The following is a 56508-nucleotide window of genomic DNA, read 5'->3' on the forward strand; positions in this document are numbered from 1 at the left end:
AATCTCCTCACGGGAGAGCGGATCGAGCGGGTGTGCTACCCCGACCTCGGTGTGGATTTCAGTGTTGAGAGTCATGGTTTTCTCCTTGGTTCTTTTCAAAATGACGGCTCACGGGATAGCGGCCGGCGCGGCTTCCCCGGCTGATGCCGGTGGAATTACCATTGCGAATAAATAGCCACAAAGATTCGCGGAATAACAGAACTACTCATCTTTAGTTTTGTCAGAACTGTCAATTCCCTTGTGCATACGCTGCTGCGCTAAAGATCACTCCCGAGCCCGGATGAGGCCAGAGAAGGGATCACTTGAAATCGACATCCTCAGTTCCAGGAGTGTCAGCCGAGCTCTGCTCTGAGCACTGCTGGCATGATGCCGATCACTTGCATTCCGTCTGTGGAAGAGAAACTACGTCACGCAACACCCCTGGGGCGAGCCTTTTAGGGATATCTGCGTGGGAAATTCACGGAGGCATTTTCCCAGCCCAGTTAACATGTTGGAAATATTCGGGAGTGGGCCGGGGAGTGTCAAAGGGTGGGAAAATCGGTCCGACTTTTTCCCACTACAGTTAACATGCTGGAAACATTCACAAATGCGTCCGTTGCCGTCATCAAGGGCGGGGAATGCTAATGTTTTGCACCTCTGGCCAGTGACTTGTGTCACGCGAAATCAGCGACGAGCCTGCATGCCGGAGGGAAAGTTGGTCCCAGTGTCTGCCCGCGGTGATCGCTTCATCACGCCCCGCTCTCCAGTGGAGGGACTAAGGCGCCGGAAGCTTTCCTTCTTGCCGGTGTTCGCGCAGTCAGTAGCTAACGTGGCACCCGCGGGTGCGATGACCGTCATTCCGGCCCTCATCTTCCCGGGTCTTGTCTTTGGGTCCGACGGCCCGAACCTTGTGCTGACATTCGGCGCAGCCATGGCGGTCATGATCCTGGTTTCCTTATGCCTGAGACCGATGGCAAAGCGCATGGCTGCCGTCAGCGGGCTCTACAGCTACACCGCCAAGGGGCTTGGCCAACGGACAGCGATTACTGCCGGCTGGTCGGCCATCTTCGGGTACGGACTTGTGGCCATGGCCAGTCTGTTGGCTGTTGGTACATATGCCGTTGAGCTGTTCCGCAACCTGGGCATCCCCGTGACCGATCCAAGGTTTGTTACGGCGCTGGTCATTCTTGCCGCCGCAGGTGCCGCCTGCTTCCTTATGGTCAGGGGGATCCAGTTATCATCGTGGTCCACACTCCTAATGGAAACCATTTCGATCGGGATCCTGGCCGTCCTCATGGTGGTCTACTTCGCCTTCAACGAGCCGAATGTCGATCTCGGGGCCGTGTTTGCGTGGAACGGACATTTTGATTCGGCATCAATCGCAATCGTGGTGGCCGTCAGCGCCTTTGTTGGCTTTGAAAGTCCAACCACGCTCGGCGGCGAGGCGCAGAAGCCCTTCGTCAGCGTGCCACGGGCCATCACCTGGACCCCCATCCTGGCGGGCGTGCTCTACCTCCTCGCCGCGACCGCCCAGGACGTAGCCCTCAGAGGCGCACCGTTATACATCACATCCGGCCCCACGCCCTTATCTGACCTTTTTTCGCAGACTTCCCCTGTGTTCGCCGCACTCCTGGACCTGGGAATCACGGCATCGTGGTTTGCGTGCGCAATCGCATCCGTGAACGCCCTGGCCCGGATCTTCTTCTGCATGGGTAGAGAAGGCGTCGCCCCACGGGCAGTCGGCCGGACACATCGAGTTTTCCGGACACCCTCGACGGCGATCCTGGCAGTCATGCCGGTTGTTGCCATCGTTCCCATCGCGATGGTCATCTCCGGAGCAAGACCTGAGCAGGGCCTCGCCAACCTCTTCACGCTGGGCGCCTACGGATACCTGGGGTCCTATGTCCTCGCCAGCGCGTCCCTTCCCTTCTTCCTGCGCAGGATCGGGGAGAACACGTACGCCAGCTGGGTACTTGGAGCAGCAACCTCCCTGGTCCTAGGCGCGGTGCTCTGGACGGCCGCAACAACATCGATTAGATCGGGCAACCTGCAGACCCTCATCTACGGCGGTGTCCTCGCAACCAGCTTCGTTTACGGCATGTACCTTCACCGCCGGTTACCCATGCGCCTGGCGTCAGTGGGCATCTACGATGAGACCCGGGAATCAGACCTGTTTCATGGCGGGCCGGTCAAATGAACTACAGGCCAAAACACGCCGGCTCCGGCCCAGCGTCAAACTCGCTCAGAATCCTGGAAATCGTGGCACGGTTCGGCACCGGGACAACGGCGAAAGAGATCACGGACGCCCTGCGGATGCCTCCGGCGACCGCCTACAGGCTCTTGAATGCGCTTGTCGGGGACGAATATCTGGTCCGCACATCCGATCTGCGTGGATTCGCCCTCGGACACGCGATTTCAGGTCTGGTTATGGCGGCGACACCGCCGACGGTTCCCACCGCGGCCCGTACCGTCATAGAAGGGTTCCGGCAGGGAAACCGTTTCGGAGTGCACCTCTTCATGTTCATTAACGCTTCCCTCAGGATCGCCGATGAAGACCCTGACTATCCGCTCCATTCGGTATTCGAGATGCTTCGGTATCCGCAGACCTCCGCCGCGGGAAAGCTGATGCTCGCTGAACTTGGCGATCCGGCTTTCCCGCTTCCGGACCGGCAGTTGTTGAAACTGACCGAGCACGCCATTACCGAGAGCGGCAAGCTGGAAGAGCAACTGAGGGAAATAAGGCTCACAGGCCACGCCTCGGCGATCAACGAACTGGGATCAGGATCGGCCAGTCTGGCGCTTCCAGTGCGACTGCCCAATGGGTCAGCAGGCGGGGCGCTGTGTCTCACCGGCCCCGCGGAACGGTTCACCACAATATGCGGACACGCGGATGCGGCCCGTGAACTGACGTCACGACTGTCGCCTCTGCTGTTCTGATGAACGCCCGACGGCGGCGCTTGGCAGTGCGCGCCGCGCAGTGCGGTGACGGTCGCCACAGTTCCGGGGATCCTCGTCAGCGCGTCCTGACTTCAGATCCCGGACATGGTCAGGCCCTGCGCTTTACCCAGCCCCACACACCCGTCGCGACAAACAATATGAGGCCGATGATTGCAAGCCAAATGAGGCCTTTCACGGCAAAGCCGACGACCGAAAGAATAAGCCAGATGACCAAAAGTCCAATTATTAGTCCCATACGGGCATCCTAGCCCGGACGGGTCCGGTCAGGTTCCACAGCTGAACCGCGTTTATCCCCGCAGCGTTATGCGGTGCGGAGTGCGCCCACCGAGCCATGGACAACTGCCACCGCGAGGCTTAAAATTGCTGCGCTGGGGACCCCGACAATGGTGTTGGAAACGGTTCGCGATGGGCATGCAGGAAGACGCCGCGGTAGTGCGGCGCGGCTATAAAGCATTCAATTCGGGCGATACAGAAACGCTCAAAAACCTCTTTGCCCCTGATGCGGTTTGGCGCGTCGGCGGAAGCGGCGGCCTCGCGGGGGTCAAACAAGGGTCAGACGAGGTTTTGGCCTATTTCGGTGAACTGTTTTCTCGGTCCGACGGTACGGTAAAAGTGGAGCTGCAGGACGTCATCGCCGGTGAGGGCCACACGGTGGCGCTTCAAACCGCTCAAGCCCATCGAAAGGGCGCGTCCATGGATCAGCACGGCGTCCTCGTGTTCACGATCAGGGACGGCAAAGTTACCGAGGTTAACGAGTTCATAGAGGACACGGCCAAGGCCTCGGACTTCTGGTCCTGACGCCGACGGGGGCAGGCCAGCTATACAGGGCCTTGCAGCGTCACAACTTGGTCAGCCAACCGAAAAGCCGCCACTGCCTTTGGGTTCCCTTACATATTTCGGGGGAGCCCGCGTCGATAGCATGAGTTGACCGGACAGAGCCGTCCGGTCAACTCGACGCAGGAGGAAGCCCATGGCAGCCGTTACGGTGGACGACATCCTCGCGGACCTCCCTCTGGGTTTCGCCAGCCTCATCCTCGGGCCTTCCCCTGCCCGCTCTGCGATCGAACGGCTCCTGATAGTGGACGCGGATGATGAGACGTCCGACGGCGGCGGGGCCTTTGTCCTGCTGATCGGCGTCCGCGGCCGCTCGGCTTTGCCCGCGTTGCGGCGGCTCCTGAAGAACCCTCCGCCGGTGGTCGCCGTCAAAGGTAGGCGTGAAGAGCTCACCGAAGCGGAAGAGCTGCTCCGCGATGCCGGCACGGGCCTGCTCCTGGTGGATCCGGGGGCTGACTGGGACCGGCTGCTGTCCATTGCCAAGGACCGCATCCAGCCGCGCAGCTACCAGAGCGAAGTGCTGACGCTGCTGGAAGAGGACCTGTTTGCCATCGCCCAGACCACCGCCCGGCTCACATCCAGCCACGTGCTCATCGAAGACGCCGCCAACAAGGTCCTGGCATACTCCACCGTTTCGAACGACATCGACGAGCTGCGCAAGGCCTCCATCCTGGCCCGGCGCGGTCCGCGTAAATACGAGCTGCTGCTGAAGGACCTGGGCGCGTACCGTGAACTGCACCGGACCCGGCTGCCGGTGCGGGTACCGGCCCGCCCCCAGGACGGGCTGCGGGAACGGGTGGCCGTCTCACTGTTCGCCGGGGACCGGATCATGGGCTACATCTGGCTGCAGGAAACCGGGGACGGCTTCGGCCCGGACGTTGATTATGTGCTGAAAGGATCTGCTGCGCGGGTTTCCGCCGAGCTGATCCGGCACCGCAACCAGCAGTCTGTGCACATGCGCGAGGACCGCATTGTGCGAATCCTGTCAGGTTCGGCGGAGGCCGCTGCCAGTGCTCACAGCGAGAAGATCTCCGCTGAGCGCCCGGCCGCACTGATCCTGATCGGAATGCCCCATTCCGAAGCCCAAGCAGACGACGCAGCACTGAAGCACGGCGAACTCGCCAACCTGGCGTCCATCCACGCGGCCGCATACAAAGCGTCCGCCGTCGTGGGCCAGTTCAAGGGCGACACTGCCGTCATTGTCCCTGGCCTGCAGTCAACCTCTGCGGAGCCCGGACTGCGGAGCCTGGCCGAGTCCATCGTGCGGGATGCCGGCAAGCACCTCGGCATCAGCCCTTTCGCAGCGGTCGGTCCGGTAGTGCCAGACCTGCTGTCCCTGCACACAACCACCCGGATCACCGAGGCCCTGTTGAGTTGTGTGGGCACCTCTCCGGTCAGGGGCGTTGCCACGGTGGACGACTTCGAGGGAGAAATCCTCTTCCGCGAGGCGGTCCAGAATTTCACGTCCTCCACGTTCCGCCACCGCAGTCTTTCCGCCCTGCTCCGGCAGGACGCAGAACTCGCGGAAACCTTGCACGCGTACTTCGAAGCCTCGCTGGATGCCGCCGAGTGCGCCAGCCGGATGGGGCTGCACAAAAACACCGTCTACTACCGGATCGGCAAGGCCTCCCGGGTGACCGGCCTGAACTTCGGCAACCCGCGAGACTCGCTGGTGGCCCTGCTCCACATCCAGGAATGGGCCAGCACACCTAAAGAACAACTGGGCAGGAAATGACCACAGCACTCAAAGCACCCCCGCTGGACGCAGTACTGGACGACATCGTCCGCAGCCACAGGCCACAGCGGGAAACCGGTTCTGTCCCGGCCAACATTCCCCTCCTGGCAGCGGTACCCTTCGACAGGTTCGGGATCGCCGTCGCCACCACTTCCGGTGAGCTGTTCAGCTCCGGCGACGCCGACGTCCCGTTTTCCATCCAGAGCATCTCCAAGGTGTTCACGCTGGCAATGGCCCTTCAAGGCGACAGCTCCGGAACGCTGTGGTCCCGCGTGCTGCGCGAACCGTCCGGCACCTCGTTCAACTCCTTGGTCCAACTGGAACTGGAGCACGGCATCCCGCGGAACCCTTTCATCAACGCCGGCGCCCTGGTGGTCACCGATCACCTGATGGAAGAAACGTTCGACGCCGCCACCCAGGTGTTGCGGTTCCTCACCGCCCAGGCGGGCAGCACCGGGCCCTACATCGATGAGGCCGCGGCATCCAGCGAGCTTTCCAACAGCAGCCGGAACCTGGCGCTGGCGCACTTCCTGAAGGGCTTCGGCAACCTGAGGCAGGCCGCGGAATCAGTGGTGGAAAACTATGTCCGCCAATGCTCCATCATGATGACCTGCGTGGAACTCGCCAAAGCCGGACTCTTCCTCGCCCGCGACGGCCAGGGAACGCTGGGAACGGTGGTGTCCCGCAGCGACGCGAAACGCATCGGCTCCATCATGCTGACGTGCGGGATGTACGACGCCGCGGGCGAGTTCGCCTACCGCGTGGGCCTTCCTGGAAAAAGCGGTGTGGGCGGCGGGATCCTGGTCATCGTTCCAGGTGTTTGCGCCATTTGCGTCTGGAGCCCGCGGCTGGACGCCAAAGGAAACTCCCTGGCCGGCACCGCGGCTCTCGCTGACCTTTCCGACCGCACCGGCTGGTCTGTCTTCTAAATCCGCTGATTGCACACCCCATAACTTCTTCCCAACCCAGCAGGATCTTCTCCGTATCGAAAGGATCAACCATGCCCATCAACCCCAATGACGAGGTTGTACACGACCACAATGTTGCACCGGACCACATCATCGACGGCGGCCACGCCCACGCCTCCGAATCCGCTCTGCACGCGGAGGACAAGGGCTACCACAAGAACCTCAAACCGCGGCAGATCCAGATGATCGCTATCGGCGGGGCGATCGGTACCGGCCTGTTCCTGGGCGCCGGCGGCCGCCTCAACGCCGCGGGCCCCTCCCTTGTCATCGCGTACGCGGTCTGTGGATTCTTTGCCTTCTTGATCCTGCGAGCACTCGGTGAACTTGTGCTGCACCGCCCGTCGTCGGGCTCCTTCGTCTCCTACGCCCGTGAGTTCTTCGGTGAGAAGGCCGCGTTTGTCTCCGGCTGGTTCTACTGGATCAACTGGGCCACCACCACCATCGTGGACATCACCGCCGCAGCCCTGTACATGAACTTCTTCGGCAACTACATTCCCTGGATGGCAGCCGTCCCGCAGTGGGCCTGGGCCCTGATCGCCCTGGTCGTGGTCCTCGCCCTGAACCTCGTCTCCGTCAAGGTCTTCGGTGAACTCGAGTTCTGGTTCGCCATCATCAAGGTCGCCGCCCTCGTGGTCTTCCTCGTCGTCGGGACCTACTTCGTCATCTTCGGCACCCCGGTCGACGGCCAGCAGGTGGGCCTTAGCCTCATCGCCGACAACGGTGGCATCTTCCCCAACGGCCTGCTGCCCATGATCATCCTCATGCAGGGCGTCCTGTTCGCCTACGCCTCGATCGAACTGGTCGGCACCGCCGCCGGCGAGACCGAAAACCCGGAAAAGATCATGCCCAAGGCCATCAACTCCGTGGTCTTCCGCATCGCCGTGTTCTACGTCGGTTCCGTGATCCTGCTCGCGCTGCTCCTGCCGTACACCTCCTACGAAAAGGGCGTCAGCCCATTCGTAACCTTCTTCGGCTCCATCGGCATCCAGGGCGTGGATGTCATCATGAACCTGGTGGTCCTCACCGCCGCCCTGTCCTCCCTGAACGCCGGGCTCTACTCCACCGGCCGAATCCTGCGTTCCATGTCCGTTAACGGCTCCGCCCCGAAGTTCGCCTCCCGGATGAATAAAGCCGGCGTCCCCTACGGCGGTATCGCCATCACCGCCGGCGTGTCCCTCCTGGGCGTCCCGCTGAACTACCTGGCACCGACCCAAGCCTTCGAAATCGTGCTGAACGTGGCCTCTGTGGGCATTGTCATGACCTGGGCAACGATCGTCCTCTGCCAGATCCAACTCCAACGCTGGGCCAACAAAGGCTGGCTCAAACGCCCCTCCTTCCGCATGTTCGGCGCCCCCTACACCGGCTACCTCTCCCTCCTCTTCCTCCTCAGCGTCCTCATCATGGTCTTCATCGACTCGCCCCTCACCATGCTCGTCACAGCCATCGCCTCCGTGCTGATGGTCTTCGGCTGGTACGCCTGCCGGACCCGGATCCGTGAAATCGCCGAAACCCGCGACGGCTTCACCGGCAAGGCCCCCGTCATCGCCAACCCGACGCCCATCAGATAACCCCGCACCATCCGCTACGAACGCCAACCAGTCCAAACAGCCAAAGAAAGCCCATGACAACGGACACTGAAGCAACCTTGACCGCATCGCACACCCTGCCCGCCGCCGTCGGGAATTCCGAGAAAGACTCCCGGCAGGCAAGCCGTTCGGAGGTCCCCCACGCCGGCGCTGGTCAGGCACTGAAATCAGCCGGGCACGTGATTGTTGATTCGCTGGTGGCCCATGGTGTGGAGCGAACCTACGTGGTTCCCGGTGAGAGCTTTCTCGATGTGCTGGACGGCCTCCATAACTCTGAGATTGAAACCATCGTCTGCCGGCACGAGGGGGGCGCCGCCTACATGGCAGAGGCCGACGGCAAGATGCACCAGCGCCCTGGCATAGCGATGGTGACCCGCGGGCCCGGCGCAGCCAACGCGCATGTGGGTCTGCACACCGCGTGGCAGGACTCCACCCCCATGCTGCTGTTCGTCGGCCTGATCCCCTTCGCCCATCGGGACCGCGAGGCGTTCCAGGAGTTCGACATCAAGGCCTGGTTCGGTACGGGCGCGAAGCGCGTTATGGTCCTTGACCACGCGGAGCGGGCTTCCGAGATCGTGGCCGAGGCGATGTTTGCGGCCATGAGCGGGCGGCCGGGCCCGGTGGTGGTGGGCCTGCCGGAGGACATCATCCGGCAACAGATTGACCCGCAACTGCACCCCGCCATCCCGGTGGCGGCCGGCGGCATGAGCAGGACGGACGCCGCAGCCCTCGAGGCTGCCCTGGCCGAATCCAGCAAGCCGCTTTTCGTCACGGGCGGCAACGACTGGACCCAGGCAGCAGCTGACCAGCTGACCGAATGGCTGGAACGGCACCATATTCCGGCAGCAGCTGAATGGCGGACGCAGGGAACGGTCTCCTTCGATTCCCCATCCTATGTGGGTCCCATTGGCTACGGCCGCCCCCGCCCCACCTACGATCTCCTGGAGGAAACCGACCTGCTGGTGTTTGTGGGGACAGTGCCGGGCGACGTGATCACGGACGGATTCGTCTGCCGGCAGGACTGGAACAAAAAGAACTTCCTGGTCAGTGTCGACCCCTCACTACGCGGCCGGTCGGGGCCCGTTTCGAGGCAGATTCTGGCCAAACCCGAAGCCTTTGTCCGCGACCTTGTGGGCATCGACCTGCCGGTGAAGGAAGAGTGGAATGCGTGGACGGACCGGATGCGGGGCGAGCAGGAGCGGTTCGCCGCGTTACCGCCGGCCCCGCCGGGAGCGGGGCAGGCGAGGATGGACACTGTGATGGCGAATCTGGTGCCAAGGCTGCCCGAGGATGCGCTGGTGACGTTTGGCGCGGGCGAGCACACCAACTGGGCCCACCGCTACTTCCCCACACGCCGCTACGCCTCCATGATCAGCGCCCGTAACGGCTCGATGGGCTACTCGGTCCCCTCGGCCATCGCCGCATCGCTGGCCGAACCCCGGCGCCGCGTGGTCACCATTGCCGGGGACGGGGAGTTCCTCATGAACGGCCAGGAGTTGGCAACCGCGGCCCAGTACGGGGCTACGCCACTGGTGATCGTTATGGACAACCAGGAATACGGCACCATCCGCACCCACCAGGAGCGTCACTATCCCTCGCGCGTCTCCGGAACCCAGCTGAAGAATCCGGACTTCGGCCTGATGGCCCGGGCCTTCGGCGGTTTCGGGACCACTGTCACCGAGGACTATGACGTTCCGGCCGCACTGGACGCCGCCTTAGCGGCCATCGACGAGGACGGCGTCTTCGCGCTCATCCATCTCATCGTGGAACAGAGGGTCAAGGCTTACTGAGCCGGGAGCTGACGGGAGTGGACGGCGGCGGGATGTTCCGCCGTCGTCCGCTGTCCTTTCGTGGGCGGTCACGAAGGCATTTTGTGCGGCGGTGAAGATCCTTGGCAGTGGCGCTGCCCAGCCGGGCGTCGAGTTATTGGCGGGTGGCGGAATATCTGCCGGAGGCTGCGGCTTGTCGCCAATGGGCCGCCGGCGGCATGACGTCTTGCCGCGACACAGCGCGCGGGCCCTCGCAAGAACTTGAGGCTTTGCCGACGCGCGCCCATTCACGCGGCACACACAGAAGGAGCACCATGACTACCGGCGCAGGAACAGCAGCGGGCAACGGACGCACGGCCCTCGTTGTGGGAGCCACCGGCATCGCAGGGTCCGCCCTGGTGGACACCCTGGTTGGCAAGGGCTGGGCCGTCCTTGCCTTGTCCCGCAGGCCCGGCCCCGAGCGCGCCGGCGTCAAGTGGCTCTCCGCAGACCTGACCTCGGCTGCCTCCCTGACCGCTGTGCTTGGTCCGGAGAACCCCTGGCATGTCTTTTTCACGGCGTGGTCGCGGCAGGCCACCGAAGAGGAGAACATCGCCGTCAATGCCGGCATGGTGCGTGATCTCCTCGCAGCCCTCCGTGGCAAGGACGTGGCCCACGTTGCCCTGATGACCGGCCTCAAGCACTACCTCGGACCGTTCGAAGCGTACGCCGCCGGAGAAATGCCGGACACGCCCTTCCATGAGGAGGAGCCGCGCCGTCCGGTGCCGAACTTCTACTACGCGCAGGAAGACCAGCTCTGGGCAGCGGCGGCGGAGCAGGGGTTCACGTGGTCAGTGCACCGCGCGCACACTGTCATCGGTCATGCGGTGGGCAATGCCATGAATATGGGCCTCACCCTCGCGGCTCAGGCCACCCTGTGCCGGGACAGTGGGGAGCCGTTCGTCTTCCCCGGATCCGAAACACAGTGGAACGGACTGACTGACATGACGGAGGCGGGCCTGCTCGCCGAGCACATGCTCTGGGCCTCCACCACTCCGGCAGCCGCTAACCAGGCCTTCAACATCGTCAACGGCGACGTGTTCCGCTGGCGCTGGATGTGGCCCAAACTCGCAGCCTACTTCGGCGTGGAGTGGGAGGGGTACCAGGGGGAGCCTCGCCCCCTCGAGCAGTCGATGGCAGGGCGGGAAGACCAGTGGCGGGAGCTTGGCCGCGGGAAGGTCCCTGGGTGCCGGCGTTTCCCACGGCCTGGGCCGACTGTCCAATGGAGGCGGCTGCCCCGTCGCCCGCACCGTAAGACGAAGGACAAAAGAGCAAGAGACCCGGGTCTTTCCACGGCTTGAATACGAAGGCGCCCGGTGGGAATATCCCACCGGGCGTTGTGGTGCGCGCATGCCTCCGACTTCTGGGCCTAAGGGCCAAAATTCGCCCTCGGAGAACCGGCCTATTTTTCGAGCGAGAACCGGCCCACTTCCCAGCCGCCGGACGTAAACTGACCTCCGCACCATTTATTGCGGGACAAAACGTTTGGAGCTCGGATGCTCTGGAAACTGCTTGTTGAATACCTGCGGCCGCACCGGCAGCTGCTGATCGCCGTCGTGATTTTCCAGCTGGCGCAGTCCATCGCGTCCCTGTACCTGCCCACCCTGAACGCGGACATTATCGACGAGGGCGTGGCGAAGGGGGACACCGGCGTCATCCTCAATCTTGGCGGCCTGATGCTGGGCATCACGCTGCTGCAGATCGTGTGCTCAGTGATCGCCGTGTACTTCGGGGCGAAGGCGGCCATGGGTACAGGCAGGGACCTGCGGGGCGCCATTTTCTCCCGCGTCGGCAGTTTCTCCGAGCAGGAGGTCACGAAGTTCGGCGCGCCCAGCCTGATCACCCGGTCAACGAACGACGTCCAGCAGGTCCAGCAACTGGTGCTCATGTCCGCAACCATGCTGGTCACTGCGCCCATGCTGAGCATCGGCGGGGTGATCATGGCCGTCCGGCAGGACGTGCAGCTGGCCTGGCTGATCGCCGTTGCCGTGCCGGTGCTGCTGATCGCAGTGGGCCTCATCATCATCCGGATGGTGCCGCTGTTCCGGAAGATGCAGAAGCGGATCGACACCGTGAACCGGGTGCTTCGCGAACAGCTCACCGGCATCCGCGTGGTGCGCGCCTTCGTGCGCGAGGACATCGAGACCGCCCGCTTCTCCCACGCCAACGAGGACGTCACGGACACCGCGCTGCATGCCGGGAGGCTGATGGCGCTCGCCTTCCCCGTGGTGATGCTGGTGCTGAACGTCTCCAGCGTGGCGGTGATCTGGTTCGGTTCCTTCCGGATCGAGGACGGCTCCATGCAGGTGGGCACCCTCATCGCGTTCCTGAGCTACCTGCTGCAGATCCTGATGTCCGTCATGATGGCCACGTTCATGGCGGTGATGATCCCGCGGGCTTCGGTCTCGGCGGACCGGATCGGCGAGGTGCTGGGCACCGAGTCGAGCGTGCGGCCGCCAAAGAATCCCGTCAGCAGCGCGGTGCGCCGCGGCGAGCTGGAAATGGTCGACGCCGGATTCGCCTACCCGGGTGCCGCGGCGCCCGTCCTCGCCGGGCTGAGCTTCACCGCGAAGGCCGGGCAGACGACGGCGATCATCGGCAGCACCGGATCGGGCAAGACCACCCTGGTGAACCTCATGCCGCGGCTGTTCGATGCCACCACGGGATCGGTGCGGATCGACGGCGTGGACGTGCGCGAGCTGCACCCGGACCTCCTGTGGGGGCACATCGGCCTGGTGCCGCAGCGGCCCTATCTGTTCAGCGGGACCGTCCGCAGCAACCTGCAGTACGGCAAACCGGATGCCACCGAAGACGAGCTGTGGTCCGCGCTGGAGATTGCCCAGGCGCGCGACTTCGTGACCGAGATGGACGGCGGGCTGGATGCACCCATTTCCCAGGGCGGCACGAACGTCTCGGGCGGTCAGCGGCAGCGGCTGGCCATCGCCCGCGCGCTGGTGAAACGGCCCGAGCTGTACATTTTTGACGACTCGTTCTCCTCCCTGGACACCGGCACGGACGCCCGGTTGCGGCAGGCCCTCAAGCGGAGCACCGCCGGGGCCACCCTGGTGATCATCGCCCAGCGGGTGTCCAGCATCGCGGACGCGGACCAGATCCTGGTGCTCGACGACGGCAGGATCGTGGGGCGCGGAACGCACGCCGAGCTGCTGGAAACCTCGGAGACGTACCGGGAGATTGTGTCCTCCCAGCTGGCAGCGGAGGAGACGGTATGAGCACGCAGCAACGGCCGACGTCGGGCGCTGCTTCAGCGGGCGGCGCCGCCACCGGCGGAACCGCACCCGCCGCCAAAACCGGGACTGCCGACGTCGTACGCATTCCGCGTCCGGCGGGCGGACCGGGACGCGGCGGACCGTTCGCGGGGATGAACGTCCCGGCTGAGAAGGCGATGAATTTCAGCGGCTCCGCCAAGCGGCTGGTGGCGACGCTGCGGCCGGAGCGGGCGTGGCTGCTGCTGGTGCTGGTGATGGGGATCGCCAGCGTGACGCTCTCGGTGATCGGGCCGCGGCTGCTGGGGGAGGGCACCAACCTGATCTTCGCCGGCGTGGTGTCCAAGCAGCTGCCCGCCGGGGTGACCAAGGAACAGCTGATCGCACAGCTGCGGGCCGAGGGGGAGAACCAGAAGGCGGACATGCTCACGCCCATGGCGCTGACGCCGGGGCGGGGGATCGACTTCGCTGCGCTGTCCGCCGTGCTGACGTGGGCGCTGGTGCTGTACGTGCTGGCGTCGGTGTTTATGTGGGTGCAGGCATATGTGCTGAACGGGGTGGTGCAGCGGACGGTGTTCGGGCTGCGTGAGGAGATCGAGGCGAAGATCAACCGGCTGCCGCTGCGGTATTTCGATTCGATCCAGCGCGGCGAGCTGCTGAGCCGGGTCACCAACGACGTGGACAACATTTCGCAGAGCCTGCAGCAGTCCATCAGCCAGGCGGTCACGTCGGTGCTGACAGTGGTGGGGGTGCTGGTGATGATGGTGATCCTCTCGCCCACGCTGGCCCTGATCGCGCTGGTGACCATTCCGCTGACGCTGGGGATCACCGCGGTGATCGCCAAGCGCTCGCAGAAGCTGTTCGTGGCGCAGTGGAAGAACACCGGGGAGCTGAACGGGCAGATCGAGGAAACCTACACCGGGCATGCGCTGGTAAAGGTGTTCGGCCGGCAGCGGGAGGTGGAGGAGCGGTTCCGGCAGAAGAACGTGGAGCTGTACGACGCGAGTTTCGGCGCGCAGTTCATCTCGGGGCTGATCATGCCGGCCATGACGTTCATCGGGAACCTGGTGTACGTGGGGATCGCGGTGGTGGGCGGCCTGCAGGTGGCGTCGGGGGCCATGCAGCTGGGCGATGTGCAGGCGTTTATCCAGTACTCGCGGCAGTTCACCATGCCGCTGGCGCAGCTGGGGTCCATGGCCAATCTGCTGCAGTCCGGGGTAGCGTCGGCGGAGCGGGTGTTCGAGCTGCTGGATGAGGACGAGGAGTCTGGGGATGCTTCGGGTGCTCCTGCGTTTGGGCGGGGCCGGCTGGTGTTTGAGGATGTGTCCTTCTCGTATTCGCCGGACAAGCCGCTGATCTCTGATCTTTCGTTGGTGGCGGAGCCGGGGCAGACGGTGGCGATTGTGGGTCCCACTGGTGCGGGCAAGACCACTTTGGTGAACCTGATGATGCGGTTTTACGAGATTGATGCGGGGCGGATAACGCTCGACGGCGTGGACGTCACCTCGGTGCCGCGGCGGGAGCTGCGCTCGCGGCTGGGGATGGTGCTGCAGGATACGTGGCTGTTCGGGGGGACCATCCGGGACAACATCGCGTACGGTCGGCCGTCGGCTTCCGAGGACGAGATCCTGGAGGCGGCGCGGGCGACGTATGTGGACCGGTTCGTGAGGTCGCTGCCGGAGGGGTACGACACGGTGCTGGAGGACGAGGGCTCTAACGTTTCCGCCGGCGAGAAGCAGCTGCTGACGATTGCCCGGGCATTCCTGGCACGGCCGTCGGTGCTGATTCTGGACGAGGCGACTTCTTCCGTGGATACGCGGACTGAGGTGCTGGTGCAGAAGGCCATGGGCGCTCTGCGGTCCGACCGGACTTCTTTTGTGATCGCGCACCGGCTGTCCACGATCCGCGACGCCGACCTCATCCTGGTGATGGAGGCCGGACAGATCGTGGAGCAGGGGACGCACGCTTCGCTGCTGGCTGCGGGCGGGGCCTACGCGCGGCTGTACGAGGCGCAGTTCGCGGCACCGGTGGCGGAGGTTTAGTGCTTCTGCACTTGCAATCAGCGGCGGGTGGTACGGCGTTCACCGGGCAGACACGTGAAAAAGGCAGGCTGCTGGACGGGTGCAAGTGGGACTACCAACCATTGGCCGCCATAAAATTCCACATACGAATCCGAGGGGCACCTTGCGTAAGCTTCTTCTCGTGTCATGTCGCTTAGACTTTCTCGCTAGGTAATGCGTTGCTGGGATGGGAACTGCTTTCCCTCTTTCGCCGGAGGTGGGCTTGACATCAATCGTCCCGTCAACGGCAGGTAGGAGGAAACGCTGATTCCGGACGGTTTAAACCACCCCTTTTGGTAGGTAGTGCCTGTCGTGTCCAACCAGGTCCGGATCAGGACTCTTTCGGTTGTCGGTTCCGTGCCGGTCAGATTGGACCTACAGCGGGGTCTAACCCGGTTGAAAAAATTGTGATTGAGTGGAGCATGGCTTCCCCCATTGAGGACTATGCGTTGCTGTCCGACCTCCAGACTGGGCCTCTCATATCCCGGGATGGCAGCGTGGACTGGCTCTGTTTCCCGCGCTTCGACTCACCGTCAGTGTTTAGCCGAATCCTGGGCACCGATGAGCACGGTCGCTGGCTCTTGGCGCCCAGCGAAGACGGCGCTGCCGTTGTCGATCGGCACTATATTGACTCGACATTTGTGCTCCAAACCATCTGGAAGACCGGTGGCGGAACCGTCCTGGTCACCGATTTCATGCCGCTGGGGGATAGCGGATCATCCCTTGTCCGCCGGGTTACGGGTATGGAAGGAATCGTTGAAATGCGCCAGGAACTGCGGATCCGGCCAGGATATTCAACGGTTCTGCCTTGGATGAGCCGTGTACGCGACAATGCGCAGACCGCGGCGCCGGTCCTGTTGGCCAGGGCCGGTCCGGATGCCCTCGCCCTGAGGGGACCTCATCTTCCGCATGCCCACGCGCACGGGCACGAGGGAGAATTCCTCGTATCGAAGGGCGAGCAGCTTGATTTCGAATTGACGTGGTTCCCCTCGCATCGCCCCCTGCCCTCAGCGACTGATGTTGACGTCGCCCTCGAAGAAGCCACTGACTATTGGAACCGCTGGGGAAGTCACTGCCGTCAGGACGGGGTCTATGGGGGTGCGGTAAAACGTTCGTTGTTGGTACTGCGGGCCCTCACACATTTTGAAACGGGCGGTATAGTCGCAGCTCCCACGACGTCTCTCCCCGAGGATTTCGGCGGGCCGCGAAACTGGGACTACCGGTACTGCTGGTTGCGCGATGCGGCCCTGACGCTGGAATCGATGCTGACCCATGGCTACGAAACGGAGGCACTTCAGTGGCGAGACTGGCTTCTTCGGGCCCTCGCCGGCGATCCCGAGCAGATGCAGATCATGTACGGGGTTGGGGGAGAACGGGAACTCCCTGAACGCGAGCTCCCCCACCTCCCCGGCTACGAAAACTCCAAACCTGTGCGCATTGGAAATGCCGCCGTATCGCAGTTCCAGGCTGATGTTGTCGGCGAAGTGATGGTGGCGTTGGAACGACTGCGTATGGCCGGAGGTAAAGAAGACCATTTCTCCTGGGCCCTGCAAAAGGCACTGCTGGGCTTCGTCGAAAAACACATCGATGACAAGGACTTCGGCCTGTGGGAGATGCGCGGTGCGGCACAGTACTTCACCCACTCCCGCGTGATGATGTGGGCCGCCTTCAACAGCGGGATCCGGGCGATACAGGTGCACGGACTGCCTGGCGATGCCAAGAATTGGGAGAAACTCCGTGACCGGTTACGAGAAGAGATCATGCGCGAGGGATTCAACCGCAGCATTGACTCCTTTACGCAGACCTACGGCGGAACGCAAACAGACGCGGCGCTACTGGTCATGCCCCAGGTCGGTTTTCTGCCTTACAACGATAAGCACATGCTCAGCACGGTCACACGGCTGGAACAGGAACTCCTTACGGAGGACGGCCTTTTGCTGCGTTATCGGACAGAGAGTGGCGTTGACGGTCTGGAACCGGGTGAGCATCCTTTCCTCGCATGCTCTTTCTGGCTTGTGGAGCAGTACGCGCGCACAGGTCGCCAGGCCGAGGCAAAGGTCTTGATGGACAAGCTCGTGGGGCTTGCCAACGAGCTTGGTCTGCTGAGTGAGGAGTACGCCACAGACGAAGGCCGGATGGCTGGGAACTTTCCGCAAGCATTTTCGCACTTGACCCTGGTCAGGGCAGCAGATGCCATGCATGGGGTTGACCGCCTCAGTCTGGCGGTCGACGCTCCAGATTAGTGGCCTCTTCGTCCGCCGTACCTCATTCTCCGGAGGGGCCGGCGGCAGGGGTGCCGACGAACAATCGCCAGGGCATGGCGTGGAGGTCTATCTGTTTCCCGGCGTATTGTCCGGGTGAGTAGGTTCCTCCCATAAAGCGGCCCGTGTTGGTTGCGATGATTGCATCCTGCTGGTCGACGAGGCACGTCTTCGGGGGTAAGGCCCGAAGGTGGGGTTCGAGGTGGCTCTGGATTCCCCGGACCAGCACATCTGCAGCGACGATCCCGACCATTTCTTCTTCCACGAAAACGGCTTTGCTGAAGGTGACGATGTTTTCGTTGCTTCCGTTGGCATCCAGGTAAGCGTGGCTGATGTGGACGGCTCCGTTGCCGTAGTCTTCAGGGCGCCACGTTGCGGTACCGCCTTCATAGAGGTCCCAGTCGATCACGAGCCGCTGAAGTGACTGGGGTCGAGTCGGGGCATAGCACCATGCCGCGCCCGCAGGGCCGAATGAGGTGTCAGGCAGGAAGCCCGCGCCGTAAAGCAGGGGGACGGCCCCCTCGAGAGTCCGTCGCGACGCGTCGTAGATAGCGTCCAGGTCAGAGCTGTCACCCCGATGCTTAGGGCCGAGATGCACACGCACCGCGTCTTCAATCGAACGGATCGACGAAGAGGCAGTATCTGCCAGCAGCTCAGCGAACGCTTCGATCAACGCTACTTCGTGTTCTTCCTTGGCGGGGTCAGCAAAAAATTCTTTCCGTGATGCATCCACGCTCATGCGTAGGTCGAGTACCCGGTTCATATCCGAACGGACATGCTCCTCGGCCAGAGACCGGGCATGTGCTCCGTCACCGGACCGGATCGCCTCCACGATGGCCGCATGTTCTGACGCTGCGTTACCGTACCCGGCGGGGGCTGCCCAGATCAGTGGCCCCACCTCGGCCTGCATCGCCATTTCCTCGCGGGTGAGCCGCACGGAGCCCGAGCTTGCGGCAAGCTCGATGTGAAATCTGCTGTCGTCGCGGATCGCCTGCGCAGAATCCTCGGCGGACTCAATCTTCACCGCCATCGATGCCAGGCGCCCAAGGGAGAGCCGCCCGCTCCGCTCCGCTGCGGCGGCTGCTGCCGAGCCCGCCAGGAAGGCCCAGTAGTCGCGGATGTCGCGCAGGTCGTCGAGCGAATAGGCCATGAGCGATTCACGCTCAGCCTTGATGATGTCGCCGGTGCTGGCCTTGACGAAGCTTCCGCCGCCCTTCCCGCGCCGCGTCTCGAGCAAGCCGCGCCCGCGCAGGTCGGCCAACGCCGCGCGAAGAGTCAGTGTCGAGACGCCCATCTTGGCTGCAAGCTCGTTTTCGCTGGGCAGCTGGGTCCCGTCTTCAAGCACTCCGAGCTCAATGGCGTACCTGAGACGCCTCCCCACCTCTTCCCCCCGATCAAAGGTGGCCAAGGGGGCGAAGGCGAGCTGCTCTCTCCATGTGGTCATGGACGGTTGCTCCTTCGTCAGGCCTGCCCGGCTACGCCACTCCCATTCTCTAACCTTTAACTTCAAATGTCTATTGACATGTAACATTAAAGGTCTAAGACTTATGGAAGAACAAGGGGGATGGGAACATCTCAATAACCGGGGTTTGGAAGGACTGATCGGCATGACACGTGAAGAAGCCTATGCAGGTTGCCCTTCAGACTCGTACGTGGAGTACTACGGAGGCCAGTGGCTTGTCGTCCCGCTCGCGCCGGTTGAGCAGCCCTCCTTCTTCACGTGCCTGCCCCGCGGCCGGCACGGCGCTCATCACTAGCCTAGGCGTCGTGATCAACCGGGCACGCCCAGCCCATTCTGTTCCGATGTAAGGCTCCGAAAGGTCCGCCGATCCGTCACACAGCTCCTGCCGGAAATGCCGTGACCATCATTGGCTCCGCGGTTCCGGCAGAAGAACGTGGAGCCGTACGACGCGAGCTTCGGCGCACAGTTCATTTCCGGGCTGATCATGCCGGCCATGACGTTCATCGGGAACCTGGTGTACGTGGGGATCGCGGGGCCGGCTGGTGTTTGAGGATGTGTCCTTCTCGTATTCGCCGGACAAGCCGCTGATCTCTGATCTTTCGTTGGTGGCGGAGCCGGGGCAGACGGTGGCGATTGTGGGTCCGACTGGTGCGGGCAAGACCACTCTAGTGAACCTGATGATGCGGTTTTACGAGATTGATGCGGGGCGGATAACGCTCGACGGCGTGGACGTCACCTCGGTGCCGCGGCGGGAGCTGCGCTCGCGGCTGGGGATGGTGCTGCAGGATACGTGGCTGTTCGGGGGGACCATCCGGGACAACATCGCGTACGGTCGGCCGTCGGCCTCCGAGGACGAGATCCTGGAGGCGGCGCGGGCGACGTATGTGGACCGGTTCGTGAGGTCGCTGCCGGAGGGGTACGACACGGTGCTGGAGGACGAGGGCTCTAACGTTTCCGCCGGCGAGAAGCAGCTGCTGACAATTGCCCGGGCGTTCCTGGCAGGGACGCGTCACGCACGAGCGGCTTGCCGCCGCGGTGCACCGCGAGGTTTGCCGCAGTCAGCACGGGCGCGAGGTCTGCTGGCTCTCGGGGCGTCGGACGCGCAGAAGCCGGGACCGAAGCGGACGGCGCGGCACTTGGTACCAGGGCGCCGTCGTCGATGGTCCACCACGAGTCGGCAACGGGCACGAGCGGTTCCGCCCGGTGCCCCGCCACGATGACGCAGACATCTGCTTCGCGGGCGAGGGAGCTCAGCACGGCGATGACGCGTCTTCGCGCTGCGGCGGCGCCATTACGGACCCCTCAACGACGGCGGCAGCCTGCCGGCATAGCCCCCGGCCACCTCCATGTCTGTGGACTCGATGACGCAGAACCGGTTTGCGTCGGGATCCACGAGGACCACGATGGCCCGGACGATCTGGTTCCAGAACCGGGTGGCCTTCTCCGTGCTGAACATCCAGGGCAGCAACAACTCACTCATGCCCTGGACCGGCCTGGGCAAAACCGCCGCCACCCCGGAGCAGCTGGCCGAGGTGGCGTACCGTACTGGCGCCGTTGTGGCCCAGGTCCGGGAGACCTTCGCCGACGCTGAACGCCGCAACGACAGGGCCGTGGTGCTGATGACCCAGGCCGACATGTTCGATCCGTCGCTGCTCGCTGCTCGCCGCCGCATCCGCCAACCCGGCAACGATGTCGGGCTTCCGTGAGATTGTGCAGACCATTGTCGAGGAGACCAACGGCTTCGACGCCCCGGTCTATCTCATCAACGGTGACAGCCACGTCTTCGCCGAGAACCAGCCCCTCGCCGAAGGCTCACCCTGGCTGGACATCTATGGCCAGCCCGCCGCCGACGACCTCCAGCGCATCACCGTGGACGGCTCCAACAACGCCACCAACTACGTCCGGTTCACGGTGGCCGGCAACAACGCCAAGGGCACGGAAGTCCTCAGCTGGGAGACAGTCCCCTTCAGCCAGTAACCACCGGCGCAAACATAAAGCGGACGACGGCGGGAGGTTCCCGCAGTCGTCCGCGCTGCGTGACGCCCAGTCCGGGCGCTTGAGTGCGCCCCACTACCGGCAGGTCGTCGTCTTCGCGGGCCGTCCATTACGTGATCGACGTTCCGGACAGTGCGGAGTGGGCCAGCGCGTGCACGCCTTCAACCGGCGAGGTGGCGAACATGTCTGAAACACGCCCATTGCGCACCGCAACATTCGTGTGCGATCATTCCCGTATTCGTGACCCGTCGGCAGGAGGTGAGACCCATGAACGCAGTATCCACACTGGGTGCACCCCTGCAGGACACGATCGCGCGGCTGAGCTAGTCGCCACCGGGAGCGCCCAACAAGCAATTCGCGAAAGGCGACTCCCATGAACACAACCCCTTCTTCAAATCAACACTTCACCTCGACGGCGGCTACCCGGCGTGCGTTGGTCCTCGGCGGAGGCGGATCGACTGGCAACGCGTGGCTGATCGGCGTTATCGCCGGCCTGTTCGATGCCGGGCTTTATGTCACGGAGGCCGATCTGGTCGTCGGTACATCCGCCGGATCGACGGCCGCCGCCCAGTTGGCCGGCGCAACCCCGGCCGAACTGCTTGCCGCCATCCTCGCCGCGGCGCCGCAGCAACGGACCGGTCCGGCCGGATCCGACGGCGGGCGCGTTCCGGTCAGACAGGTGGCGGACCATCTGGAGCGAACGGCCAGGATCATCGCCGCCGCGGAGGATGCGGCTGACATGCGCCGAAAGATGGGCGCGCTGGCACTCGACCTGGCGGCGGCGTCGGACGGTTCCGGACGGTGGCGCGCGATCGTTGCCGCGCGGCTGCCCAATCAGCTCTGGCCGGACCGGCGAATGCTCATCACGGCAGTCGATGCCCATACTGGGGAACCAGCCGTGTTCGACCGGCACAGCGGGGTAGACCTGGTGGACGCCGTCGCAGCCAGCTGTGCCAGCGGATTCGCCTACAGGATCGGGGACAACAGCTATATCGACGGCGGCTACCGATCCAACGCCGAGAATGCTGACTTGGCAGCCGGCTCTGCACGGGTGCTGGTGCTGTCGCCATTCGGCGGCAGATCACGGACTCCGGTGGACTGGGGCATGCATCTCGCAACACAGGTCGACGAGCTCCGAGCAGGCGGCAGCGGAGTCGAAACGGTCTTCCCGGACAGCAGTTCCGAGCACCTGTTCGGGGCCAATGCCATGGATCTGTCGCTGCGTCCGCCCGCTGCCCGGGCTGGTTACAGCCAAGGCAGTGCCCTGGCCGGGAAACTCACCGAATTCTGGCGCTGATGCTCTCGGACCAGCCGACTCGGCGATAACGCTCTCGCAGTACTACCGGTCTTCGCCCCGCCCCGGCTCAACAACGGCTATTCCCGCTTCTGGTAGTACCGGACTTCGTACAACTTTGCGCCGTGCTCGGAGATCCAGGGGCCGTGTTCCATCCCGGGCGGCCTCACTGCCCAATCGCCAGCCTTGAACGTGCGGTTGAGCCGCTGATCTGCCAATGAACCTTCGAAGATGAAGACTTCTTCCCAGAATTCGTGCTTCAGCACACCGAGGGGTGAGGTGTCGGTGCCGGGTTCGAATTTGAGGACGCGCGTGACGCTGTTGTTTGTGTCGTCGCGGGCCAGGATGGCTTCCATCAGTCCATCGATGTGTGGTTTGCATGGTGTAAAGGCCACAGACGAGCTGGCAGTAAATTCAATCTCCGGCTTTGCCATGGTTACTCCCTCAGCCGTGCCGACCGCGCCAATGCGGTCGAGCCAGACTTTGATGATCCTCAGCCGGGGCTGGCCAGTCAACTCTGGGTCCCAGCCCCGAGGATCACTGAGTTCTCCGCAACTCAGACCGACGACGGCGGGAGGTCCGCCGTCGTGCCCCGCTCGACTGCGGGATGGCTGACGACGATACTCAGCTGAATGGTACGCGACGATCTCGCGGTCCGGCTGCCTCGCCGGGCCGAGGCTGTACAGCTGATCCTGCATGAGCAGCTGTATCTTCCTGGAATCGCCAGCCGGTCGCCGGTCGCCGGTCGCCGGTTCCGGTTCCGGTCCCCGTCCATGCCGGCCAGCCGACGCCGGACTTTCCCTATCCGTGGAGCATTGTGCGGTGGGTTCATGGGGTCCCAGCAGCCGACGTCGGACCGGCGAGCCGAAGGCCGGCGTTGTGGGAGCAGGCCTGCGCCGCTGAAGCCTGGGGTGGTCCCGCCGTGATGCTCCTTGGCGACCTTCACCCGGGCAACATCCTCCTGGGTGCAGGCGGCTCGTTGGCCGGAGTGATCGATTTCGGCGATGTGGGTGCCGGCGATCCGGCGGTGGATCTTGCCACCCCTTGACCCTATGCGTCCGCAGCGCTCATGCTGGGTTCCTGTTCGCAACATACGACCGGAAGGTCCGACAATGTCCGCTAACCATGCAGCGTCCCCCGCGTCCCCCGCGTCCCGCTTCCGCTTGGCACTGGCCGCAGCAGCGGCCGCCGTACTGATGTTCGTTGCGCAGCCGGCGCAAGCTGGCCCCACCGTCGGTCCCGGCAACGATGTGTCGTGGCCCCAATGTGGCCAGGCCTTGCCCAAAAACCAGACTTTCGGCATCGTCGGCGTGAACAACGGACTTGCGAATAACACCAACCCCTGCCTGGCCACCCAGCTGGCCTGGGCGCGAGCGTCAACGGGCGGGACAGGGCAGCCGAAAATCGCGCTGTACGTAAATACCGCCAACCCGGGCGCTGCTGGCTCGTGGTGGCCCACCAGCAACACGTACGGAGGGGCCAAAGTGACCAACCCGTACGGCGAGTGCACCAGCACGGTGGACGTCTACGGTCCCGCCTGCTCGTATATGTATGGGTACGCGAAGGCGTATGACGACGCGAACATCCGCGGCGTCAGCGACCCCGGCTTGTACACCTGGTGGCTGGATGTCGAGACCGGCAACAGTTGGTCGCCAAGCACGTTGGCTAACAGGGCCGATCTGGAAGGCATGGTGGCCTACTTCGCGAGCATCAAGGCTCCAACGGGCATCTACTCCACCAGGACCCAGTGGACCCAGATCGTCGGGGCAGTGCCCCCGTCAAGTAACCTTTACAACCTGCCCAGCTGGCTGGCCGGAGCCAGCTCACTCGCGCTGGCGAAACGTAAATGCGCCGACGCCCCGCTGACCGCGGGCGGCAAAGTCTCGCTCACCCAGTACGTCTCGGGCGGATTCGATTACGACCATTCCTGCATCTGAGCACAGCCCGCGCTTCGTGGCAGCTGGCATCCGCCGCGGACTTCGCCGGTTTCAAGCAGCGAGGAGCGGGCCCCCTTAAACCAGCGGCCACGGGTAACGCCTGCCGGTGAGGTCAACTGGCAATGTCCCCTCCTGCAGCATGCGCCGCACCCGCCGCTTCAGGGCGGCAGTCTCGTCGCCGTCGAGCAACTCGGCCACCTCGGCAGGCACGGCATCGGCGAGGGGTGCGATGTCCGCCAGCAGGGCCGCGGGGATTGCCTCGCCGGCGAAGTCCCAGATCACCGTGCGCAGCTTGAAGACCGCGGAAAAGCACAGCCCGTGGTCGATGCCCCAGATCCGGCCGTCGCCACCGCGCAGCACGTGCCCGCTCTTGCGGTCGGTGTTGTTGGCGATGTAATCAAACAGGGCCATCCGGGCCATATCGGGGTGGGTGGCCGGGTCTTCGGCGGCAAGCGTGAAGTAGTGCTCGCGGAAGTCGCAGTCGATGAACCACTGCAGCGACCCGACCCCCAGCGGCACGTCCTCCCGGATCACCGTGGGCGGCACCATCCCCCATCCCAGCGACTGGCTGAGCAGGTACGCCGCACGTTCCCGCCGGTACAGCCCGGGTTCAAAGTCGGACAGCGGCCGCTCGCCGGCCTCCGGTTTGTACACCGCATGGGCGGTGTCTTCCCCGTGGCTGAGCTGCACCAGGAACGTCTCGTTGCTGCTGCGCGCAATCTGCCCCACCAGTTCCACGCTGCCCTCGGTGAGCAGCGTCAGCTCCCGGCCGGACACCGTACGTCCCGACTCACTGCGGCCTCAGCCCGCTCAACGGCTCCGAGTGCGAGTTCACCATCAGCACCGAGGCCGCCTGGCCATCGACAAACGAAACGGCGGACACTGAGCCCGGGCTGATCATGATGCGCTGGAAAAGATCGAGCGTGGTGCCCAGGGAGTGGGCCACCGCCGCCTTGATGGGATCGGCATGGGAGAAGCAGACGACGACGCCACCTGCATGGGCAGCGCACAGCGCCGCCAGCGCACCGACAATCCGTTCCTGCATCTCCGGAAAGCTCTCACCGTTGGGGAAACGGAAGGTGGACGGGCTGTTCTGCACCGTCCGCCATTCCGGCAGGACGTTCAGGTCCGCGATGGCGGATCCGGTCCAGTCACCGAAGTCGCACTCCAGCAGTCCGGCGTCCCGGTGCACCTCAAGCCCCGTGCATGCCGCCGTCGGCTCCGCCGTCTCGCAGGCGCGCTCCAGCGGCGAGGAGTAGAGGGCGCTGATCGGAAGCCCCGCGAGCCGTTCCGCCACCTGTTCGGCCTGGGCCCGTCCACGCTCGGACAGGTGCAGTCCCGGGGCGCGGCCCGGCAGCACCATGCCCGTGGTGGGCGTTTCGCCGTGGCGCACCAAGAGCAGGAGCGTGCTCGCAGGCGCCGCTGCGGACTCTGCTGGGGACGCCGGCGGTGCCGGCTGGGCTGCTGCAGTCATCAGCACCAGCGTACGGCCCGCAGTCTCTTCACTTGCACGAATATTTGAGATTGCCCAATTCCTGCCCGAAACAGGTCTACCGTGGAGGAGTGAACGAACGCCCTGAAATCTTCACTGTTGGTGAACTGCGTGCCTCCGGCCACGTTCCAAAGGATCTGCGCCGGGAAATCCGCGACAACCTCCTCGCCGCTCTGGCGGAGGGCCGCGACCCGTGGCCCGGCTTGTTCGGCTTCAGCCGGACCGTGCTGCCGCAGCTCGAGCGGGCCCTGATCGCCGGGCATGACATCGTCCTGCTGGGCGAGCGCGGACAGGGCAAGACCCGTATCCTGCGCACCCTGGCCGGGCTGCTGGACGAATGGTCGCCGGTGATCGAGGACTCGGAACTGAACGAGCACCCCTACGAACCCATCACCGCGTACTCCCGCGCCCTGGCCCACACCGAAGGGGACCGGCTGCGCGTCGCTTGGCGCCACCGCTCCGAACGTTATGTGGAAAAACTCGCGACGCCGGACACCTCCGTCGCGGACCTGATCGGCGACGTCGACCCCATGCGGGTAGCCGAGGGCCGCCGCCTGGGCGATCCGGAAACCATCCACTACGGCCTGATCCCGCGCTCCAACCGCGGCATCGTGGCCATCAACGAACTTCCGGACCTCGCCGAGCGCATCCAGGTCTCCATGCTGAACGTCATGGAGGAGCGCGACATCCAGATCCGCGGCTACGTGCTGCGGCTGCCGCTGGACGTCCTGGTGGTGGCCTCCGCCAACCCGGAGGACTACACCAACCGCGGCCGGATCATCACGCCCCTGAAGGACCGCTTCGGCGCCGAAATCCGCACGCACTACCCCATCGAACTGGACGATGAAGTGGCCGTCATCGAGCAGGAAGGCCACCTGGTGGCCAGCGTTCCGCCGGTCATCCTGGAAATCCTGGCCCGCTACACCCGCGCGCTGCGCCAGTCCCCGGCCATCAACCAGACCTCCGGCGTGTCCGCACGCTTCGCCATCGCAGGCGCCGAAACCGTGGCCGCAGCTGCCCTGCGGCGGGCCAGCGTGCGCGGCGAGGACGAAGCCGTGGCCCGGATCATCGACCTGGAAGCCGCCGTGGAAGTCCTCACCGGCAAGATCGAGTTCGAGTCCGGCGAGGAAGGCCGTGAGCAGGACATCCTGGACCACCTCCTGCGCACCGCCACCGCCGAAGCCGTTCGGGAGCACTTCAAAGGCCTGGACATGGGCCCGCTGGTGGCGGCTCTTGACGGGCACTCGACGGTGACCACCGGCGAACTGGTCACCGCGAAGGAATTCCTGGCCAACCTCCCGTCCCTTAACGGATCCGGCCTCTACGACGACATCAGCGAACGCCTGGGTGCGGAAAACGACGGCCAGCGTGCCGCCGCCGTCGAACTCGCGCTCGAAGGGCTTTACCTCGGCCGCCGGATTTCCAAGGAGTCCGACGACGAGGCCACCATCTACGGCTAGCGACAGGAAGTGCCATGAGCCTTCACAACCGGTCCAGATACGGCCGCTACACCGGCGGACCGGACCCGCTGGCGCCGCCGGTGGACCTCGCGGAGGTGCTGGACGCCGTCGCCGAGGACGTCATGGCCGGCTACTCGCCCCGGCGCGCGCTCCAGGAGTTCCTGCGGCGCGGCGGCCACAGCCAGGAAGGTCTGGACGACCTCGCCGGCCGGATCCGGCAGCGCCGCGAGGACCTCCTGGACCGGCATAACCTGGACGGCACCCTCAACGAGGTCAAGAAGCTGCTGGACGCCGCGGTGCTGGAGGAACGCAAACAACTGGCCCGCGACGCCATGATGGACAACACCGACCGCGCGTTCCGGGAGATGCAGCTGCAGAACCTGCCCAAGTCCACCGCCGCCGCCGTCAACGAACTCGCCTCCTACGACTGGCAGTCCAGCACCGCGAAGGAGACGTACGAGCGGATCAAGGACCTGCTGGGCCGCGAAGTCCTGGACCAGCGGTTCGCCGGCATGAAGCAGGCGCTGGAAAGCGCCACCGAGGAGGACCGGGCGGCCGTCAGCGAAATGCTGCGCGACCTCAACGGGCTCCTGGACAAGCACCGGCGCGGGGTGGACACGGAGGACGACTTCCAGGAGTTCATGGCCCGCCACGGCCAGCACTTTCCGGAAAACCCGCAGTCCGTGGAGGAATTGGTGGACGCGCTGGCCAAGCGGGCGGCCGCAGCCCAGCGGCTCCTGCAGTCCATGTCCCCGGAGCAGCGCGCAGAACTCATGCAGCTCTCCGCGCAGGCGTTCGGCTCACCCGAGCTGATGGCCCAGCTGGGCCAGCTGGACGAGACGCTCCAGGCCTTGCGCCCCGGCGAGGACTGGACCGGGTCCGAACGCTTCGAAGGCCAGGAAGGGATGGGACTGGGCGACGGCACGGGCGTCCTTCAGAATCTCGCCGAACTGGACGACCTGGCCGAGCAGCTCTCCCAGGACTACGACGGCTCGCACCTGGACGACGTTGATCTCGACGCCCTGGCCCGCCAGCTCGGACAGGACGCCGCCGTTACCGCCCGCACCCTCGCGGAGATCGAAAAGGCAATGCACGACGGTGGCTACCTCCGGCGCGGGGACGACGGGGACCTGCGGTTGTCACCGCAGGCCATGCGGCGCCTCGGCAGGTCACTGCTGCGTGACGCCGCCAAGCAACTGTCCGGCAGGCAGGGCCGACGGGAGACCCGGCTTGCGGGCGCGGCGGGGGAGCAGACCGGTTCCAGCCGCCCGTGGGAGTTCGGGGATGCCGCGCCGTGGGACGTGACCCGGACCATCACCAACTCGATCCGCCGGACCATTGCCGACGGCGGCGACCCGGGCCGCGGCGTCAGGCTGGCCATGGAAGACATCGAAGTGACGGAGACCGAGGAGCGCACGCAGGCCGCCGTCGCCCTGCTGGTGGACGTGTCCTTCTCGATGGCGGCGGAGGGGCGCTGGGTGCCCATGAAACGCACCGCGCTCGCGCTGCACCACCTGGTCTCCACCAGGTTCCGTGGCGACCGGCTCCAGCTCATCACGTTCGGCCGCTACGCCCAGACCATGGACATCGGCGAGCTCACCGCCTTGCCGGCCTTCCGTGAGCAGGGTACCAACCTGCACCACGGTTTACTGCTGGCCGGCCGCTTCTTCCGCAAGCACCCGACCATGCAGCCGGTCCTCCTGGTGGTCACCGACGGCGAACCCACCGCCCACCTGCTGCCCGACGGCGAATCGGCGTTCTCCTGGCCGCCGGACCCGCAGACCATCCGCAGGACAGTTGAGGAACTGGACCGGGTGGGACGGGCCGGCGCGCAGTCCACATTCTTCCGTCTCGGCGACGATCCGGGCCTGGAACGCTTCGTCCAGCGGATGGCCCGCCGGATCGACGGCCGTGTGGTGGCGCCGGAAGCCGGGGACCTCGGGGCCGCCGTGGTGGGGGAATACCTCCGCGCCCACTTCCGCGGCCGCGCCTACGGCGACGCCGACTGGGCTGAATAGACCTTCAGCCAGCCAAAGCGGGGACCTGGACCGGCACGATGGCCTCGATCGCCAAGATGCACAGTGCCCAAAAAGCGTGCTGGATCTGCTCGGAAGCCCGGGACATCCTGTGGCACGGACTCCATCCGGTCGCTGCTGATTGGCCGCGAAGATGCCCAACTGGACATCACTGCAAATGTGGTCTGCCCCGGCCCCACGGACACCCCGCTGCTTCAGGACATGCTGGCCACGGAGGGCTCACAGGCAAAGTCATGAATGCCACGGTCAGGGCGATTCCCAAGAGGCGGCTGGGGTCGGCGGCAGAGGTGGCCTCGGCCGTTCTCTTCCTTGCCTCCGAGGATGCCGGGTACATCACCGGCCAAGCGCTGTCCGTCTCCGGCGGACTGACCGTGTAACCCGATCGGCACTGTGCACGCTGCGCGTTAGTTCAGAGAAACAAGCTTGGAATGCCACTTTCGGTGCGAACAGGGTCACCGTTTCAGCCCAGCAGGTCGTCCTGGTAGCACCAGCGCCAGTCTTCGCCCGGCTCGATGCTCCGCATGACCGGGTGCCCGGTCGCTTCGAAATGCTTCGAGGCGTGGGTTCCGGGGGAGGAGTCGCAGCAGCCTACTTTGCCGCACGCCAGGCACATCCGCAGGTGGACCGTCGTCGTTCCTTCCTCACGGCAGGTGGCGCAGAATGGGTCGCCGGGCACCTGCTTGTGCCGGGCCGACTCAAGGTGCCCGCACACTCCGCCGGGCCTTGCGAGCCCTTCCCCGCCGCCCTCGCCGGAAGTGTCCACCTCGTCCAAGGCCATGTCCAGCATGGATTCCTCAACGTCCAGCCGGTCCAGGACATCGCTGAGGACTTCCTGGGCATACTCGCCGCCACGCCTGAGCTCCAGCACCTTGGCCCGCTCGGCTTCCAGCATCGCCAGCCGCAGCCGGGCGTAGCGCTCGCTGGGGGTGGCTGTTTCCGCCGACGGCCGGCCCAGCCGTTCCCAGGCAGCGAGCCCGCGCTCCTGGGTGCGCCGTTTCAGCATGGCCACGACTTCCGGTGGATCGTCATCCGTGCGCAGTTCCTGCAGGCGGGCCACGCCGGCAGCGGTGGCCAGCTGCATCAGCGAGGCCTGGTTGAGGGCGTCCTCGCGCTGGTCCGGGCCCTGGATCCGTAGGACGCGGACCAGCGCCGGAAGCGTGAACCCCTGCAGGGTCAGCGTCCCGCCTACCACCACCAGGGCCGCCAGGATCAGCACCGAACGGTGTTCCAGCTCCGCGGGCAGCACCAGTACCGCGGCGAGGGTGACCACCCCTCTCATCCCGGCCCAGGAGACGATGGCCGCGTATTGCCAGGGCGGCGCCGGGTCATTCCGCTGCACGGACGGAACCAGGCGCGGCAGGTACGTTGCCGGGAACACCCACACCGGCCGGAGCAGCAGCACCGCCAGCAGGATCAGAGCGCAGCCGGCCCAGATCCGGCCGGCGCCCAGGGAATCGTCCTGGACGCCGTCGATGATGGTCCGCACCTGCAGCCCGATCAGCAGGAACACTGCGTTTTCGAGCAGGAATTGCACCGTGTTCCAGTTGCTGCGCTGGCTCAGGCGGGCGGCGCCGTTGGGCATGGAGGGCGCCTTGGTGCCCATCACCAATCCGGTGACGACGACGGCGAGGACACCGGAGGCGTGGATCGCCTCCGCAGGAAGGTAGGCGACGAGCGGGGCGATCAACGACGTCGAGGTGTTAATGGCGACGTTCCGGATCCGCTTGCGAAGCGCGGTCAGCATGTAGGCGGCGGCCAGGCCCACCACCACCCCGCCGCCGGCCGCGAGCAGGAAATCCCCGGCGACCCCTGCCACGGACACTGAGCCCGAAATGGCGGCGATGGCCGTGCGGAGGCAGATCAGTGCGGTGGCGTCGTTGACCAGGGATTCACCCTCCAGGATGGTGACGATCCTGCGCGGCATCCGCACCTTCCGGGCGATGGCGGTCGCCGCCACCGCATCCGGCGGCGCCACCACAGCGCCGAGGGCGATCGCCGCGGCCAGCGGAATCTCCGGGAACAACCACCAGACCACGAAGCCCACTGCGAGGGTGCCGACGATGACATAACCCACCGAGAGCAGCCCGATGGCGCGGCGGTTTGAACGGAAATCGAAAAGGGAAGTCCGCAGTGCTGCGGCGTAGAGCAGCGGAGGCAACAAGCCCACGAGCACCACTTCAGGGTTCAGCTCAATGTGCGGAACGAAGGGGAGGAAGGAGCCGGCCAGACCGGCCAGCACCAGCAGCAGCGGAACCGAAATATTGAGCTTCCGGCCCAGGGCGCTGCCGGCGCAGACCACCGCGACGAGAACCAGAAGCCCGAGCGCGATCTCCATTGGGACATTGTCTCAGGCTGAAAGAAAAGCGTGCCTGGGCCAACCAGGTATTTTCTGTAGCTGGCGTCTGTACCCGCGACTTCCGGCTCCCGGCCCCGCCGGGACAGATCGAACCACTGCTGGACCGGCCGAAAGTTACAAGTGCCTTGGCCAAGCTCGACGGACAGATCCGGGACGCCATGGAGCGCGGCGGGCTGCCTACGAGGCCGGGTTCGGAAGAACGACCAGGCTGTCCGCGACGAGCCTGCCATCGTGGATGACGGTGCGGTCGGTGCCGCGGTCCATGACGGTGCTCGTGATGGTTTCGCCGTCAACCAGGACGATGTCGGCCCGATCTCCGGGAGCCAGGCCCGGCCGGTCGTCGGGACTGGTGAGGCGCTGGACGGTACTGTCCATAATGGACGCGCCTCCAATGGTGGCGATCGCAGCACAGTGCTCGATCAGCCGGTCCTTGCGCAGCCGGTGTGTGAAGGCCAACTGCCAAGTGCGGTCGAGCATGTCGCAATTGCCGTATGGGCTCCAGTAGTCCCTCTGCCCGTCCTCGCCCAAACCGACACGGATCCCCGCCTCGGTCATCCGGGCGACGTCGAATTGCGTGCCGCCGCTTGCCGGGGCGACCGTCGCCCAGGCAACGTCGAGCTCCGCCATCTGCTCCACGAGCCGGGCGGTCACGTCGGGGTGGACATTGGCTAGATCGTAAGCGTGGGACAGCGAGACGCGTCCCTCCATACCCAGGGCGCGGGTGCGTTCGAAGACAAGTTCAGCGCTGAAGACCCCCAGATGGCCAGGCTCGTGCAGGTGAATGTCGACATCGACGCCGTACTTCTCAGCCAGACCGAAGACGATGTCCAGATGGCGGACAGGGTCTCGGTCCAGCTGGCAGGGATCAATGCCGCCGATCGTCGTCGCCCCCGCGCGGAGCGCCTCCTCGAGAAGCGGGACGGTGCCGTCCTCGAGCAGGAGGCCTGCCTGGGGGAAAGCCATGACTTCTACGTCGGCGGCGTGGGCGAAGTGCTGCTTCGCGGCCATGACTGCCTCGAAGCGCTCAAGCTTGCAGTCCACGTCGATCTGGGCGTAGGAACGGACGCGAGTGGTGCCCCGCGCAATCATTCGTTCCAGCGTTCCCGCTACGACATCTCTGTAGGGGATGGGGGTGTCGCGCCAGTTTTCCCGGTCGTTGCGCATCATGTTCCACACACCGGGCGAGGCTGTGTGTTCCCGGAACGGCAGCCCGATTCGGGTCGAGTCGAGGTGGACGTGTACGTCGGTGAACGCGGGCATGGCGATCCGGCCCCGTCCGTCGACTGCCCCACCGGCGGCGTCTGCGACTACGACGGTGGTCCCGGCGGGGTGAACGGCCGCTATCCACCCCTCGCGAACCTCGAGGTCTACGGCGTCCCCGCCCCAGGGGCGGACGTTGGTAATGAGCATTGTTCATTCCTTTCGGCTGGGCTGTGAATGACAGGCCGGGAAGGCCCCGATCCCGCGGGACCGGAGCCCCGCCCCCTACCGCACCACGTACTAGAAGTGGAAGGCAACCTGCGCGATGACTGCTGCGGCGACGAAGCTCGCCGTGAACGTCATCAGGGCGACGATGCGATCTTCCAGCTCAGTAAGCGCAGAGCCTTGACGTCACTGCCGAGCGACATGCCGATCAGGGCGATCATGGGCAGGATGCAGTGGCTCTTCACCTTGACCGGGCATCGTGACCCCCAGGCTCAGTGCGCGGAGCACCTGAGCCTGTGCCAAGCCATCTATGACGGCAAGCCGGACTTGGCGGCGGCGCTGGCCTTCGCACATGTGGAGCTGGGCCGGGAACCGTCGCTCCAAAAACTGGCCGGGCGCCTGCCGAAAGCTGACCGTCCGTAAAGTTGACGCTGCTTTGTGCCTGGCGCCTTGGGAACGGCCTCTAACGCAAGCGGACGACGGCGGGAGGTCCCGCCGTCGTCCGTTCACTGCTGCCGCAAACGGCGACGCGAAAACTCCGTCCTAGTGCCAGAGCCCCAATGCGAACTCCGCGATCACAGTGGAGAGCAGGAATGACGCGGTGATGGCCACCAGGCCCACCGGGATGATTTTCCAGCCGATGTTCTTCAGCAAGGGGATGTCCTTTCCCAAAGACAGGCCCGCGAGCGTCAGCATGACCGTGGCGATGGACAGGAAGTCGACCGTTTTGATGACCGTTGTCAGCGCCTCCGCCCCGAAGAACCACGGGCTGGAGATGTAGGCACCGATCGTGGTGATGTAGACGATCGCCGAGATCTTCTTGGTAGCCTTCGCCAGGGCAACGCTCACCAGGACCAGGGCCAGCATGATTCCGTACCCGGCGACGATCGTCAGGCTGAAGCCCTTGGCCGCCACCGACGCCGTGCCGATGCCCAGGACCGTCAGGACCGGCAGGGAAAGCCACAGCGGGAGCTTGACGGCTGCGGAGGATTCGGCCACCCGCTCGCGGAACCGCCGGTTTTCTTCGGCTTGGGCCTCTTCCCGCTCGATGTCGGCCAGTCCACGTTCGGCGGGTGCCCCGGGTGCCCCGGCTGTAACCGCAGCGGCTTCGCGGGTCTGCCTGCGCGTGAGGAGCTTGTAGAAACGGTCCGCAAGCGGCAGCGCGATGTAGATCCCCACGTACACGCCGAGGATAGTGGTGATCAGGTTGGACACCGCGGCCATGCCGAGGATGGCTTCCTGGTCCCCGGGGTAGGCCGCGATGATGCTGGCCGAGGACGCCGCCATCATGGATCCGGATCCCACGCCGGCGCCCATCGCCAGGGCCAGCGGATCGAAAATCTTCCAGTTGGCCACGAGCGAGGTGAGCAGCGTGATGTACACGGCGCCGAACAGCGTTCCGAAGACGTACATGGCCAGCACGCCGCGGTACTCGTCCGAGTCGGGTCCGTACTTTTCAGAGACCATGGCGAAGGACGGTTCCCGGTCCAGGGAGAACGTGGCGCCCACCGTTGCCTTGCCCATCCGGAGCAGGACGGCCAGGGGGAGGGCCAGCGCGATGGTGCCCAGCAGGTGCCCAACTTCCTGCAGCAGCAGGGCCGGGCCGGCACGGAGCAGGCTGGGGAGGCTGGGCCCGATGTTGAACGCCAGCCTGGCCACCAGCAGCAGCACGGCCACACCCACGAGGGCGGCGGCGATCCGCTGCAGGTCCAGTCCCAAGGGCTTGAGCTTCTGGATGGAGACCAAAAGTCCCAGGATGAGACCCCAGACCATGGGGAAAATGACGATTGTGCCGATTCCGAGGTCAATCTTGGTCTGGCCGATGAACTGCACGGCCAGCGCAATGACAAACGCCAGCGCGGCTACGGGAAGCGTCAGCCGGGCACCAGCTTTGTCTATCCGCGGAGTTGTGGTGCTGGTACTCATGATGTGCCTTCCTGAGTGAAAGTACGACGGCGGTATGCCGCTCTGGTGAAGCGTTCCCGTTCGGTGGGGGATGAGGGTGCGGCGGCGACGGTCCAGGCCAGCGCGGTGGCTGCCTCGAACATCACGCCGTACGCCTCGGGGGTGTCGGCCAGCGCGGCGAACGCGTGCGAGTGGATGGGCACGTTGGCCCCGGGAATGCTGAGCCAGGGATGCAGGGACGGGATGACCTGGGAGATGTTGCCCATGTCGGTGGACCCGCCGCCGAGGCCGGCCGAGGGCGAGGTGTCCTTGCCGAACGCGTCCATCGCCGCAGTCCAGTGCGCAGCCAGGGCGTTGTCCTGTAACAGCGGTTCATAGAGCGGTTCCGTTGCCTCGATGGCCAGTGTGGTTCCGGTGGCCAGAGCGGCTCCTTCGAAGCAGCGGCGGACCCGCTCGAGCAGTGCCTCGTATTCCGGTAGGGTGAAGGCCCGACATTCGAACTGGACCACCGCCCGGTCCGGGATGATGTTGGTGACGTGCCCGGCCTCCGCAACATACAGAGCGATGCGGTGGTCGCCGGGGATCTGCTGGCGCAGCAGGCCAACGGCCACCTGGCTCAGCACGGCGGCGTCCGCGGCGTTCACGGCCTGGTGCGGGGCCGCTGCCGCGTGGGCGGCCTTCCCCGTGAACGTCGCCTTGTACCGGCCCACGGCCTGGGCGCTGGTCCCCGCCGGGTTGTACGTCAGGCCGTCCTGAACGGGATGGACCATCAAAGCCAGCCCGACGCCGTCGAACGCCCCCTGTTCCAGCATGAGCACCTTGCCGCCGCCGTGCTCCTCGGCGGGCGTTCCGATGGCCTTCAGCGTGATGCCCAGCTGGTCCACGTAGGGTTGCAGGGCCAGCGCCGCGGCGACGGAGGCGCCGGCGATCAGGTTGTGCCCGCACGCATGGCCGATGTCCGGGAGTGCGTCGTATTCCACGCACAGCGCGACGGTCAGTTCACCGCTGCCGGCGCTCGCGGCGAACGCCGTGGGCAGGCCACAGGTGCCGCGTTCCACCGCGAAACCGCCCTCTTCCAGCAGCGCCGCGATGGCCTCGGCCGAGCGGACCTCCTCGAACGAGATCTCCTTGTGGGCGTGGATTTCCCGCGCCAGGGCCTGCACCCGGGGCTTCCACTTTTCGACGCCGTCTGCGAGGGCGGCGCGGAGGGTCGCCATCGCGGAGGTTGTGTCTGTCTGTTCCATAGGTACCTGCCTGCTTCAGTTGGGCGCATGAGGAGGACGCATTAGAAGGATAGCGACGGGAAGGGGGATCCTGCCGCGCGGGTGGGCACCCAGATGGCCTTCGTCTGGGTGTATTCGTCCAGGACGCCGGGGCCGGAGGAACGGCCGTGGCCTGAACCGCCGAAGCCGCCGAACGGGACTGCCACGTGGATGGTCTTGTAGGAGTTGATCCAGAACGTTCCGGCCTTCACTTCGCGGCCAATGTGGTGCGCTCGGGAAATATCCGAGGTCCACACCGCACCGGCCAGGCCGAAGTTGGTGTTGTTCGCCCGGGCGATGGCTTCAGCCTCCGTATCGAACGCGTCCGCGCCCACCACGGGGCCGAAAACCTCGGTCGTTTCGAGGCGGTTCGCCGGCGTCACTCCGTCGAGCAGGGTGGGCATGACCCAGTGTCCGCCGGCCAGCGCGGACCCGGCCAGCGCTGCCGGAAGCGTGGCCCCCGTGACCCGGCGGCCGCCGTCGTGAATTCCGGCTGCGATGAGGGAGTTGACGGTGGCGAACTGCTGGGCCGTGATGATGGGGCCCACCTCGGTGTCCACGCTCAGAGGGTCGCCGACGCGTAGCCGTGCGGCTTTCGCGGCGACCATTTCGACGACCTGTGCGTGGACGCTGCGCTCCACCAGGAGCCGTGACCCGGCGACGCAGGACTGGCCGGCGCCGGAGAAGATCGCCGAGACGGCGCCGTCGGCGGCACGGTCCAAGTCGGCGTCGGCGAACACGATGTTGGCGCTTTTTCCGCCGAGCTCCAGCAGGGCAGGGATCCCGGCCTGCGCGGCCGCGACGGCCACCCGACGTCCGGTGGGGACGGAGCCGATGAAGCTGACTTTGCCGACGCGCCTGTCGGTGGTGAGGGTGGCGCCCACGGTCTGGCCCAGTCCCGCCGCGACGTTGAAGACGCCTGCCGGCAGTCCGGCTTCGTGGGCCAGTTGGGCCAGCCGGACTGGGGAGGCCGGTGTGAATTCGCTGGGTTTGATGATTACGGCGTTGCCTGCGGCCAGAGGTCCGGCGGAGTTCCAGCCCGCCGTGAACAAGGGAGCGTTCCAGGGTGATGGCGACGACGACACCCCAGGGGACGCGCTCGGTGTACGTGTGCCACGGCCCGGGGACCGGAATGGTCTGCCCGGTCAGCTTGTCCGCCCAGCCGGCGTAGTAGCCGAACATCTCGGCCACCTTGGCAGCTTCGACTCGGGCATCACGGATGGGCTTTCCGGTGGTGGCCGATTCAAGGATGGCGAGTTCTTCGCCATGCGCTTCGACAACGCGGCTGACGTTGCGGAGGATGGCCGCCCGTTCGAAACCGTTCAGTGCGGCCCAAACCGCCGCGCCCGCCGTCGAGCTTTCCAGCACGGCGTTGGCACCCTCGGCGCCGGGGTCGGCGTAGGTGGCGAAGGGTTCGCCGGTGGCGGCTGCGGTGAGCGTGATGCTCTCGCCGCTGCCGGTGACGGTGCTGCCGTCAAGGAAGGCGCCGAGGCCGGCGGGGAAGGCTGCGTCCAGGACGGCTCGGGCGGTGGCCGTCGAGGAGGAGGTGGGTGCTGTGGTGATGCTCAATGTGGTGGTCCTTTGAGGCTGGGGGGCTGGGGGAGTGGTTGCTCAGGCGATGGCGGTACGGGGGGCGCCGGCGGGGGTGATGGCCGGGGCAACGGTCCTGGCGATTTCGGTGAAGTCGGCACGCGGGCCGAGGGCGGCCAGAGCCGCCTGCCACTGGCCAGCGACGGCGGTGAGCAGCGCCGGTTTTTCGCCGATCTGCGCGGCGACCTCCACGGCGAGGGCGGCATCGCGTGCCATCAGGCCTAGTGAGAAGCCCGAATCGTGCGTACCGTTGAGGACCCAGTTGGGGTACATGTTCGCGGAGACTTTGCTACCGCCGGACGCTTCGCTGATACTGGCGGCCGCTTTGGCAGGATCGATGCCATAGGCGTTGGCGACCCCGAGGGCCTCTCCCACGGAAACCAGGTTGGCCGCTGCCAGGACATTGTTCAGGAGCTTGACCACGTTGCCGCTCCCGGCGCCGCCGATGTGGCTGTACTTACCGCCGGTGAGGGCGAGCAGGACGGGCTCGGCCGCGGCCAGTGCTGCGTGGGTTGCACCCACGAACGCGCTCAGGGATCCGGATGCGGCTCCGTCGCGTCCGCCGGAGACCGGGGCGTCCACGAAGGCTGCCCCCTGTGCTTCCGCGAGGCTGGCCATGTACTTGCTGGTGGCCGGTTCGGACGTGGTGGTGTCGATGATTGCGATGGTTCCCGGTGCGGCAAGGAGTTGCGGCACTGTGGTTGCCACGATACTGGCCGCCGGCAGGGACAGGACCACGTATGGCGTTCCGGCGACATCCGCGAGGTTGGCCGTGGTGGCGATTCCTGCTTCGGAAGCGGCAGCGCGGGCGGCCTCGGAAGGGTCGAAGCCCGTGACGTGCCAGCCAGCTTGGTGGAGGGTGGCGGCCATCGCTCCGCCCATGGCGCCGAGGCCGATCACGGCGATGCGGCGGTCGGTGGTGGTGTTCATGAACTGCTCCTGGAGTATGCGGGGCTTCCTGGACACGGACTGGGGTTTACGGGGTCAGTCGAGGTAGATGTCGAGGTCTTTCCACAGCTGCTGGGTGCGGCGGATGGCGGCGCGGCTGCGTTCAGGGTGCGCTGCCTCCATGCCCGCGAGCAGGCCGTAGACCAGGGAGTTTGCGGCGGTGACGGACTGGAAGAAGGAAATTCCTTCCGAGGCCACCACCAGAAGGTGGTCCGCCGCTGCTGCCAGGCGGCCGCGGCGCATGTCGCTGATGGCAATGACTGTGGCGCCAGCCTGCTTCGCTGCCTCGGCGGTGACAATGATCTGCCGGATGGATCGCCACATGTTGATGACCACCAGGACATCCCCTTTACCCAGGGTGTTGGTGCTGGAGGCGAGGTGGACGCCGCCGCGGTTCTCCACGGTGATGGGGTAGCCCATCGTGGACCCCAGATGTGCCAGCACGCTGGCGGGACCGGCAAACGAGCCAAGTCCGACGACGGTGATGGACTTCGCGGCGGCCATGGCAGCAATGGCGGCCTCGGCGTCGTCGGCTGTGTTGGAGTCCAGCGTCAGGCGCAGGTTCTCGATGTCGTGGTTGATCGCGTCGTGCAGGGGGCTGCGGTGTTCGCCGTGCTCGGTCAGGGTGTCCTCGGTGGAGATCATCACGAGGTACCGGGAGCGCAGTTCCCGCTGGAGGTCAGGCCAGCCGCGGTAGCCCAGGTGCTGGGCGGCGCGGACCACCGTGGAGTTGTTGACGTCGGCGCGCTGGGCAATTTCGGCGATGTCGGCGTATGAGGAAAGCTGCGGATTGCGGCCGATGACATCCACCACCCGGCCCTGGGCCTTGGACAGCGGAACGTCCGGCAGTACGTCACCGAGCCAGGCGTGGGTAAGGTTTCCGGCGCTGGTGTCGCCTGCCGCGCCGGCTTCAAGATCGACCGCGTTGGTGTTCAAACCAGACCTCTTCTGTAACGTGGATCACGCTGCAAGACTGATTGCATCAAATCTACTCTGCAATTTCTTTTGCGGCCAGTGGTTTCCGTTCCCGGTTTGTAAATCCTCATTGTGGTGGGCGTCCAGCTGCGCGACCATGATCATATGGATGCCAACATTCAGAAGGGCGGGGAGCTAAGCCTGCCGCAGGCTTTCCTCCTCCTGGCGACAAATGACACGGATGGCGGGCCCGAGGTGCCGTCGGCCGTCCTAAGGGCTGGCGTGGCCGGCGCGATCCTGGCCGAGCTGGATCTGCTCGGTGCCATCGAACTGCAGGGGAAGCACGTCGTGGCAACCGGCTCCACCCCGCAGACGGACTTCCAGCACCAGCTGGAAATCATCCGGGACAGGCCGGGGCTGCATACTCCCAAGAAGTGCGTTTCCATGCTGGAGAGCCGCGCCGAACTGCACCGCATCTATGAGGGCATGGCGTCGCTGGGCATCGTGGAACATGTGGGCGGAAGGCACCTTGGCCTGTTCAGGACCACACGCTACCCGGAGAAGGACCACGCTCCGGAGGCGGCCCTGCTGAATCGGATCGAAGCCGCACTCCGCGGCGCGCCGTCTGGGACGACTGATTCCAAGCCGACCGATCCCTGGACCAAGGGACTGATCGGACTACTCCACGCGGCGGGGCTGCTCGAGAGGTTCTTCCCGGCAGCAGATCAGCGCCTGGTAAGGGAACTGGCGAATGACCATTGGCCGTCCCGCGCAGTGGCGGGCGAACTTCGCATGATCAGACTGGCGGAGGCAGAAGCCGCGACATAGGCAAGCGCACGACGGCGGGAGGTCCCGCCGTCGTGCGCTCACAGCCACGGCGACAGGACGCGTCGCCGGCGACTACTGGTGAGCGGCGGGACCAACCGGGACAACATCGCGCACGGCTGTCTGATCTTGGACACCTGCTGTGCCCGACGTGAGTACTGCTCGCGGGTACGTCCCTACTCATCCACAGCGAGCGAGTCCGCCGTCTCCCGCGCTTCGGCCGCCGCCTGCGCATACGACGCCGAGACCCGGCGGTAGACCGGGGTCAGGAAGGCCAGCAGCGCGGCCACGATGACGATGATCCCGGCCACCAGGAAGATCAGGGCGATGCCGCGGGACATCCCTTCGCCCAGCAGCGGGGCCAGCTGGGCGGCGCCCTCAGTGGACCGCGCGTACGGGATGATCCAGAACTGGGCGATCGGCGCAATGAGGAAGGCGGTGATCGGCGCTGCCGCGGACTCGAACGCCATGGCCAAGCCGAACACCCGGCCCTGCCGGGGCAGCGGCACCACCTGCTGGATGACCGTCTGCTCTGCGGCCTCCACAAAAGGAATCAGCAACATGTACAGCCAGATCCCCAGGATGAACAGCCAGGGCCACTCCCGCACCGTGAACACCGCGCCGAGGAAGCCCATCAGGATCACCGCGATGAGCAGTGTGCGCAACGGGTTGGAACCGAGTCCGAACTTGCCGATCAGCGCACCGGCCACGAGGAACCCCGTGGCGCCCACGGCGAAGACCGTCCCCCACAGCTCCACGGGGAACATCTCCAGGCCGTACGGATCCATCAACGCCATGTAGACGCCGCCGATGAAGTTGTTGAACGTGGAGAACAGGATCAGCGCGAACAGTCCCGCAACGGCCAGTACCGCGGCGAGGGAGCCGCGGAGATCGAACGCGCCGTGTGCGTCAGTGGCGGCTGCCCGCACTTCCTCCGGCATCCGCAGCGTGAGAAGGTGCGCGAACGCCAGCCCAGTGAGGACCACTGCGACGACGACAGTCCAGCCCATGCCCAGCAGCCCAACTGAGAGGCCGGAGAGCACCGAGGTGACGAGAAACGCCAGCCCCTGAACCATGCCCACCAGCCCGTTGGCGTTGGGCCGCCGGTCCGGCTCGATGAGGATGGTGACTATGGTGGAGAGGGCCACGTTGCGCATGTTCTCCACCACCCCACCCACCAGGATGATCACGGCGAAGATCCAAAACCACGGCTGGGTCAGGTCCAGCAGGCTGGTTGTGGGCGTTATCAGGAACATGACCCCGGATACCGCGAACATCACCAGGGTGAAGCCAGCGGCGAAGCGCATCACGGCCAACTTGCGGTTGCGGTCCACGAAGGTGCCGAAGCTGATGCTGGAAAGGGCGATCAACAGCATGTAGGCGCCGCCGATCACCCCCGTGGCGATCACGTTGCGCGTCTCCAAGTAAACCCAGAAAGTCAGGGCGAACCAAAGATAGCTGGTAGTGATGTTGGCGAGGCCGGTGTTCACCAGGATTCCGGCGAACGTGCGGGAACGCTGTGCCGGACTGCGCATGGACGTGTTGATGGACTCCGGATCGCCGAGGCCCGGAGCCGCAGCGACCCCGGCCAGGGCCGGTTCGTCCTGGGTCATGCGTCCCAGTTTACTGACAACCCTCGGCCGCGGACAGCGTCACCACGCACCTAAGAAAATCTGCACAGAGCACGACGCCGGCACTCACCTGAATGCCGGCGTCGGACCTTGGGAGCGTGTGGCCTTTCCGGGTCGTGTGAATTTATCCAGAAGCAAATTCGCCAGCAGAATAATTTCCGTTCGCCTCATTAAGCGGAAATTCATCATGGCCGCGAGGAATGCACGCTTGGGGGGAAGTTGGTAGCCACACACGGACCCTTCAGCTCCGTGAGGACGCCACCTGCGGCCCACCTCACAGGCCGACGATATTTTATAAGGAAACTGGCACAAAAAATATAAGTGTGTATGGTATCGGGTAGATACACAGCATAGAAAGGTGGAATTCCAGTGTCAGGAAAATCCCCCAGGAGCAGAAGTGTTAAAAAAGCGGAAAAGTCAATTCTCGAAAAGCGCGCCGATAAAAGAGCTAAAAGCGAAACCAGCGAAATTCGGTTCATAAAGACGCGCAAAAACCAGCGCTAGTATGCCGCGGCCTGAGGCCGGCCCTGAGAAACGTTCAGCCCCAAGGACAAGACCATGAACACCACCTACAACGCCCTGATCGTCCCTGCCCACCTCCAGCAACCGGTGCGCATCGAAAGTGTTGACATGGACATGCCGGCACTGCAGAAGCTGGTCGCTGGAAACATCGAATCCATTACCAGCAGGGACTGGCACGTCTACTTGAACGACGAGGGCAGCCGGCTGCCCCAGAACTTCCGTGCCGAAGTGCTTGCCCGCGAGGCAGGCATCGTTCTCGACGGCACGCTCAACGGGACGGCGGTGTTCCTGGGACACGGAACCCGCGGCGACGAAACCGACGCTCCGTGCCACCTGATCCGGCTTGCCGAGGCGCTCTTCGGAATACCGCTGGCTGCCTAACCGGTCCAAAGACATATGCCGCCGCGCTGGGATAATTAAGGGAGCCAGGCTCGCGGATCTTCAACCCGTTGATAGTGGCGTTCCAGAGCGTTCCCAAGATTGCAATCGCCCCGCTCATCGTCTTCTTCCCTGTGCTGGTGGCCGGCTTCGCGGGCTTCAAATCGGTGAAGCGCGAACGGCGGGACGTCATGCAGTCGCTGGGTGCCTCCAAGTGGCAGACCTTCACCATGCTGGTCCTGGGTGTGATGGGCTTCGTCCTGGTCCAGATTCTCGCCTTCATCCGCAAAGGGCCTCCTGTTCTGGTCCGCTGCAGCCCGGGGCGCCAAGGCCGGCGCCGGAGCCGACGGCCAGGCGATGACTGAGGAAGTCCTCATCACGCGTTTCCACGTCAGCCGTGCTCCCGTACGCCAGGCGCTCAAGGAACTCGTTGACGAGGGATACGTCTACCGCGAACGGGCCAAGGGAACTTTCCCGGTGCAAGGCCTGAACGTGCAACGGCCCGCCACGCTGCAGCTCGGCGGCCTCATGGGCTACCTGCGCGAGCAGGGCCTCTCGCCCGAGGCCACGGTGCACGGGGTGACCCGCGCTGTTCCGCCGGCCGACGTGCGTAAGCAGCTCGGCCTGGGCGCCTCGGAAAAGGTTCTCACTTTCACCCCGCGTCATTACCGTGAATGACGAGAAGCTCGTCAGTTTCAAGGGCTATCAGTGCAGCCCGGCGGAGTTCGAACCCACCAGCCGCGAGCTCGAGGACGCAGGCTCCGCGTTCGATCCGCTCCACCAGCAGCGCAACATCGACCTCACCCGCTCGGAGCACCACGTGTGGGCGTCCGGGGCGAAAGGGGAGGACGCCGCGGCCCTGGACCTAAGCGAGGGCGAACCGATTATGGTTGTTGAGACCTTGCTGCTCACCCGTGACGGCCGGTCCGGTGGCTGGCGCCGTGCCATCCACCGTGCCGATGACTTCAATTACGTCTTCGCGTCCAACTGGTAACAGCACCCTGGGGTAGCGGCGTCCTGGGGGAGCGGCACCCAAGGCAAAAGGACGACGGCGGGAGGTACCGTCGTCGTCCTTCTGCTTTGCCGGACACGACACCTTCCGGACACTGCCGTGGGGTGGGACGATTTCAGTATGAGTGAGAACAGCGCTGACAGCATTCAGGACCATGGCCCGCACCAGCACGCCCACGCCGCTCCGACCACGCAACAAATGCGGACCGTGGGTCAACGCCGCCGCGATGCGGAGGAAAAGCTGGAGCACCACCTCGACGTAGCCCGCCATAAAGGCGATTTGCTCGGGCACCACGTGGATGCCGAGGGCGAAGGATCCCCAGAGCAGAAATGATCCAGGCCGGCGCAGGGCTTGATTCCGCTGAACGCTGCCTGAAGCGGGGTACCTTGTGTTCATGGGGAGCCATGGTGGGACTCCTTGAAACCTGCGGCCGCAACGACAAGCTTCGTGGGCCGCCGTCGGGAACTCAGCGGGGCCAAGAAGAGATTCTTGACCGCACGGCTGGTCACCCTGGCGGGTCCGGGAGGTGTGGGCAAAACGCGGCTGTCGCTTCGGCTCGCTGCCCAGCTACGGCGGAACTTCCCGGATGGCTTCTGGTTCGTGGAGCTTGCCGAGATGCGCGAGCCGGCGCTGCTCGCCGGTACGGCCCGCAAGGCGTTGGACCTGCGCGAGCAGGGGACCGTTGAATCGGCCGATGCCCTGGCCGCGCACCTGAGGGACAGACGGCTGCTCCTGGTGCTCGACAACTTCGAACATCCGACCCGCCACGTGGCGCAGCTGACCAGCAGACTCTTGAAGGCCGGGTCTGAGGTACGGATCCTCGCCACCAGCCGGGAGCCGTTGGGCCTGGTCGAGGAGCATGTGGTGCCCGTGCCGCACTAGGGCAGCCGCGAGGCCCGCAACATCGAGGCCTCGCCGGCCCGTTCGGGCTTCAGCGGCACGGGACTGATCAGCACCGCCGGCCCGCGGTGCAGGACGCCGTCCGAGAGCGGCCGGCAGCGAACGCCGCCTCGCCCGCGCATCGCTTTGTAGGCGCCGGGTGCGAGCATCTGGTCCATCCACGCGCAGGGATTGGCGGGCCGGCCGGCCTTGAGCCGCACCTCACGTCCGCGCGATTCCAGCACGAAGTCCCCACCAATAAGGGGCGCCAGGTGGGCGCCGCGGAGCACAACGTTGCGCCGGGTCAGGAGCGGATCGAAAGGCCCGGCACCCAGCTCCGCCGCCATGGCTTCGAGGGCCTCAACGGAGATCAGGGTTACAGCCGCGTCCATATGTGCAGCCTTGCCGAAAAACCGGTCACCGACGATGCCCTTTCCGGCAACCAGTTCAACGCTCTCCGCATCAGTGGTGGGGACGTCCGCCGCACCCTCCCGCGCGCGGCCGAAGTAGGCGTGCGCCGGGGACACCAGCAGATGCAGGATTTCGACGTCGTACCGAAAGCTTTCCGTCATGCTTCCAAACTATCCCCCAGGCGGGTGCGCGGCACCCGCGGGAGAAGGGCGACGGCGGAAAGTCCCGCCGTCGTCCGCCGCCCGTCTTGTCTGGGGCGCCGCGGTGACAACCGCGGGACGCACGCCCCGAGCTGCGGTCTCGTGGAATGTCAGACCCTCGCTGGATGATTGAGACATGAGAAACCCGGAAGTGGCAAAGGCATTTGAGGACATCAATGCCGCCATCGCCGTGCTCAGTGGCGTGGTCAGCGGACCGGGTGCGCTTTGCGGGACTGACCCGTTGCGGGCGTTGTCCGAGGATTGCCTCAATGTGCTGACCGGGACGGCGGGATCGGACGCCCGGATGGCTGCCCTGAAGGCCCAGGCTGCCGCACAATTCGCTGTAACGGCGGCGTCTGTGGCGCCTCCCGGTGCCTCGCCCGGGGAAGGCTCGGCGCGCGAGGCAGCGGTGACCGCGGAGGTCGCGTGCGTCCTGACCATTGGTGAACGGGCCGCCGGTTCTCTGCTAGACCAGGCGCAGGTGCTGACCACCGCTTTGCCGCTGACCCTGTCCGCACTGCAGAAGGGCGCTATTTCGTGGCAGCACGCCCGGGCCATGGTGGAGGAAACCGCCACCCTTGACTCGGACGGTGCTGCCGCGCTGGAGGGCCACTTTTTGGGTCCGGACGCGTCGGACCCCGCTAGTAGTTGTCCTGCGGGGGAGATGCCGGCGTTTCGGTTCCGGCACAAGGCCCGCACCTGGCGCGAACGCCACCACGCCGAGAGTATCGAGAAGCGCCACGCCAAAGGTGTCCTTGACCGCAGGGTCGAGTACGCGCCGGACCAGGACGGAATGGCCTGGCTCTCGGCCTATCTTCCCGCACACCAGGCGGCAGCCATTTGGAACCGAACCACCGCTGTCGCCCGAGGGCTCCAGGGCCCCGACGAGCCCCTGACCCTCACGCAGCTCCGCGCTGACGTCCTCGCCACCGCCCTCCTCAACAGCGGAAGCCAGGAAGGACGTGATCCCGGGCGCATCCCGCCGCCGCGGGCGCAGGTGCTGGTGACGGTTCCAGTGTTTTCGCTGCTCGGCGTCACCGAGGAACCGGCGATGCTGGACAGTTACGGCCCGATTCCGGCATCGATGGCCAGAGAGCTCGTGGCGAACGGGGCAGAATCGTTCTACCGGGTCCTGGTTGACCCGCGGGACGGGGCGCCACTGGAAATCGGCCGCAAAAGCTACCGTTTGACCAAGGCCATGCGGAACTGGGTGCGGCTGCGTGACGGAAAGTGCCCCTTCCCGGGCTGCAGCAACCACTCCCTGGACAACGAAGCGGACCACATTCTCGCGTGGGCCCACGGCGGCACCACCGGCGTAGCGAATCTGGGACAGCCGTGTCCCCGCCACCACAGGCTGAGACACACCAGCGCCTGGCGGCCCACACCAGCGACCAAAAACGAACCGCCCGGCTGGATCTCGCCACGCGGCCGGCACTACAAAAGCGAACACCAGGATTGGGAACCACCACATTGGCCCAAAGACGTAAAACCGGAATCACTCCCGGGGCTGGAAGGGGGCTCCCATCCGCCGCTCACAACAAGCGGTTGTCGGTACCACGCATCGCGCAGCGCTCCCCACGGCCACCCGGATTGTCTCCACACAGGGATGTCGTTGGGAGAAGAGGCTGTGGAAGGGTTCCTCCGCGCCCTCGGCTGACGTCACAACCGCGGGGACGCCCGCCCCCGTGCCCACTAGGGCAAGCCCGCCACGGTCGCCGTCCCCGAAATCGAACTGCCCGCTGGTCCCTTCATGCATCAGTTGCGTGGGGTCGTCAACGTGGTCCAGCCCCAGGACGTGCGGCTGAGACCTGCGAAATGGGGGCACCGCGCCATGGGTCGGGAGCTTGAGTCTTGCCCACTGCCTCATCGATGGCCCACTGCGGAATGCGCCCACTGGGCGAACGGCGGACGGGCGGAAGACCCTCGTCGCCAGAATCTGATCCCAACAGTCCCCCTTGCACCGCCACGTCCATCACCCTTGAAGCTCAGCTCAGCATAGTGCCCCGCACTGAAGCGGACGACGGCGGTGCCTCCCGCCGTCGTCCGCTGTTGCTTAGGTGCGGGGACTACTTCCGGTTGGTATGCCTGCGGCCGCGGCGGTGGGCCCCGTTTGCCGGGCTTGGCTTCCACGGCTGATGGGGTAACGGAATGGTCTCCTGGAGCGTACTATCGGGCCATGATGGACGCCGACGAAGCTGAGCTGCAGCGACGGATAGCACTCCTCGTACCGTTCTTGCGGGAGCTCGGATCGCGCACCCTTAAAACGTATGCGAAGGGCGGAATCCTCGAGGCCATCCCGGACAACTCATGGCCGGTGGCGGATGCCCTGTTCAAGCGCCGGGACAACGGCTTTACCTACCATCCGCACGGTGCTGTGTACTTGAACATCACGCGGGACGGTGACCTCCAGCTCGCCCTTCCGGACGGTGCAGTTCCACTCCATGAAGGCATGACGCAGTACATGCAGCTGGCCCATGAGACGGATCTGGAGGATTCCGGCCCGGCGGACGGAGCGACGGAGTGGTTTCCGCCACCGCAATTTGTTCTCGTTGCGGAAACCTCCCGGCTTTTCATCGAATCGGCCGCCCTGAGCGGCCGCTCGGGTATCACCACTGGCCTCGTCCCCTTGGAGCAGTACGTGGGGGAGCGGGCACAACTGTTTGTTGAGGGTTTGCGGGCGGCACTCTGAGCGTTAGCCTTGGCGGTCGTCGGCCACCATGACAGTTTCTGTTTATTCGGCGGCTCCTGCCGCTGTCGTCCGCTCACCTCGGGAATGAATCCCAAAGCTTGAATGTTCAAGCATGCATGGACTTTGGCATCTTTACCTTCGGCGAACTTACCCGCAGCGTCAGCACCGGCAGCGCACCCTCACCGCAGCAGCGGCCGAAGGAGATCATTGAGCTCGCCAAACTGGCGGACCAGGGGGGCCTTAACTTTTTGGGCCTGGGCGAGCACCACCGGCCCGACTTCGCGCTTTCGGCCCCGGAAATCGTCCTGGCTGCCATCGCCCGGGAAACCACCAACCTCCGGCTCAGCACTGCGGTCACGGTGCTGTCCACCCAGGACCCGGTGCGGCTCTTTGAGCATTTCGCCACGCTGGACCTCATCTCCGACGGCCGTGCCGAGATCATCGCCGGCCGCGGTGCCTTCATCGAGTCCTACCCGCTGTTCGGCCACGACACCGCCGACTACGACGGCCTGTTCGACGAGAAGCTGCGGATGCTCCTCGAACTCCGCGACAACGCAGTGCTCGACTGGAAGGGCAACCGGACCCAGATCATTCCCGGCATGGACATCGCGCCGAGCAGAACATGCCGCGCAACGTGGAACATTTCCCGCGCTCCACGTTCGATGACTGGAGCGATCCGGGTGGCGGATTGCTAGTGGGAAGCCAGCAGCAGGTCATCGAGAAGCTCCTCGAAATCCACCAGACCCTGGGCAACAGCCGCTACATGGCGCAGATCGGCCTCGGCGGCCTGCCGTACGCCGAAACCGCCCGCTCCATCGAGCTCCTCGCCACCGAAATCATGCCCGCCGTCAACCGGGAACTGGGCGCCGGGGCAGCTTAAACCCAACGGAAGCTGACGACGGCGGGAGGTCCCGCCGTCGCGGTGGTTGAGCTTGTGGAAACGTGGTTTCGACACGCTCAACCACCGATTGGTCGGGAGCTCGACCACCGATCAGCCGTCGGCTCGACCACCGATCATTACCCGGTTGCGGGGTTTGTCGGTAGTCTGTGGGGCATGGTGCGGACCTTGGCGGATATCGGAGCGGAAGTCGTTCTGCTCGCAGGGGCCGGCCGCGCCATTTTGCTCCAGATCGCGAACCCTGCGGTTGGCCACGGCGTCGCCGAGCACAGTGACTTTGCTGGCCGGCCGCTGGAGAGGTTCCGTTCCACCGTCACCTATGTGTACGCGGTGGTCTACGGGAATGAGGACCAGGTCGCGGCTGTGCGGCGCAGAGTGAACCGCGCCCACTCCGCCGTGCGCCGCAAGCCGGATGCCGGTTCCCACGGCTACAGCGCCTTCGACGCGCAGGCCCAACTGTGGGTGGTGGCAACGCTGTATGACACCGCCGTCACCGTTTACGAGAAAATCTACGGCCCGCTGGATGACGAGACTTCCGAGCTGATGTACCAGGACTACGCGCGGATCGGGACCGTCCTGCAACTCCCTGCCGAGCTGTGGCCGGCCGACCGTGCAGCGTTCAGGACGTACTGGGATGCACGCCTGCAGGTGCTGGAACTGGACACCGTCACAGCGCGCGTGGGCCGCGAACTGCTCTACCCGCCAGCCGGTCCGCTCTGGCTCCGGATGAGCATGCCGCTGATCCGGTTCATCACCGCAGGCCTCCTGCCCGACCATCTCCGGAGCAGCTACGGGCTGCCGTGGAGTGACCGCCACAGCCGCCTGTTCGACCGCACCACCCGGTGGTCCGCGCTGGTGTATCCACGGCTGCCACGGACCGTCCGGCATTTCGTCAAGGACTACTGCCTCGGCCGGCTCCGCACGGCCTAGTTAGACGCCTAGCTCCTCCCGGAGCGCTGCCACGTGGCCCTGGGCCTGGATCTGGTACTGGGTGTGCGTGACCTTGCCGTCGGCGTCGAGCACCACGGTGGAGCGGACCAGGCCGTCAACCACGTCGCCGTTCACAATTTTTTCGCCCCAGGCGCCGTAGGCCAGTGCAACGGCGTGGTCCTCGTCGGAGAGCAGCGGGAACGTCAGGGCGAAGTCGCCCGTAAAGGCTGCCAGCTTCTCGGGCGCGTCCGGGGAGATGCCCAGGACTTCGTAGCCGGAGGACTGGAGGCTGGCGAGGTTGTCGCGGAAGTCGCACGCCTCGGTGGTGCAGCCGGGGGTGGCGGCCTTCGGGTAGAAGTACACAATGACGTTGCGTCCGCGGTAATCGGAGAGGGAGACCTTCTGGCCGTCAGCGTTCAGCAACGCGAAATCGGGGGCCTGGGTTCCGGGGAGGAGTTTCTGGGTCATGAAGTGATCCTTACTTGTGGGACACCGGCAGTGGCCGGCGATCAATTGATACGGGTAGCGGACAGCCTAGATGCAGTATTCCGCCGGTCCGCGGACAGTGCTGCCCGGTCCGGGCACGAACTGGTAGCCGCCCCCACGCACCGTGGCGATGGCGTAACGGGCCGAACCCAGCTTGCGCCGAACGCGGGCCACATACGCGTCAATGGAACGGAAACCCGCGCCGGGGCAGTCCAGGGACTCAAGTACGCGCTGCAATTCCCCACGTTGAATTGGCCGGGACTGGTTCTGCACGAGGTACCGCAGGAGGCTGTATTCCATGCCCGTGAAGCTGACTGGGACGCCGTCCAAAAGAACGGTACCCGCGGCCAGGTCCACTGCCACGGTGCTGCGCCGCCCGGCCAGGGATACTGGCGGGTCAACAGTGTCTGAACCTTCGACGGCGGCAGTCCCGTCGTCGGCGTCGGGCCACATCTGGACTTCGGCTTCCGGTGCAAGCCGGAAGGCACGGGCCAGGACCGCCTGGGCGGCCTGGGCCCAGACCGCTGGGTCGATTTCCTGGCCCTCACAAGGCCGCAGCCAGACCGCCAGACCGCGTGGCTGAAGCCCCGGCCGGCGCCCGGCACCGGTGCCGGTGCCGGACTGGTCGCCTGGACGGGATCCGGCGCGCGGCCGCGGGTACGGGGCGTGGACGTTGACGGCCATCGCGCTGCGCCTAGACGCCGCCGCGGCGGATCAGCGTGCCGCTGGGCGTGCGGCCATCGATCTCGTTGCCGCGCAGGTAGGTTTTGCGGACGACGCCGGAGAGCGCCTTGCCATCGTACGGAGTGATGGGGTTCTTGTGCTTGAGCTTCGTGACGTCCACGACGAACGCCTCATCCGGCGCGAAGATGGAGAAGTCCGCGTCATAGCCGAGGGCCAGCTGGCCCTTGTTGTGCAGCCGGGCCAGGGCGGCGGGCTTCTCAGCCATCCAGGAAACCACCTGTTCCAGGGCGATGCCCCGGTGCCTGGCTTCGGTCCAGATCAGGGACAGGCCCAACTGCAGCGAGGAGACGCCGCCCCAGGCCACGGCGAAGTCGCCGTTCTCCAGGTCCTTCAGGTCCAGCGTGGAGGGGGAGTGGTCCGACACGATGCAGTCGATGGTCCCGTCCTGCAGGCCCTTCCACAGCAACTCCCGGTTGGACGCCTCGCGGATGGGCGGGCAGCACTTGTATGCCGTGGCACCGTCGGGGATTTCCTCGGCCGTGAGGGTGAGATAATGCGGGCACGTCTCCACGGTCAGGTGGACGCCGTCGCGCTTTGCACTCGCGATCATGGGCAGCGCATCGGAGGAGGAGAGGTGCAGGATATGGGCGCGGGCGCCGGTCCAGCGGGCGCGCTCGATCACCTCCGCGATGGCCTTGTTCTCGGCGCCGCGCGGACGGGAGGCCAGGAACGTCTCGTAGTGGTCGCCGCCGGGGTGCGGGGCGCGGTCGATGGCGTGCGAGTCCTCGGCGTGGACAATCATGAGGGAGTCGAAGGACTTGAGCTCGGCCATGTCCTCCTCCATCTCGTCCGCTTCGAGGTGCGGGAACTCGTCCACGCCGGAGTGCAACAGGAAGCACTTGAACCCGAAGACGCCCTCGTCGTGGAGGGGGCGAAGGTCCTGCTTGTTGCCGGGAATGGCGCCGCCCCAGAATCCGACGTCCACAAAGGCCTGGTCCTCGGCCACCTCGCGCTTGAGCTTGAGGTTTTCCACGGTGGTGGTGGGCGGCACGGAGTTCAGCGGCATATCGATGATGGTGGTGACTCCGCCGGCGGCGGCCGCTCGGGTGGCGGACGCGAAGCCCTCCCACTCGGTGCGGCCGGGTTCGTTGACGTGGACGTGGGTGTCCACCAGCCCTGGAAGGAGGGTCTCGTCGTCGGCCAGTTCGATCAGTTCCGCGCCGGCGAGGCCGTTGCCGAGCGGTTCGATGGCCACGATCCTGCCGCCGCGCACGCCCACTTCACGCGGTGCGATGCCAGCGGTGGTGAGGATCCGCTGGCCCCGGATCACAAGGTCAAAGCGTTCTTCAGACATTCAGGGGCTCCTTTACGCCAATGCCACCTGCGGGGTCCGGGTTGGCCAGCCCCTGCAGGATGTTCTTTCCCAATTGTTCAAGCAGGGGCCCTGCTTGAGCTATACATATTTCTACCTTGGGTTCCAAATCGGTCAGCGCGTAGACGTGCCGGAAACCGGAATTCTGCTGCTGTTCCGTGGCCAGTGTGGTGCGTCCGCAGACGGCCACCACCGGAATGCCGGCCGCGGCTGCCGCCCGGGCCACGCCCATGGGCGTTTTACCCAGCAGACTCTGCTCATCCAGGCTGCCTTCGCCGGTGATCACCAGGTCGGCGCCGCTAAGCCGGTCTGCCAGTTGGGTGAATTCAAGCACGACGTCGATGCCGGGCCGCCGCGTTGCGGCCAGGACCGCGATGGCAGCGTAGCCCACCCCGCCGGCGGCCCCTGCTCCGGGAGCTTCCGCCGCTTTGATGGCGCGGAATCCGATTTCCCTGGCCAGGACTTCGACAAACCTGGCCAGGGCGGCGTCGAGCGTGCCGACGTCTTCTGGTGTGGCACCCTTCTGCGGGCCGAATACCATTGCCGCGCCCTCGGCGCCGAGCAGGGGATTATCGACGTCAGATGCCAGCACAAAGCGTGTGTCCACCAAACGTGGCTCAAACTCTGTGAAGTCGATGCTGTGCAGGTCCGCCAGGGCGGCGCCGCCGGCCGGCAGTTCGTTGCCTTTGGTGTCCAGGAACCTGGCGCCGAGTCCCTGCAGGAGTCCGGCGCCGCCGTCGGTATTGGCGCTGCCGCCCACGCCGAGAATAATCCGGCGGCAGCCCGCATCCAGTGCAGCGCGGATGAGCTGGCCGGTGCCCAGGCTCGAGGCTGTGGCGGCGCTGGTGGAATCGGGCTGACCGCCGGCGACGACCTGCGGAAGGACTGCAAGCCCTGACGCGGTGGCCATCTCAATGACTGCCTCGTGGCCGCGGACGGCGAAGTCAGCCTCGATCGGCTGGCCGGTAGGCCCGCTGACCGTGGCGCTGCGGCGGGTGAAGCCGGAGCCGATGGCGGCATCCAGGGTGCCCTCGCCGCCGTCGGCCACGGGAATCCGCAGAACGTCCAAATTGCCCACTTGTGCAGTTCCAGCGGCGGTCTGCAGGCCCTGTTCCAGGTGCCTGCAGACCTCCGGGGCTGACAATGACCCCTTGAACTTGTCCGGGGCAATCACGATCCGCATTGCTTAAGCCTGCAGGGCCAGGATGGCGGTCGGGGCGTCGGCGGCCGTCTCAGCCAGTTCCTCGAACTCGTTGACCGCGTCGATTTCCACACCCATGGAGATGTTGGTGATCTTTTCCAGGATCACTTCCACCACCACGGGCACCTCGAACTCGGCCATGAGGGCCTTGGCCTTGTCGAACGCGGCCGGCAGGTCCGCCGGGTCCTCCACGCGGAGGGCCTTGCAGCCCAGGCCTTCGGCAACCTTCAGGTGGTCTACGCCGTAGCCGTTGGTCTCGGGGGAGTTGATGTTCTCGAACGCCAGGGACACGTTCTGTTCCATCTTGAAGCCGCGCTGGGACTGGCGGATCAGGCCCAGGTAGGAGTTGTTCACCACCACGTGGATGTACGGGATGTTGAACTGGGCACCCACGGCCAGTTCCTCGATCATGAACTGGAAGTCGTAGTCACCGGACAGCGCAACCACGGACTCGTCCGGCTTCCCGCGAACGACGCCGAGGGCAGCCGGTCCGGTCCAGCCCAGCGGGCCCGCCTGGCCGGCGTTGATCCACTTACGCGGGCCGAACACGTGCAGCATCTGCGCGCCGGCAATCTGGGACAGGCCGATGGTGGACACGTAGGTGGTGTCCTTGCCGAAGGCCTTGTTCATTTCCTCGTACACACGCTGCGGCTTAATGGGGACATTCTCAAAGTGCGTCTTGCGGTGCAGGCTGGCCTTGCGGTCCTGGCATTCGGTGACCCAGGCGCTGTAGTCCGGCAGGGACTTTGCTGCCGCGCGCTCTTTGGCGAGGTCGATCAGTCCATCCAGTGCCGCGCCGGCGTCGGACGCGATGCCCAGGTCCGGCGAGAACACGCGGCCAATCTGCGTCGGCTCGATGTCGATGTGTACAAACTTCCGGCCCGCGGTGTAGGTGTCCAGGCCGCCGGTGTGGCGGTTGGCCCAGCGGTTGCCGATGCCGATCACAAAGTCGCTGCGCAGGTAGTTCTCGTTGCCGTAGCGGTGCGAGGTCTGCAGGCCCACCATGCCGGCCATCAGCTGGTGGTCGTCCGGGATGGAGCCCCAGCCCATGAGCGTGGGGATGACCGGAACGTTGAGGATCTCGGCCAGCTCAACCAGCTGCGCGGAGGCGCCGGCGTTGATGATGCCGCCGCCGGCCACGATCAGCGGACGCTCGCCTGCGGTGAGCATGTCCAGGGCCTTTTCCAGCTGCTTGCGGGAGGCTTTGGGCTTCTCCACGGGCAGGGGCTCGTAGGTATCGATGTCGAATTCGATCTCGGCCATCTGCACGTCGATGGGCAGGTCCAGCAGCACCGGGCCGGGGCGGCCGGAGCGCATCAGCTGGAAGGCTTTCTGGAAGGCACCCGGGATCTGGCCGGGCTCCAGGACGGTCATGGCCATCTTGGTGACCGGCTTGGCGATGGATTCGATGTCCACGGCCTGGAAGTCTTCCTTGTGCAGCTTGGCGACGGGGGCCTGTCCGGTGATGCAGAGCATGGGGATGGAATCGGCCCACGCGGCGTACAGACCGGTGATCATGTCGGTGCCGGCAGGGCCGGACGTGCCGATGCAGATGCCGATGTTGCCGTCCTTGGCGCGGGAGTAGCCGTCGGCCATGTGGCTGGCGCCTTCGACGTGGCGGGCCAGGGTGTGGCGGATGCCGCCGTGGGCCCGCATGGCCGAGTAGAAGGGGTTGATTGCCGCGCCTGGCAGGCCGAACGCCTCGATGGCGCCTTCCTTTTCCAGGATGGCAACCGCTGCATCAACGGTACGCATCTTGCTCATGGTGTGCTCCTTGAAAGTCTGTTTTTGGGTGTGCTGAAGTAGCCCGGCGAACCGTCGCGGGGCACTGCGGGGGAGTCGGCGTCGTAAATTTCGACGGCGGCCGGTGTGTCCGTGTCGAAGTGCCCCGTTCTGGGGCTGCTCCTACTTGCGGCCGCTGAGCTGCAGGACCTGCTTGAAGAGGCCGGAGTGGTCGAGGCCGCCGTCGCCCTGGTTGACGGTCGCAGCGACGAGCTGTGCGACGACGGCGCCGAGGGGGACGGCGACGTTGGCTTCGCGGGCTGCGGAGGTGACGATGCCCAGGTCCTTGTGGTGGAGGGCCAGGCGGAAGCCGGGTTCGAAGTCGCGGTCCAGCATCTTCTGGCCCTTCTGGTCGAGGACCTTGGAGCCGGCCAGTCCGCCGCCGAGGACCTTGAGGGCCGCGTCGGTGTCCACGCCGTAGGCCTCGAGGAAGGCGATGGCCTCGCCGAGGACTTCGATGTTGACGGCCACGATCAGCTGGTTGGCTGCCTTGACAGTCTGGCCGGAGCCGGAGGGGCCGACGTGGACGATGGTCTTGCCCACGGCGTTGAGGACGTCCTGTGCTGCCTCGAAGTCTTCCGCGCTGCCGCCCACCATGATGGAGAGGGCGGCGTTGATGGCACCCTGCTCGCCGCCGGACACCGGGGCGTCCAGCGCGCGGATGCCGGCTGCCCGGGCATCGTCCGCGAGCCGCTTGGCCACATCCGGGCGGATGCTGCTGGCGTCGATCCAGAGGGTGCCCTTCTTCGCGTTGGCGAAGACGCCGTCCTTGCCGCTGACTACACCCTCAACATCAGGGGAGTCCGGCACCATGGTGATGACGACGTCGGCATCCTTCACGGCGTCCGCGATGCTCGTGGCACCCTTGCCGCCTTCGGAGACCAGCTTGTCGATCTTGTCCTGGCTGCGGTTGAAGCCGGTGACGGTGTGGCCGGCCTTGACCAGGTTGATGGCCATGGGCAGGCCCATGATTCCAAGTCCGATGACTGCAACGTTGCTCATTGTGGTTCCTTTACTGAAAGTCTGTGGTGGGGCTGGTGTGCTGGTTCCTGGCCCAACTGACTCGCATTAGATGTCGTGAAAATGGCATTTCGCGACGTTAACTGCCAGTCAGTTGG

The 56508-nt window shown here is 65.4% G+C and carries 52 protein-coding genes and 2 pseudogenes; 34 read left to right on the forward strand and 20 right to left on the reverse strand.

What is annotated here, in order from left to right; all coding sequences use genetic code 11:
- Positions 1 to 808 precede the first annotated feature (808 nt).
- The 11 genes from ABIB45_RS17785 to ABIB45_RS17835 all read left to right on the forward strand — a co-directional run bounded on the left by ABIB45_RS17785 (position 809) and on the right by ABIB45_RS17835 (position 17395).
- The gene (locus ABIB45_RS17785) at positions 809 to 2176 is read left to right on the forward strand and encodes an APC family permease (protein WP_354217175.1); all 1368 of its coding nucleotides are present in this window, start codon (positions 809 to 811) and stop codon (positions 2174 to 2176) included.
- Entirely contained in the window at positions 2173 to 2916 is a 744-nt protein-coding gene (locus ABIB45_RS17790) for an IclR family transcriptional regulator (RefSeq protein WP_354217176.1), read from the forward strand. The genes ABIB45_RS17785 and ABIB45_RS17790 overlap by 4 nt, the downstream gene beginning before the upstream one ends.
- 426 nt (positions 2917 to 3342) lie before the next feature.
- On the forward strand, positions 3343 to 3735 hold the full coding sequence (locus ABIB45_RS17795; RefSeq protein WP_354217177.1) for a nuclear transport factor 2 family protein: 393 nt from the start codon (positions 3343 to 3345) through the stop codon (positions 3733 to 3735).
- Between the two features lie 172 nt (positions 3736 to 3907).
- On the forward strand, positions 3908 to 5506 hold the full coding sequence (locus ABIB45_RS17800) for a PucR family transcriptional regulator (protein WP_354217178.1): 1599 nt from the start codon (positions 3908 to 3910) through the stop codon (positions 5504 to 5506).
- Positions 5503 to 6435 carry a glutaminase gene (locus ABIB45_RS17805; protein ID WP_354217179.1) on the forward strand — a complete coding sequence of 311 codons (933 nt, stop codon included), beginning with the start codon at positions 5503 to 5505 and terminating at the stop codon, positions 6433 to 6435. Before ABIB45_RS17800 ends, ABIB45_RS17805 begins: the two co-directional genes overlap by 4 nt.
- A gap of 71 nt (positions 6436 to 6506) precedes the next feature.
- Positions 6507 to 8042, forward strand: coding sequence for an amino acid permease (locus tag ABIB45_RS17810; protein ID WP_354217180.1), 1536 nt, complete (start codon positions 6507 to 6509; stop codon positions 8040 to 8042).
- Positions 8043 to 8095: 53 nt separating this feature from the next.
- Positions 8096 to 9850, forward strand: a complete 1755-nt coding sequence (locus tag ABIB45_RS17815) for a thiamine pyrophosphate-dependent enzyme (protein ID WP_354217181.1) — start codon at positions 8096 to 8098, stop codon at positions 9848 to 9850.
- Positions 9851 to 10143: 293 nt separating this feature from the next.
- Positions 10144 to 11169 carry an SDR family oxidoreductase gene (locus tag ABIB45_RS17820; protein WP_354217182.1) on the forward strand — a complete coding sequence of 342 codons (1026 nt, stop codon included), beginning with the start codon at positions 10144 to 10146 and terminating at the stop codon, positions 11167 to 11169.
- Positions 11170 to 11364: 195 nt separating this feature from the next.
- Positions 11365 to 13098 (forward strand): ABC transporter ATP-binding protein, encoded by a 1734-nt coding sequence (locus ABIB45_RS17825; protein ID WP_354217183.1) that lies wholly within the window; start codon positions 11365 to 11367, stop codon positions 13096 to 13098.
- Positions 13095 to 15134, forward strand: coding sequence for an ABC transporter ATP-binding protein (locus tag ABIB45_RS17830; RefSeq protein WP_354217184.1), 2040 nt, complete (start codon positions 13095 to 13097; stop codon positions 15132 to 15134). The genes ABIB45_RS17825 and ABIB45_RS17830 overlap by 4 nt, the downstream gene beginning before the upstream one ends.
- 440 nt (positions 15135 to 15574) lie before the next feature.
- On the forward strand, positions 15575 to 17395 hold the full coding sequence (locus tag ABIB45_RS17835) for a glycoside hydrolase family 15 protein (protein ID WP_354217185.1): 1821 nt from the start codon (positions 15575 to 15577) through the stop codon (positions 17393 to 17395).
- Between the two features lie 22 nt (positions 17396 to 17417).
- On the opposite strand, the gene ABIB45_RS17840 is transcribed toward ABIB45_RS17835, so the two are convergent.
- On the reverse strand, positions 17418 to 18857 hold the full coding sequence (locus ABIB45_RS17840; RefSeq protein ID WP_354217186.1) for a GntR family transcriptional regulator: 1440 nt from the start codon (positions 18855 to 18857) through the stop codon (positions 17418 to 17420).
- A gap of 433 nt (positions 18858 to 19290) precedes the next feature.
- On the opposite strand from ABIB45_RS17840, the pseudogene ABIB45_RS17845 reads away from it, so the two are divergent.
- Positions 19291 to 19876: pseudogene (locus tag ABIB45_RS17845) on the forward strand (ATP-binding cassette domain-containing protein); the annotation flags it as partial.
- Positions 19877 to 20166: 290 nt separating this feature from the next.
- On the opposite strand, the gene ABIB45_RS17850 reads toward ABIB45_RS17845, so the two are convergent.
- Positions 20167 to 20355 (reverse strand): hypothetical protein, encoded by a 189-nt coding sequence (locus ABIB45_RS17850; RefSeq protein WP_354217187.1) that lies wholly within the window; start codon positions 20353 to 20355, stop codon positions 20167 to 20169.
- Between ABIB45_RS17850 and ABIB45_RS17855 the strand changes: the two genes are divergently transcribed.
- The 3 genes from ABIB45_RS17855 (at position 20354) to ABIB45_RS17870 (ending at position 22167) form a co-directional block, all read left to right on the forward strand.
- On the forward strand, positions 20354 to 20581 hold the full coding sequence (locus ABIB45_RS17855; protein WP_354217188.1) for a hypothetical protein: 228 nt from the start codon (positions 20354 to 20356) through the stop codon (positions 20579 to 20581). The two genes, ABIB45_RS17850 and ABIB45_RS17855, sit on opposite strands and share 2 nt — an antisense overlap.
- Positions 20565 to 20852, forward strand: a complete 288-nt coding sequence (locus ABIB45_RS17860; RefSeq protein WP_354217189.1) for a hypothetical protein — start codon at positions 20565 to 20567, stop codon at positions 20850 to 20852. Before ABIB45_RS17855 ends, ABIB45_RS17860 begins: the two co-directional genes overlap by 17 nt.
- Positions 20853 to 21243: 391 nt before the next feature.
- On the forward strand, positions 21244 to 22167 hold the full coding sequence (locus ABIB45_RS17870) for a patatin-like phospholipase family protein (protein ID WP_354217190.1): 924 nt from the start codon (positions 21244 to 21246) through the stop codon (positions 22165 to 22167).
- A 77-nt stretch (positions 22168 to 22244) separates the two neighbouring features.
- Here the strand turns inward: ABIB45_RS17870 and ABIB45_RS17875 are convergent, their stop codons facing one another.
- Positions 22245 to 22520 (reverse strand): cupin domain-containing protein, encoded by a 276-nt coding sequence (locus ABIB45_RS17875; protein WP_354217191.1) that lies wholly within the window; start codon positions 22518 to 22520, stop codon positions 22245 to 22247.
- Positions 22521 to 22981: 461 nt separating this feature from the next.
- Here ABIB45_RS17875 and ABIB45_RS17880 point away from each other — a divergent pair, with 461 nt between their 5' ends.
- Positions 22982 to 23212, forward strand: a complete 231-nt coding sequence (locus ABIB45_RS17880) for a phosphotransferase (protein ID WP_354217192.1) — start codon at positions 22982 to 22984, stop codon at positions 23210 to 23212.
- 64 nt (positions 23213 to 23276) lie between these two features.
- On the forward strand, positions 23277 to 24101 hold the full coding sequence (locus ABIB45_RS17885) for a glycoside hydrolase family 25 domain-containing protein (RefSeq protein ID WP_354217193.1): 825 nt from the start codon (positions 23277 to 23279) through the stop codon (positions 24099 to 24101).
- Between the two features lie 75 nt (positions 24102 to 24176).
- Here ABIB45_RS17885 and ABIB45_RS17890 read toward each other — a convergent pair whose 3' ends face one another.
- Together ABIB45_RS17890 and ABIB45_RS17895 are read right to left on the reverse strand one after the other, a co-directional pair.
- Positions 24177 to 24878: an SCO1664 family protein gene (locus ABIB45_RS17890; protein WP_354217194.1), complete on the reverse strand. Its 702-nt coding sequence runs from the start codon at positions 24876 to 24878 to the stop codon at positions 24177 to 24179.
- A gap of 13 nt (positions 24879 to 24891) precedes the next feature.
- Positions 24892 to 25575: a histidine phosphatase family protein gene (locus ABIB45_RS17895; protein ID WP_354217195.1), complete on the reverse strand. Its 684-nt coding sequence runs from the start codon at positions 25573 to 25575 to the stop codon at positions 24892 to 24894.
- An 89-nt stretch (positions 25576 to 25664) separates the two neighbouring features.
- Between ABIB45_RS17895 and ABIB45_RS17900 the strand changes: the two genes are divergently transcribed.
- From ABIB45_RS17900 to ABIB45_RS17915, 4 genes are all read left to right on the forward strand, one after another.
- On the forward strand, positions 25665 to 27053 hold the full coding sequence (locus ABIB45_RS17900) for a sigma 54-interacting transcriptional regulator (protein WP_354217196.1): 1389 nt from the start codon (positions 25665 to 25667) through the stop codon (positions 27051 to 27053).
- Positions 27054 to 27067: 14 nt separating this feature from the next.
- Positions 27068 to 29071 carry a vWA domain-containing protein gene (locus ABIB45_RS17905; RefSeq protein WP_354217197.1) on the forward strand — a complete coding sequence of 668 codons (2004 nt, stop codon included), beginning with the start codon at positions 27068 to 27070 and terminating at the stop codon, positions 29069 to 29071.
- Positions 29072 to 29134: 63 nt separating this feature from the next.
- Positions 29135 to 29326: a hypothetical protein gene (locus ABIB45_RS17910; RefSeq protein ID WP_354217198.1), complete on the forward strand. Its 192-nt coding sequence runs from the start codon at positions 29135 to 29137 to the stop codon at positions 29324 to 29326.
- Positions 29323 to 29466, forward strand: coding sequence for an SDR family oxidoreductase (locus tag ABIB45_RS17915; RefSeq protein ID WP_354217199.1), 144 nt, complete (start codon positions 29323 to 29325; stop codon positions 29464 to 29466). Before ABIB45_RS17910 ends, ABIB45_RS17915 begins: the two co-directional genes overlap by 4 nt.
- Positions 29467 to 29549: 83 nt before the next feature.
- Here ABIB45_RS17915 and ABIB45_RS17920 read toward each other — a convergent pair whose 3' ends face one another.
- Both ABIB45_RS17920 and ABIB45_RS17925 read right to left on the reverse strand, forming a co-directional pair.
- Positions 29550 to 31424: a Na+/H+ antiporter gene (locus ABIB45_RS17920; RefSeq protein WP_354217200.1), complete on the reverse strand. Its 1875-nt coding sequence runs from the start codon at positions 31422 to 31424 to the stop codon at positions 29550 to 29552.
- A 198-nt stretch (positions 31425 to 31622) separates the two neighbouring features.
- Positions 31623 to 32855: an amidohydrolase family protein gene (locus ABIB45_RS17925; RefSeq protein ID WP_354217201.1), complete on the reverse strand. Its 1233-nt coding sequence runs from the start codon at positions 32853 to 32855 to the stop codon at positions 31623 to 31625.
- A gap of 96 nt (positions 32856 to 32951) precedes the next feature.
- On the opposite strand from ABIB45_RS17925, the gene ABIB45_RS17930 reads away from it, so the two are divergent.
- Entirely contained in the window at positions 32952 to 33293 is a 342-nt protein-coding gene (locus ABIB45_RS17930; protein ID WP_354217202.1) for a GntR family transcriptional regulator, read from the forward strand.
- Positions 33294 to 33413: 120 nt separating this feature from the next.
- On the opposite strand, the gene ABIB45_RS17935 is transcribed toward ABIB45_RS17930, so the two are convergent.
- From ABIB45_RS17935 to ABIB45_RS17955, 5 genes and pseudogenes are all read right to left on the reverse strand, one after another.
- Positions 33414 to 34796 (reverse strand): DUF3100 domain-containing protein, encoded by a 1383-nt coding sequence (locus tag ABIB45_RS17935; RefSeq protein WP_354217203.1) that lies wholly within the window; start codon positions 34794 to 34796, stop codon positions 33414 to 33416.
- Positions 34793 to 36019 (reverse strand): amidohydrolase, encoded by a 1227-nt coding sequence (locus ABIB45_RS17940; RefSeq protein ID WP_354217204.1) that lies wholly within the window; start codon positions 36017 to 36019, stop codon positions 34793 to 34795. The genes ABIB45_RS17935 and ABIB45_RS17940 overlap by 4 nt, the downstream gene beginning before the upstream one ends.
- 41 nt (positions 36020 to 36060) lie before the next feature.
- Positions 36061 to 37606, reverse strand: a pseudogene (locus ABIB45_RS17945) (aldehyde dehydrogenase family protein).
- Between the two features lie 42 nt (positions 37607 to 37648).
- On the reverse strand, positions 37649 to 38557 hold the full coding sequence (locus ABIB45_RS17950) for an NAD(P)-dependent oxidoreductase (RefSeq protein WP_354217205.1): 909 nt from the start codon (positions 38555 to 38557) through the stop codon (positions 37649 to 37651).
- 54 nt (positions 38558 to 38611) lie between these two features.
- The gene (locus tag ABIB45_RS17955) at positions 38612 to 39511 is read right to left on the reverse strand and encodes a MurR/RpiR family transcriptional regulator (protein ID WP_354217206.1); all 900 of its coding nucleotides are present in this window, start codon (positions 39509 to 39511) and stop codon (positions 38612 to 38614) included.
- Between the two features lie 144 nt (positions 39512 to 39655).
- Between ABIB45_RS17955 and ABIB45_RS17960 the strand changes: the two genes are divergently transcribed.
- On the forward strand, positions 39656 to 40318 hold the full coding sequence (locus ABIB45_RS17960; RefSeq protein WP_354217207.1) for a GOLPH3/VPS74 family protein: 663 nt from the start codon (positions 39656 to 39658) through the stop codon (positions 40316 to 40318).
- A gap of 173 nt (positions 40319 to 40491) precedes the next feature.
- Here ABIB45_RS17960 and ABIB45_RS17965 read toward each other — a convergent pair whose 3' ends face one another.
- A complete protein-coding gene (locus ABIB45_RS17965) occupies positions 40492 to 41928 on the reverse strand; it encodes an MFS transporter (RefSeq protein ID WP_354217208.1) in 1437 nt (478 codons plus the stop codon).
- A gap of 576 nt (positions 41929 to 42504) precedes the next feature.
- On the opposite strand from ABIB45_RS17965, the gene ABIB45_RS17970 reads away from it, so the two are divergent.
- From ABIB45_RS17970 to ABIB45_RS17995, 6 genes are all read left to right on the forward strand, one after another.
- Positions 42505 to 42849, forward strand: coding sequence for a DUF3846 domain-containing protein (locus ABIB45_RS17970; RefSeq protein ID WP_354217209.1), 345 nt, complete (start codon positions 42505 to 42507; stop codon positions 42847 to 42849).
- A 74-nt stretch (positions 42850 to 42923) separates the two neighbouring features.
- Positions 42924 to 43211: an ABC transporter permease family protein gene (locus ABIB45_RS17975; RefSeq protein WP_354217210.1), complete on the forward strand. Its 288-nt coding sequence runs from the start codon at positions 42924 to 42926 to the stop codon at positions 43209 to 43211.
- Positions 43204 to 43524, forward strand: coding sequence for a GntR family transcriptional regulator (locus tag ABIB45_RS17980; RefSeq protein ID WP_354217211.1), 321 nt, complete (start codon positions 43204 to 43206; stop codon positions 43522 to 43524). Before ABIB45_RS17975 ends, ABIB45_RS17980 begins: the two co-directional genes overlap by 8 nt.
- The gene (locus ABIB45_RS17985; RefSeq protein ID WP_354217212.1) at positions 43517 to 43840 is read left to right on the forward strand and encodes a UTRA domain-containing protein; all 324 of its coding nucleotides are present in this window, start codon (positions 43517 to 43519) and stop codon (positions 43838 to 43840) included. The genes ABIB45_RS17980 and ABIB45_RS17985 overlap by 8 nt, the downstream gene beginning before the upstream one ends.
- 138 nt (positions 43841 to 43978) lie before the next feature.
- Positions 43979 to 44191: a hypothetical protein gene (locus ABIB45_RS17990; protein WP_354217213.1), complete on the forward strand. Its 213-nt coding sequence runs from the start codon at positions 43979 to 43981 to the stop codon at positions 44189 to 44191.
- Between the two features lie 156 nt (positions 44192 to 44347).
- Positions 44348 to 44740: an AAA family ATPase gene (locus ABIB45_RS17995; RefSeq protein ID WP_354217214.1), complete on the forward strand. Its 393-nt coding sequence runs from the start codon at positions 44348 to 44350 to the stop codon at positions 44738 to 44740.
- On the opposite strand, the gene ABIB45_RS18000 is transcribed toward ABIB45_RS17995, so the two are convergent.
- On the reverse strand, positions 44737 to 45309 hold the full coding sequence (locus ABIB45_RS18000; protein ID WP_354217215.1) for an MOSC domain-containing protein: 573 nt from the start codon (positions 45307 to 45309) through the stop codon (positions 44737 to 44739). The genes ABIB45_RS17995 and ABIB45_RS18000 overlap by 4 nt on opposite strands.
- 175 nt (positions 45310 to 45484) lie before the next feature.
- On the opposite strand from ABIB45_RS18000, the gene ABIB45_RS18005 reads away from it, so the two are divergent.
- From ABIB45_RS18005 to ABIB45_RS18025, 5 genes are all read left to right on the forward strand, one after another.
- Positions 45485 to 47005 carry an HNH endonuclease signature motif containing protein gene (locus tag ABIB45_RS18005; RefSeq protein ID WP_354217216.1) on the forward strand — a complete coding sequence of 507 codons (1521 nt, stop codon included), beginning with the start codon at positions 45485 to 45487 and terminating at the stop codon, positions 47003 to 47005.
- A gap of 519 nt (positions 47006 to 47524) precedes the next feature.
- Complete coding sequence (locus tag ABIB45_RS18010; protein WP_354217217.1) at positions 47525 to 48037, forward strand: hypothetical protein; 513 nt, start codon at positions 47525 to 47527, stop codon at positions 48035 to 48037.
- 116 nt (positions 48038 to 48153) lie between these two features.
- The gene (locus ABIB45_RS18015) at positions 48154 to 48732 is read left to right on the forward strand and encodes an LLM class flavin-dependent oxidoreductase (protein ID WP_354217218.1); all 579 of its coding nucleotides are present in this window, start codon (positions 48154 to 48156) and stop codon (positions 48730 to 48732) included.
- Complete coding sequence (locus ABIB45_RS18020) at positions 48732 to 48917, forward strand: hypothetical protein (protein ID WP_354217219.1); 186 nt, start codon at positions 48732 to 48734, stop codon at positions 48915 to 48917. The genes ABIB45_RS18015 and ABIB45_RS18020 overlap by 1 nt, the downstream gene beginning before the upstream one ends.
- 174 nt (positions 48918 to 49091) lie before the next feature.
- A complete protein-coding gene (locus ABIB45_RS18025) occupies positions 49092 to 49865 on the forward strand; it encodes an oxygenase MpaB family protein (RefSeq protein WP_354217220.1) in 774 nt (257 codons plus the stop codon).
- Here ABIB45_RS18025 and bcp read toward each other — a convergent pair whose 3' ends face one another.
- The 6 genes from bcp to ABIB45_RS18055 form a co-directional block, all read right to left on the reverse strand.
- Positions 49866 to 50333 carry a thioredoxin-dependent thiol peroxidase gene (bcp, locus tag ABIB45_RS18030; protein ID WP_354217221.1) on the reverse strand — a complete coding sequence of 156 codons (468 nt, stop codon included), beginning with the start codon at positions 50331 to 50333 and terminating at the stop codon, positions 49866 to 49868.
- Positions 50334 to 50399: 66 nt separating this feature from the next.
- Positions 50400 to 51035 (reverse strand): winged helix-turn-helix domain-containing protein, encoded by a 636-nt coding sequence (locus ABIB45_RS18035; RefSeq protein ID WP_354217222.1) that lies wholly within the window; start codon positions 51033 to 51035, stop codon positions 50400 to 50402.
- Positions 51036 to 51045: 10 nt separating this feature from the next.
- On the reverse strand, positions 51046 to 52389 hold the full coding sequence (gene allB / locus ABIB45_RS18040) for an allantoinase AllB (RefSeq protein WP_354217223.1): 1344 nt from the start codon (positions 52387 to 52389) through the stop codon (positions 51046 to 51048).
- Positions 52382 to 53590 (reverse strand): glycerate kinase, encoded by a 1209-nt coding sequence (locus tag ABIB45_RS18045; RefSeq protein WP_354217224.1) that lies wholly within the window; start codon positions 53588 to 53590, stop codon positions 52382 to 52384. The genes allB and ABIB45_RS18045 overlap by 8 nt, the downstream gene beginning before the upstream one ends.
- Positions 53591 to 53593: 3 nt before the next feature.
- Positions 53594 to 55372, reverse strand: a complete 1779-nt coding sequence (gene gcl / locus ABIB45_RS18050; protein WP_354217225.1) for a glyoxylate carboligase — start codon at positions 55370 to 55372, stop codon at positions 53594 to 53596.
- A gap of 141 nt (positions 55373 to 55513) precedes the next feature.
- Positions 55514 to 56392, reverse strand: coding sequence for a 2-hydroxy-3-oxopropionate reductase (locus ABIB45_RS18055; RefSeq protein WP_502909268.1), 879 nt, complete (start codon positions 56390 to 56392; stop codon positions 55514 to 55516).
- Positions 56393 to 56508: the final 116 nt, after the last annotated feature.

Origin of the sequence: Arthrobacter sp. UYCo732 (genome assembly GCF_040547265.1) — a bacterium.
Classification (GTDB): domain Bacteria; phylum Actinomycetota; class Actinomycetes; order Actinomycetales; family Micrococcaceae; genus Arthrobacter.

Bases quoted from the DNA above. Each gene is read 5' to 3' on its own strand.
- ABIB45_RS17790 (WP_354217176.1), top strand. From the start codon at position 2,173: ATGAACTACAGGCCAAAACACGCCGGCTCCGGCCCAGCGTCAAACTCG.
- ABIB45_RS17795 (WP_354217177.1), top strand. From the start codon at position 3,343: ATGGGCATGCAGGAAGACGCCGCGGTAGTGCGGCGCGGCTATAAAGCA.
- ABIB45_RS17800 (WP_354217178.1), top strand. From the start codon at position 3,908: ATGGCAGCCGTTACGGTGGACGACATCCTCGCGGACCTCCCTCTGGGT.
- ABIB45_RS17805 (WP_354217179.1), top strand. From the start codon at position 5,503: ATGACCACAGCACTCAAAGCACCCCCGCTGGACGCAGTACTGGACGAC.
- ABIB45_RS17810 (WP_354217180.1), top strand. From the start codon at position 6,507: ATGCCCATCAACCCCAATGACGAGGTTGTACACGACCACAATGTTGCA.
- ABIB45_RS17815 (WP_354217181.1), top strand. From the start codon at position 8,096: ATGACAACGGACACTGAAGCAACCTTGACCGCATCGCACACCCTGCCC.
- ABIB45_RS17820 (WP_354217182.1), top strand. From the start codon at position 10,144: ATGACTACCGGCGCAGGAACAGCAGCGGGCAACGGACGCACGGCCCTC.
- ABIB45_RS17825 (WP_354217183.1), top strand. From the start codon at position 11,365: ATGCTCTGGAAACTGCTTGTTGAATACCTGCGGCCGCACCGGCAGCTG.
- ABIB45_RS17830 (WP_354217184.1), top strand. From the start codon at position 13,095: ATGAGCACGCAGCAACGGCCGACGTCGGGCGCTGCTTCAGCGGGCGGC.
- ABIB45_RS17835 (WP_354217185.1), top strand. From the start codon at position 15,575: ATGGCTTCCCCCATTGAGGACTATGCGTTGCTGTCCGACCTCCAGACT.
- ABIB45_RS17840 (WP_354217186.1), bottom strand. From the start codon at position 18,857: ATGACCACATGGAGAGAGCAGCTCGCCTTCGCCCCCTTGGCCACCTTT.
- ABIB45_RS17855 (WP_354217188.1), top strand. From the start codon at position 20,354: ATGCCCTGGACCGGCCTGGGCAAAACCGCCGCCACCCCGGAGCAGCTG.
- ABIB45_RS17850 (WP_354217187.1), bottom strand. From the start codon at position 20,355: ATGAGTGAGTTGTTGCTGCCCTGGATGTTCAGCACGGAGAAGGCCACC.
- ABIB45_RS17860 (WP_354217189.1), top strand. From the start codon at position 20,565: ATGTCGGGCTTCCGTGAGATTGTGCAGACCATTGTCGAGGAGACCAAC.
- ABIB45_RS17870 (WP_354217190.1), top strand. From the start codon at position 21,244: ATGAACACAACCCCTTCTTCAAATCAACACTTCACCTCGACGGCGGCT.
- ABIB45_RS17875 (WP_354217191.1), bottom strand. From the start codon at position 22,520: ATGGAAGCCATCCTGGCCCGCGACGACACAAACAACAGCGTCACGCGC.
- ABIB45_RS17885 (WP_354217193.1), top strand. From the start codon at position 23,277: ATGTCCGCTAACCATGCAGCGTCCCCCGCGTCCCCCGCGTCCCGCTTC.
- ABIB45_RS17895 (WP_354217195.1), bottom strand. From the start codon at position 25,575: ATGACTGCAGCAGCCCAGCCGGCACCGCCGGCGTCCCCAGCAGAGTCC.
- ABIB45_RS17905 (WP_354217197.1), top strand. From the start codon at position 27,068: ATGAGCCTTCACAACCGGTCCAGATACGGCCGCTACACCGGCGGACCG.
- ABIB45_RS17915 (WP_354217199.1), top strand. From the start codon at position 29,323: ATGAATGCCACGGTCAGGGCGATTCCCAAGAGGCGGCTGGGGTCGGCG.
- ABIB45_RS17920 (WP_354217200.1), bottom strand. From the start codon at position 31,424: ATGGAGATCGCGCTCGGGCTTCTGGTTCTCGTCGCGGTGGTCTGCGCC.
- ABIB45_RS17925 (WP_354217201.1), bottom strand. From the start codon at position 32,855: ATGCTCATTACCAACGTCCGCCCCTGGGGCGGGGACGCCGTAGACCTC.
- ABIB45_RS17935 (WP_354217203.1), bottom strand. From the start codon at position 34,796: ATGAGTACCAGCACCACAACTCCGCGGATAGACAAAGCTGGTGCCCGG.
- ABIB45_RS17940 (WP_354217204.1), bottom strand. From the start codon at position 36,019: ATGGAACAGACAGACACAACCTCCGCGATGGCGACCCTCCGCGCCGCC.
- ABIB45_RS17950 (WP_354217205.1), bottom strand. From the start codon at position 38,557: ATGAACACCACCACCGACCGCCGCATCGCCGTGATCGGCCTCGGCGCC.
- ABIB45_RS17960 (WP_354217207.1), top strand. From the start codon at position 39,656: ATGGATGCCAACATTCAGAAGGGCGGGGAGCTAAGCCTGCCGCAGGCT.
- ABIB45_RS17965 (WP_354217208.1), bottom strand. From the start codon at position 41,928: ATGACCCAGGACGAACCGGCCCTGGCCGGGGTCGCTGCGGCTCCGGGC.
- ABIB45_RS17970 (WP_354217209.1), top strand. From the start codon at position 42,505: ATGAACACCACCTACAACGCCCTGATCGTCCCTGCCCACCTCCAGCAA.
- ABIB45_RS17980 (WP_354217211.1), top strand. From the start codon at position 43,204: ATGACTGAGGAAGTCCTCATCACGCGTTTCCACGTCAGCCGTGCTCCC.
- ABIB45_RS17990 (WP_354217213.1), top strand. From the start codon at position 43,979: ATGAGTGAGAACAGCGCTGACAGCATTCAGGACCATGGCCCGCACCAG.
- ABIB45_RS18000 (WP_354217215.1), bottom strand. From the start codon at position 45,309: ATGACGGAAAGCTTTCGGTACGACGTCGAAATCCTGCATCTGCTGGTG.
- ABIB45_RS18005 (WP_354217216.1), top strand. From the start codon at position 45,485: ATGAGAAACCCGGAAGTGGCAAAGGCATTTGAGGACATCAATGCCGCC.
- ABIB45_RS18010 (WP_354217217.1), top strand. From the start codon at position 47,525: ATGATGGACGCCGACGAAGCTGAGCTGCAGCGACGGATAGCACTCCTC.
- ABIB45_RS18015 (WP_354217218.1), top strand. From the start codon at position 48,154: ATGGACTTTGGCATCTTTACCTTCGGCGAACTTACCCGCAGCGTCAGC.
- ABIB45_RS18025 (WP_354217220.1), top strand. From the start codon at position 49,092: ATGGTGCGGACCTTGGCGGATATCGGAGCGGAAGTCGTTCTGCTCGCA.
- bcp (WP_354217221.1), bottom strand. From the start codon at position 50,333: ATGACCCAGAAACTCCTCCCCGGAACCCAGGCCCCCGATTTCGCGTTG.
- ABIB45_RS18035 (WP_354217222.1), bottom strand. From the start codon at position 51,035: ATGGCCGTCAACGTCCACGCCCCGTACCCGCGGCCGCGCGCCGGATCC.
- allB (WP_354217223.1), bottom strand. From the start codon at position 52,389: ATGTCTGAAGAACGCTTTGACCTTGTGATCCGGGGCCAGCGGATCCTC.
- ABIB45_RS18045 (WP_354217224.1), bottom strand. From the start codon at position 53,590: ATGCGGATCGTGATTGCCCCGGACAAGTTCAAGGGGTCATTGTCAGCC.
- gcl (WP_354217225.1), bottom strand. From the start codon at position 55,372: ATGAGCAAGATGCGTACCGTTGATGCAGCGGTTGCCATCCTGGAAAAG.
- ABIB45_RS18055 (WP_502909268.1), bottom strand. From the start codon at position 56,392: ATGAGCAACGTTGCAGTCATCGGACTTGGAATCATGGGCCTGCCCATG.